Source organism: Frankia sp. AiPs1 (assembly GCF_023716945.1).
GTDB lineage: Bacteria > Actinomycetota > Actinomycetes > Frankiales > Frankiaceae > Frankia.
In genome coordinates, this window is the sequence record NZ_JAMQQF010000001.1 from 1 (window position 1) to 57,671 (window position 57,671).

General features: G+C 68.9%; 45 protein-coding genes and 1 pseudogene (1 of these 46 running past the window's edge). 16 read left to right on the forward strand and 30 right to left on the reverse strand.

What is annotated here, in order from left to right:
- Positions 1 to 1,310: MmgE/PrpD family protein (locus ND748_RS00005; protein ID WP_251743213.1), on the forward strand; the 1,310-nt coding region annotated here is incomplete at its 5' end.
- 94 nt (positions 1,311 to 1,404) lie between these two features.
- Positions 1,405 to 2,298, forward strand: coding sequence for a methylisocitrate lyase (gene prpB / locus ND748_RS00010; protein WP_251743214.1), 894 nt, complete (start codon positions 1,405 to 1,407; stop codon positions 2,296 to 2,298).
- Between the two features lie 32 nt (positions 2,299 to 2,330).
- Here the strand turns inward: prpB and ND748_RS00015 are convergent, their stop codons facing one another.
- Together ND748_RS00015 and ND748_RS00020 are read right to left on the reverse strand one after the other, a co-directional pair.
- Complete coding sequence (locus ND748_RS00015; protein WP_251743215.1) at positions 2,331 to 2,606, reverse strand: nickel-binding protein; 276 nt, start codon at positions 2,604 to 2,606, stop codon at positions 2,331 to 2,333.
- Positions 2,607 to 2,663: 57 nt separating this feature from the next.
- Positions 2,664 to 5,855, reverse strand: a complete 3,192-nt coding sequence (locus tag ND748_RS00020; protein WP_251743216.1) for an AAA family ATPase — start codon at positions 5,853 to 5,855, stop codon at positions 2,664 to 2,666.
- Between the two features lie 276 nt (positions 5,856 to 6,131).
- Here ND748_RS00020 and ND748_RS00025 point away from each other — a divergent pair, with 276 nt between their 5' ends.
- Positions 6,132 to 7,367: an acyl-CoA dehydrogenase family protein gene (locus ND748_RS00025; protein WP_251743217.1), complete on the forward strand. Its 1,236-nt coding sequence runs from the start codon at positions 6,132 to 6,134 to the stop codon at positions 7,365 to 7,367.
- A 56-nt stretch (positions 7,368 to 7,423) separates the two neighbouring features.
- Here ND748_RS00025 and ND748_RS00030 read toward each other — a convergent pair whose 3' ends face one another.
- From ND748_RS00030 to ND748_RS00075, 10 genes are all read right to left on the reverse strand, one after another.
- Positions 7,424 to 9,694: an efflux RND transporter permease subunit gene (locus ND748_RS00030; protein WP_251743218.1), complete on the reverse strand. Its 2,271-nt coding sequence runs from the start codon at positions 9,692 to 9,694 to the stop codon at positions 7,424 to 7,426.
- 259 nt (positions 9,695 to 9,953) lie between these two features.
- The gene (locus tag ND748_RS00035; protein ID WP_285901385.1) at positions 9,954 to 11,090 is read right to left on the reverse strand and encodes a Fic family protein; all 1,137 of its coding nucleotides are present in this window, start codon (positions 11,088 to 11,090) and stop codon (positions 9,954 to 9,956) included.
- 247 nt (positions 11,091 to 11,337) lie between these two features.
- Positions 11,338 to 12,309, reverse strand: a complete 972-nt coding sequence (locus ND748_RS00040) for an alpha/beta hydrolase (RefSeq protein ID WP_251743220.1) — start codon at positions 12,307 to 12,309, stop codon at positions 11,338 to 11,340.
- A 309-nt stretch (positions 12,310 to 12,618) separates the two neighbouring features.
- Positions 12,619 to 13,263 (reverse strand): hypothetical protein, encoded by a 645-nt coding sequence (locus ND748_RS00045; protein WP_251743221.1) that lies wholly within the window; start codon positions 13,261 to 13,263, stop codon positions 12,619 to 12,621.
- A gap of 186 nt (positions 13,264 to 13,449) precedes the next feature.
- Positions 13,450 to 16,158, reverse strand: a complete 2,709-nt coding sequence (locus ND748_RS00050; RefSeq protein WP_251743222.1) for a LuxR family transcriptional regulator — start codon at positions 16,156 to 16,158, stop codon at positions 13,450 to 13,452.
- A 270-nt stretch (positions 16,159 to 16,428) separates the two neighbouring features.
- Complete coding sequence (locus ND748_RS00055) at positions 16,429 to 16,896, reverse strand: nuclear transport factor 2 family protein (RefSeq protein ID WP_251743223.1); 468 nt, start codon at positions 16,894 to 16,896, stop codon at positions 16,429 to 16,431.
- Between the two features lie 288 nt (positions 16,897 to 17,184).
- Positions 17,185 to 17,472, reverse strand: a complete 288-nt coding sequence (locus ND748_RS00060) for a DUF1330 domain-containing protein (protein WP_251743224.1) — start codon at positions 17,470 to 17,472, stop codon at positions 17,185 to 17,187.
- Between the two features lie 92 nt (positions 17,473 to 17,564).
- The gene (locus ND748_RS00065; protein WP_251743225.1) at positions 17,565 to 18,593 is read right to left on the reverse strand and encodes an ABC transporter substrate-binding protein; all 1,029 of its coding nucleotides are present in this window, start codon (positions 18,591 to 18,593) and stop codon (positions 17,565 to 17,567) included.
- Positions 18,594 to 18,786: 193 nt separating this feature from the next.
- Positions 18,787 to 20,880, reverse strand: coding sequence for a tannase/feruloyl esterase family alpha/beta hydrolase (locus ND748_RS00070; protein WP_251743226.1), 2,094 nt, complete (start codon positions 20,878 to 20,880; stop codon positions 18,787 to 18,789).
- Between the two features lie 271 nt (positions 20,881 to 21,151).
- Positions 21,152 to 22,504: a cation:proton antiporter gene (locus tag ND748_RS00075; protein ID WP_251743227.1), complete on the reverse strand. Its 1,353-nt coding sequence runs from the start codon at positions 22,502 to 22,504 to the stop codon at positions 21,152 to 21,154.
- A gap of 188 nt (positions 22,505 to 22,692) precedes the next feature.
- Between ND748_RS00075 and ND748_RS00080 the strand changes: the two genes are divergently transcribed.
- The 3 genes from ND748_RS00080 (at position 22,693) to ND748_RS00090 (ending at position 27,042) form a co-directional block, all read left to right on the forward strand.
- Positions 22,693 to 23,523 (forward strand): class II glutamine amidotransferase, encoded by an 831-nt coding sequence (locus ND748_RS00080; RefSeq protein ID WP_374215811.1) that lies wholly within the window; start codon positions 22,693 to 22,695, stop codon positions 23,521 to 23,523.
- Between the two features lie 168 nt (positions 23,524 to 23,691).
- A complete protein-coding gene (locus ND748_RS00085; RefSeq protein ID WP_251743229.1) occupies positions 23,692 to 25,545 on the forward strand; it encodes a glycoside hydrolase family 15 protein in 1,854 nt (617 codons plus the stop codon).
- A gap of 39 nt (positions 25,546 to 25,584) precedes the next feature.
- The gene (locus tag ND748_RS00090; protein ID WP_251743230.1) at positions 25,585 to 27,042 is read left to right on the forward strand and encodes an MFS transporter; all 1,458 of its coding nucleotides are present in this window, start codon (positions 25,585 to 25,587) and stop codon (positions 27,040 to 27,042) included.
- Positions 27,043 to 27,056: 14 nt separating this feature from the next.
- Here ND748_RS00090 and ND748_RS00095 read toward each other — a convergent pair whose 3' ends face one another.
- The 4 genes from ND748_RS00095 to ND748_RS00110 form a co-directional block, all read right to left on the reverse strand.
- A complete protein-coding gene (locus ND748_RS00095; protein ID WP_251743231.1) occupies positions 27,057 to 27,440 on the reverse strand; it encodes an SHOCT domain-containing protein in 384 nt (127 codons plus the stop codon).
- A 190-nt stretch (positions 27,441 to 27,630) separates the two neighbouring features.
- Positions 27,631 to 28,377, reverse strand: coding sequence for a ribonuclease BN (locus ND748_RS00100; protein ID WP_251743232.1), 747 nt, complete (start codon positions 28,375 to 28,377; stop codon positions 27,631 to 27,633).
- Positions 28,378 to 28,568: 191 nt separating this feature from the next.
- The gene (locus ND748_RS00105) at positions 28,569 to 30,044 is read right to left on the reverse strand and encodes a DUF2252 domain-containing protein (RefSeq protein ID WP_251743233.1); all 1,476 of its coding nucleotides are present in this window, start codon (positions 30,042 to 30,044) and stop codon (positions 28,569 to 28,571) included.
- A gap of 48 nt (positions 30,045 to 30,092) precedes the next feature.
- Complete coding sequence (locus ND748_RS00110; RefSeq protein WP_251743234.1) at positions 30,093 to 30,440, reverse strand: carboxymuconolactone decarboxylase family protein; 348 nt, start codon at positions 30,438 to 30,440, stop codon at positions 30,093 to 30,095.
- Positions 30,441 to 30,695: 255 nt separating this feature from the next.
- Between ND748_RS00110 and ND748_RS00115 the strand changes: the two genes are divergently transcribed.
- Entirely contained in the window at positions 30,696 to 32,096 is a 1,401-nt protein-coding gene (locus tag ND748_RS00115) for a hypothetical protein (protein ID WP_251743235.1), read from the forward strand.
- A 35-nt stretch (positions 32,097 to 32,131) separates the two neighbouring features.
- On the opposite strand, the gene ND748_RS00120 is transcribed toward ND748_RS00115, so the two are convergent.
- The 3 genes from ND748_RS00120 to ND748_RS00130 form a co-directional block, all read right to left on the reverse strand.
- Positions 32,132 to 33,433, reverse strand: a complete 1,302-nt coding sequence (locus tag ND748_RS00120) for a diacylglycerol kinase family protein (RefSeq protein WP_251743236.1) — start codon at positions 33,431 to 33,433, stop codon at positions 32,132 to 32,134.
- Positions 33,434 to 33,870: 437 nt separating this feature from the next.
- On the reverse strand, positions 33,871 to 34,266 hold the full coding sequence (locus ND748_RS00125; protein WP_251743237.1) for a hypothetical protein: 396 nt from the start codon (positions 34,264 to 34,266) through the stop codon (positions 33,871 to 33,873).
- Between the two features lie 78 nt (positions 34,267 to 34,344).
- A complete protein-coding gene (locus tag ND748_RS00130; protein ID WP_251743238.1) occupies positions 34,345 to 35,052 on the reverse strand; it encodes an SDR family oxidoreductase in 708 nt (235 codons plus the stop codon).
- Between the two features lie 188 nt (positions 35,053 to 35,240).
- Between ND748_RS00130 and ND748_RS00135 the strand changes: the two genes are divergently transcribed.
- Both ND748_RS00135 and ND748_RS00140 read left to right on the forward strand, forming a co-directional pair.
- Complete coding sequence (locus tag ND748_RS00135; protein ID WP_374215812.1) at positions 35,241 to 36,209, forward strand: AraC family transcriptional regulator; 969 nt, start codon at positions 35,241 to 35,243, stop codon at positions 36,207 to 36,209.
- Positions 36,210 to 36,257: 48 nt separating this feature from the next.
- Positions 36,258 to 37,715 carry a restriction endonuclease gene (locus ND748_RS00140; protein ID WP_251743240.1) on the forward strand — a complete coding sequence of 486 codons (1,458 nt, stop codon included), beginning with the start codon at positions 36,258 to 36,260 and terminating at the stop codon, positions 37,713 to 37,715.
- Positions 37,716 to 37,871: 156 nt separating this feature from the next.
- Here the strand turns inward: ND748_RS00140 and ND748_RS00145 are convergent, their stop codons facing one another.
- From ND748_RS00145 to ND748_RS33655, 6 genes are all read right to left on the reverse strand, one after another.
- Positions 37,872 to 38,243, reverse strand: a complete 372-nt coding sequence (locus ND748_RS00145; RefSeq protein ID WP_251743241.1) for a DUF86 domain-containing protein — start codon at positions 38,241 to 38,243, stop codon at positions 37,872 to 37,874.
- A complete protein-coding gene (locus tag ND748_RS00150) occupies positions 38,233 to 38,523 on the reverse strand; it encodes a nucleotidyltransferase family protein (RefSeq protein WP_251743242.1) in 291 nt (96 codons plus the stop codon). The genes ND748_RS00145 and ND748_RS00150 overlap by 11 nt, the downstream gene beginning before the upstream one ends.
- 519 nt (positions 38,524 to 39,042) lie before the next feature.
- Positions 39,043 to 39,744, reverse strand: a complete 702-nt coding sequence (locus ND748_RS00155) for a hypothetical protein (protein WP_251743243.1) — start codon at positions 39,742 to 39,744, stop codon at positions 39,043 to 39,045.
- Positions 39,745 to 39,983: 239 nt separating this feature from the next.
- A complete protein-coding gene (locus tag ND748_RS00160; protein ID WP_251743244.1) occupies positions 39,984 to 41,060 on the reverse strand; it encodes a hypothetical protein in 1,077 nt (358 codons plus the stop codon).
- Positions 41,057 to 41,629 (reverse strand): sigma-70 family RNA polymerase sigma factor, encoded by a 573-nt coding sequence (locus tag ND748_RS00165; RefSeq protein ID WP_251743245.1) that lies wholly within the window; start codon positions 41,627 to 41,629, stop codon positions 41,057 to 41,059. The genes ND748_RS00160 and ND748_RS00165 overlap by 4 nt, the downstream gene beginning before the upstream one ends.
- A 429-nt stretch (positions 41,630 to 42,058) precedes the next feature.
- Entirely contained in the window at positions 42,059 to 44,209 is a 2,151-nt protein-coding gene (locus tag ND748_RS33655) for a beta-propeller fold lactonase family protein (protein ID WP_285901394.1), read from the reverse strand.
- Between the two features lie 489 nt (positions 44,210 to 44,698).
- On the opposite strand from ND748_RS33655, the gene ND748_RS00180 reads away from it, so the two are divergent.
- Positions 44,699 to 45,184, forward strand: a complete 486-nt coding sequence (locus tag ND748_RS00180) for a hypothetical protein (RefSeq protein ID WP_251743246.1) — start codon at positions 44,699 to 44,701, stop codon at positions 45,182 to 45,184.
- 917 nt (positions 45,185 to 46,101) lie between these two features.
- On the opposite strand, the gene ND748_RS00185 is transcribed toward ND748_RS00180, so the two are convergent.
- Positions 46,102 to 47,172, reverse strand: a complete 1,071-nt coding sequence (locus ND748_RS00185) for a hypothetical protein (protein WP_251743247.1) — start codon at positions 47,170 to 47,172, stop codon at positions 46,102 to 46,104.
- A gap of 809 nt (positions 47,173 to 47,981) precedes the next feature.
- Here ND748_RS00185 and ND748_RS00190 point away from each other — a divergent pair.
- From ND748_RS00190 to ND748_RS34825, 3 genes and pseudogenes are all read left to right on the forward strand, one after another.
- The gene (locus ND748_RS00190; protein ID WP_251743248.1) at positions 47,982 to 48,272 is read left to right on the forward strand and encodes a hypothetical protein; all 291 of its coding nucleotides are present in this window, start codon (positions 47,982 to 47,984) and stop codon (positions 48,270 to 48,272) included.
- Positions 48,272 to 48,445, forward strand: coding sequence for a hypothetical protein (locus ND748_RS00195; RefSeq protein ID WP_251743249.1), 174 nt, complete (start codon positions 48,272 to 48,274; stop codon positions 48,443 to 48,445). Before ND748_RS00190 ends, ND748_RS00195 begins: the two co-directional genes overlap by 1 nt.
- Before the next feature lie 132 nt (positions 48,446 to 48,577).
- Positions 48,578 to 48,688, forward strand: a pseudogene (locus ND748_RS34825) (recombinase); the annotation flags it as partial.
- A gap of 428 nt (positions 48,689 to 49,116) precedes the next feature.
- Here ND748_RS34825 and ND748_RS34390 read toward each other — a convergent pair.
- Both ND748_RS34390 and ND748_RS00210 read right to left on the reverse strand, forming a co-directional pair.
- A complete protein-coding gene (locus tag ND748_RS34390) occupies positions 49,117 to 49,770 on the reverse strand; it encodes an RDD family protein (protein ID WP_251743251.1) in 654 nt (217 codons plus the stop codon).
- A gap of 46 nt (positions 49,771 to 49,816) precedes the next feature.
- Positions 49,817 to 50,233 carry a DUF2752 domain-containing protein gene (locus tag ND748_RS00210; protein ID WP_251743252.1) on the reverse strand — a complete coding sequence of 139 codons (417 nt, stop codon included), beginning with the start codon at positions 50,231 to 50,233 and terminating at the stop codon, positions 49,817 to 49,819.
- A 356-nt stretch (positions 50,234 to 50,589) separates the two neighbouring features.
- On the opposite strand from ND748_RS00210, the gene ND748_RS00215 reads away from it, so the two are divergent.
- The 3 genes from ND748_RS00215 to ND748_RS00225 all read left to right on the forward strand — a co-directional run bounded on the left by ND748_RS00215 (position 50,590) and on the right by ND748_RS00225 (position 53,742).
- Complete coding sequence (locus tag ND748_RS00215) at positions 50,590 to 50,829, forward strand: DUF4158 domain-containing protein (protein WP_251743253.1); 240 nt, start codon at positions 50,590 to 50,592, stop codon at positions 50,827 to 50,829.
- Between the two features lie 214 nt (positions 50,830 to 51,043).
- Complete coding sequence (locus tag ND748_RS00220) at positions 51,044 to 51,853, forward strand: hypothetical protein (RefSeq protein ID WP_251743254.1); 810 nt, start codon at positions 51,044 to 51,046, stop codon at positions 51,851 to 51,853.
- 227 nt (positions 51,854 to 52,080) lie between these two features.
- Positions 52,081 to 53,742, forward strand: a complete 1,662-nt coding sequence (locus tag ND748_RS00225; protein WP_251743255.1) for an HNH endonuclease — start codon at positions 52,081 to 52,083, stop codon at positions 53,740 to 53,742.
- A gap of 305 nt (positions 53,743 to 54,047) precedes the next feature.
- Here the strand turns inward: ND748_RS00225 and ND748_RS00230 are convergent, their stop codons facing one another.
- Both ND748_RS00230 and ND748_RS34395 read right to left on the reverse strand, forming a co-directional pair.
- A complete protein-coding gene (locus ND748_RS00230; RefSeq protein ID WP_251743256.1) occupies positions 54,048 to 55,253 on the reverse strand; it encodes a DUF2399 domain-containing protein in 1,206 nt (401 codons plus the stop codon).
- Positions 55,250 to 57,671 carry the 3' end of an SbcC/MukB-like Walker B domain-containing protein gene (locus tag ND748_RS34395; protein WP_251743257.1) on the reverse strand. It continues 2,828 nt past the right edge of the window, so 2,422 of the gene's 5,250 nt are visible here — the last part of the coding sequence; its start codon lies beyond the right edge, outside the window — the gene reads right to left on this strand; it ends in the stop codon at positions 55,250 to 55,252. The genes ND748_RS00230 and ND748_RS34395 overlap by 4 nt, the downstream gene beginning before the upstream one ends.

The window sequence follows — 57,671 nt, forward strand, 5'->3', positions numbered from 1 at the left end:
GGGATGGGCGCATGGTTATTTTTTTTATACCAGACAGGGCCGCCGCGCGGCTGTGCGGCGCGCCGGCCGACCTGCGGGTGTCGCCGGAGTGGGCGGCCTGGGCCAACGGTGTCGCCGTGCGGGAACTCGACTTCCACGACACCTACCTGGCCGCCGACTACTCCCACCCGGGCGACAACATCCCGCCCGTGCTCGCCGTCGCCCAGCACCTGGGCCTGGGCGGTCGCGCGCTGGTGCGCGCCATCGCCACCGGCTACGAGATCCAGGTCGCCCTCGTCACCGGGATCTGCCTGCACAGCCACCGGATCGACCACATCGCGCACCTCGGCCCGTCCGCCGCCGCCGGCATCGGCACCCTGCTCGGCCTGCCGACCGAGACCGTCTACCAGGCCGTCGGGCAGGCCCTGCACACGACCACGACGACGCGGCAGTCCCGTAAGGGCGAGATCTCCAGCTGGAAGGCGTACGCCCCCGCTTTCGCCGGCAAGCTCGCCGTCGAGGCCGTCGACCGGGCCATGCGCGGTGAGGGCGCCCCGTCCCCGGCCTACGAGGGGGAGGACGGGTTCATCGCCTGGCTGCTCGACGGACCCGGCGCCCGGTACGTGGTCAGCCTGCCGGCCTCGGGTGAAGCCAAGCGCGGCATTCTCGACACCTACACCAAGGAGCACTCCGCGGAGTACCAGAGCCAGGCGCTGATCGACCTGGCTCGCCGGCTCGGGCCCCGGATCGGGGACTTCTCCCGGGTCCGCTCGATCGTGATCCACACCAGCCATCACACGCACCACGTGATCGGCTCGGGGGCCGGCGATCCGCAGAAGTACGACCCGTCGGCCAGCCGGGAGACCCTCGACCACTCGATCCCCTACATCTTCGCCGTCGCCCTGCAGGACGGCGACTGGCACCACGAACGCTCCTACGCCACCGAGCGGGCCGCCCGGCCCGACGCCGTCGCCCTCTGGCAGAAGATCACCACCGTCGAGGACGAGGAGTGGACGCGCCGCTACCACTGCGCCGATCCGGCGGAGAAGGCCTTCGGTGGACGGGTCGTCATCGAGCTCGACGACGACACCGTGCTCACCGACGAGATCGCCGTCGCCGACGCCCATCCGCTGGGCGCGCGTCCGTTCGGCCGGGACGCCTACGTCGCCAAGTTCCGCCGGCTCGCCGACGGCATCATTCCCGCCGCCGAGCAGGACCGTTTCCTCGACACCGCCACCCGTCTGCCGGACCTCGGCCCGGACGAGCTGGCAGGGCTCACCCTCACCCCGCAGCCCGCGTTCACCGGCGGACACACCCACGGAATCTTCTGACCCTCCCACCAGGCTTCCCCACCAGGCTTCCCCACCAGGCCTGCCCGGCCAGTAGACGCCCCGGCGATCAGCCGGCGCAGGAAAGGAACCGCAGATGCTGCACGCGACGAAACCGGTGCATGACAAGCGCGCGCACTTCCGCGACGAGCTGCGTTCCGGCAGGCTCCTGCGGCTGCCCGGCGCGTTCAACCCGCTGACCGCGGTCCTCATCGCCGAACTGGGCTTCGACGGGGTCTACGTCTCCGGTGCGGTCCTCTCCGCCGACCTGGCACTGCCCGACATCGGCCTGACCACCCTCACCGAGGTCGCCGGGCGCGCCGGCCAGATCGCCCGGGTCACCGACCTGCCCACCCTCGTCGACGCGGACACCGGCTTCGGCGAGGCGATGAACGTCGCCCGCACCGTCCAGCTCCTCGAGGACGCCGGGCTCGCCGGCTGCCACCTCGAGGACCAGGTCAACCCCAAACGATGCGGGCATCTCGACGGCAAGTCCGTCGTGGCGACCGAGGAGATGGTCCGCCGGATCCGCGCCGCCGTCGCCGCGCGGCGTGACCCGAACTTCGTCCTCTGCGCCCGCACCGACGCCCGCGCCGTCGAGGGCCTGGCCGCCGCCACCGAGCGGGCCCGCGCCTACGTCGACGCCGGCGCCGACATGATCTTCCCGGAGGCGATGGCCGACGCCGCCGAGTTCGCCGCCGTGCGCAAAGCCGTCGACGTGCCGATCCTCGCGAACATGACCGAGTTCGGCAAGAGCGAGCTGCTCACCGCCGCCACCCTGGAATCCGCCGGGGTCAACCTGGTCATCTACCCGGTCACCCTGCTGCGGATCGCGATGGGAGCCGTCGAGGACGGGCTGCGGCGCCTGCTCGCCGACGGCACCCAGGCCGGCCTCGTCGACCGGATGCAGACCCGCGCGCGACTCTACGAACTACTCGACTACGCCGCCTACAACACCTTCGACACGAGCATCTTCACCTTCCGGCTCTGATTCCGGCTCTGTGCATCCGGTGTCGTCGTCGGTCACCGCTGCGGTGGCCCGACGGGCAGGTTTCCCGGTTCCACCCGGTCCACCTCGACCACCACGGCCTCGGGCAGTCCCGACCTTCTCGCAGCGGCCCAGACAACCTCGGCCGTCGGCGCCTCGAACAGACAGTACGACTTGCGCTGGTCCGCGCTCAGGAACGAGAACACCCAGCGCAGACCCTCCTCGACGTCCTGGGCGTCGAGCGCACCCAGGCCGAGCTCGGCCAGCTTCATCTGCTCGACGTATTCGCGCTCCACCAGGAACAGCGGCACGAGCTCTCCTTCTCCAGTTCAGGTCGTCGTTTCTTCGCCGCCAGGTCGGGTCGCTCGTCAGGCCTGGTGGTCGGCCTCGCCGGCGAGCCCGTTGCGGTAGGCGAACGAGGCCGCCTCGGTCCGGTTGGCGGACGCCGTCTTCATCAGGATGCTGCGGACATGGTTCGCGGCCGTGTTCTGGCTGACGAACAAGGCCTGGCCGATATCGCGATTGCTGTGCCCCCGGGACAGCAGTCGCAACACCTCGATCTCCCGTTCGGTCAGCCCACAGGGCGCCGGGTCCCACCGGGAGATCCGCCCCGCGCCGGCCGGCGCCGTCGCCACCGCCTCCGCCGCCACTGCCGCCTCCGCCTCCGCCACTGCCGCCTCCGCCACTGCCACCGCCGCTGACCGCTCGGACAGCGCCGCCACCTCGTCCAGGATGGCGGTCAGGCCGTAGCGGACCCCGACCTGGCGGGCGGCGGCAAGCTCGCCGTCGGCCCGTTCGAGGTCGCCCCGACCACGCCGGGCAATCAGCATCCGAGCGTGACCACAACGCGTCCGGGCCAACCAGGTCCGCGCGCCGATCCGACTGTTGATCTGCACAGCGGCCTGAAAATGTCGTTGCGCGTCGTCCCACCTCTGCGTGCAGGTGGCGAGCGCGGCGAGGTACCGGTCCGCCGCGCCGTGACAGGCGACGAGACCAGCGACGATGATCACGCTGCCGGCAAGCGGCAGCAGCTCGTCGTAAAGCTGGCTGGCGTGCTCGGCGTCCCCGAGCGTCCCGCAGGCGTCGGCGAGGTAGGTCAGCGCCGCGACCCGAAGCGAGTCGTGCGGCAGCTCGGCGAAGTCGTCGGCGCACAGCCGGCCGATCTCCGCCCGCGCCTGGTCAGCCCAACCCAGTTCGGCGTACAGGACGGCGAGCGCCGGCCGCCACATCGTCCCCGCATCCCGTCGCGCGGCGAGCAGCCGCACGACCGGTGCCAGCTCGCCGAGGCGGGCCTGTTCCCGGCGTACACCGAACATCTGGATGCCGTGGGCGCCGGAGGCATCGTATCCCTCGGCCCGGCTCAGCTCGAGCGCGCAGTCCGCCGCGGCGGCGGACTCGGCGAGGCGGCCGTCCGCGAGCGCGACGGCGGCGGCGGACTGCTCACAGGCGTAGAGGTAATGGTGCTGGCCGAGTCGCTCGGCGAGGGCCCGGTACGCCACGATCTCGCGCCGCAGGTCGTCGAGGCGGCCGAGTTCGGCGAGCACGGGCAGCCGCCACGTCCGGATGGAACAGCCGAGGTCGTCGTTCCCGGTCTCCTCGGCCAGCGCGAGGGCCTCGTCCATCGCGGTCAGCACCTGCTCGCCGCCGCGGTCACCACGACCCCAGTAGCTCTGAGCCAGCGCCCAGGCCAGTGACTGCCGGTCGGACTGGGAGCGGGCGAGTGCCACCGCGTCCGCCAGCGCCGCGGCCGCCCGCTGCCGGTCACCGCGGTATCCGTGCGCCCGAACGAGCGCGGCCAGCAGGCGCACCCGCAGACCCGCGGCCCGGTTCCCCAGCGCGCCCAGGGCTTCGAACAGGACGGCGGTCGTTGCGGCGTCCACGATCCCCGGCCGCCAGCAGGTCTCCTCGAGGCCGAGGGCGCCCTGGGCAAGCAGGACGGCGTCCTCGGCGTCACGGGCGACGTCGACGGCGGCCCGGTAGCAGGCGAGGGCTTCCCGCCAACGGCTGGCCGCCCGCAGCGCGTCGCCGGCCCGAAGCTGCACCCGGCCCTGCTCGGCCGCCGGGACCCCGAGGTCCAGCGCCGAGCGCAGCAGATCCGCCGCCCGATCAAACGCACACTGGCGAAAGGCCAGCTCCGCGGCTCGCAGACTGTAGGTGACGGCCTTGTCGGCCGGCCCCAACGGGGCCGCCGCGACGAAGTGCGTGGCCAGCTCAACCGTTCGCCGAGCCTCGTCACCCGGGGTGAGCTCGACGGCCTCGGCCACCCGCAGATGCAGCAGCGCCCGCCTGATGTGGGTCAGCTGGCCGACGACGGCGCGGCGCACCAGCTCGTGGGTGAACCGGTAGCGGTGGTAGGAACCCGGTACCGGTACGAGGGTGGCGCTGGCCAGGGCCTCGTCGAGGGCCGCGAGCAGCGCCGCCTCGTCGAGGTCGGTGGCCGCCCGCAGCAGTCCCAGGTCTGTTTCGGGCCCCACGGTCGCGGCCACCTCGAGCAGGGCCCGGGTTGCGGGTCCGAGCCGGGCAAGGCGGTGCGTGACGACCTCGCGAACGCTGTCCGGGCTGCCGACATCGGCCAGCGGACCGGCCAGCCGCCATCCGGCCACCGTGCGGTCGGCGACACCGGTCTCGACCATGCCGGTCTCGACGATGCCGGTCTCGACGAGGTGACACCACAGCTCCCCGAGCAGGAAGGCATTGCCCCGTGTGAGCGCCCGCATCGTCCTGGTCACGGCGATGCGATGGTCGTCGAGGGCGGCTCCGCCGGCCCGGTCGACGAGCTCGGCGACCATCGCCTCGTCGAACCCGCCCAACCGCAACCGGACGACCGCGTCGACGCGGGCCAGGTCGGCCAGCGTGTCCGCGAGAGGTTCACCCAGTTCGGCGGTGTCCCGGAACACCCCGATCAGCAGCACTCGCGCGTCGGCCCGGGCCCGCAACAGGGTGCGGACGAGAAGCAGCGTCGACTGGTCCGCCCATTGCAGGTCGTCCAGGATCAGCAGCACCGGCCGGCGTGCGCTCGTGTTGGCCAGCAGGTCGACGAGTGCGGTGTGAAGCCGGTGCCGTTCGGTCTCGGTCGACGACGTCTCCGGCACCGACAGCCCGCCCACCCGGCGTGGCAGGTCCGCGAACAGCCGCGTCAGCTCGCCGCCGAGCGGCCCCACGTCGACCGCGAGTTCGTCGGAGTCGGCGTACCGCAGCAGGTGGCCCAGCGCCTGCGCGACCGACTGGTAGGGCATCGGTGCGGTCGGGTCGCAGACGCCGTAGAGGACCTGGCCGCCGGCCGCCGCCACCTCGTGGGCGAACTCCCGGACCAGTCGGCTCTTACCGGCGCCGGGCTCACCGCTGACGAGAGCGACCCGGTGGCCGGCCTGGGACTGCTCCCAGAGCGCGCGCAGCCGAGCCAGCTCCGCCGCCCGGCCCACGAAGCCGAAACGCGGTACGACCTGGAGCGCCGCGGGCAGCAGAGGTTGCTCGCGTTCCATCCTCACCACCGTGTCGACCTTCATCACCGTGTCGACCTTCACCGCTGCGTCGACCTTCACCGCTGCGTCGACCTTCACCGCCGTCTCGACCACCCTTCGCGGGCCTGCGTCGACAGTGCCCGGCCTCCTGGCGGGTGACAAGGCTCTGTCGGCAACCAGCCAGCCCCGTAGTCAGATCTGAACCTGCGGCCGAAGGCCGGGGCGAACCGCCGCCTCCGATGACGGTCAACGCTGGTCATGGCAGGACGACGCGGTGCTCCTAGCGTCGGTGGCGACCAGTCACGGCGCCGAACCGCAGCGCCGAATCGCAGCGCCGAATCGCAGCGCCGAACCGCTGCATCGAGAGGAAGTCCGATGACCACTACTGCTGCCCCCACCACGCCACCGCCCGGCACGGCCGAATCCGGAGCCGGCATCCCGGCCGCGGCCGGGATCCTCGACGAGGAGATGCTGGCCCGCTTCGACCGTCGTGCCCCCAGCTACGACCGGGAGAACCGGTTTTTCACCGAGGACTTCGACGAACTCAGGGCCTGCGGCTACCTCGACCTGGCACTGCCCGCCGAGTTCGGCGGCCCCGGCCGCACCCTCGCCGAGATCGGCCAGGCCCAGCGCCGGCTCGCCTACCACGCCCCGGCCACCGCGATCGCGGTCAACATGCATTTCTACTGGACGGGGCTCGCCGCCGACCTGCTGCGCGCCGGCGACCGGAGCTGTGCCTGGATCCTCGAACGAGCCGCCGCGGGGGACGTGTTCGCCGCCGGCCACGGCGAAGCCGGCAACGACGTGCCGATCCTGGCGTCGACGACCACGGCCGAGCGGGTCGACGGCGGCTGGGAGTTCACCGGCCACAAGATTTTCGGCAGCCTTTCGCCGGTGTGGGACTGGTTCGGCATTCACGGCACCGATCTGAGCGACCCCGCGAACCCGAGGATCGTGCACGGCTTCATCCCGCGCAGTTCCAGGGGCTACCGCATCGAACCCACCTGGGACGTTCTGGGCATGCGGGCCACCGAAAGCAACGACACTCTGCTCGACCACGCCTTCGTCGCCGACGAGCACGTCCCGTTGGTCTGCCCGGCCGGGTTCGCCGGCGCGGGACCGTTCCAGGTCGGGATCTTCGCCTGGGCACTGCTGGGATTCGCCAACGTCTACGCCGGGATCGCGCAGCGCGCCTTCGACCTCACCGTGGCGAAGGTCCACCAGCGCACCTCGATCGCGCTCACCCGGTCCATGGCCTACCACCCCGAGGTGCAGCACGAGGTCGCCGAGATGCGGATGGATCTCGAGACCGTGGACGCCCTGCTCGCCAAGGTCACCGGCGACTGGTCCACCGGTGTCGACCACGGTGCGGACTGGCCCCTGAAGATCATCGCCGCGAAGCATGTGGCGGTCACCAGGTCCTGGCGGGTCGTCGACACCGCGCTCGATCTCACCGGCGGTGCCGGGGTCTTCCGCCGCAACCGGATGGAACAGCTGTTCCGCGATGCCCGGATGGGCCGCTTCCACCCCGCGAACTCCGCTCTCACCCACGAACTCGTCGCGAAGTTCTCCCTCGGCATCAACCCCGACGAACAGCCGCGCTGGGGCTGATTCCGACCCGCCTCAGGCCCACCTCCGACTCGCCTGAGGCCCGTCTCAGGACCGCCTCAGGAGCGGTGGGCCAGTTCCCGTTCGTCTTCAGGTCGGTCGTCGTCGAAGGGGCCGGTGCCCGCGCCCGTGGCGTGGGTGACGGCCTCGTCGGCCGGTTCGACCGAGACGTGCGGGGTGATGCGTTCCAGCCACCTCGGGAGGTACCAGTTGGACTTGCCGACAATGTGCATGACCGACGGCACGAGCATCGTCCTGAGGATGAAGGCGTCGAGGAACACGGCAGCGGCGAGGCCGGTGCCGAAAATCTTGATCGGCCGGCCCGGGCTGATCACGAAACCGAGGAAGACGGCAATCATGATGATGGCGGCGGCCGTGATGATGCCGCCGGTCTCGCCCTGCCCGACGGTCACCGACCGCCTGTTGTCGCGGGTGTGCACCCATTCCTCGTGCATGCGGCTGACCAGGAACACCTGGTAGTCCATCGACAGGCCGAACAGGATGGCGAACAGCATGACCGGGATCCAGGCGTCGATCGGCCCGCCGGGACCGGCGCCCATGGCGTCGGACAGCCAGCCGTACTGGAAGATCGCCACGACCAGGCCGAACGAACCGCCCGCTGCCAGCAGGTTCATCACCGCGGCGGTCAGCGGAATGACCAGGCTGCGGAACGCGATGAGCAGCAGGAGGAACGACAGGCCGACCACGACCGCGATGAACAGCGGCATCTTCCGGGCGAGCACCGAGGCGAAGTCGACGTTGATCGCCGTGTCACCGAAGGTGTAGATGCGGTTGGCCGTGCCGTCGTACAGCGGCGGCAGGGTGGTCGAGCGCAGGTGCCGGACCAGCGTGTAGGTCTTCTCCGACTGCGGTGACGTGGTCGTCTTGAACGTCACGAAGGCGATGTCCCTGGCCAGCGGGACCGTGCCCAGGCTGGCCGGGTCGATGCCCGGGACGGCGGACAGCGTCTTCGTCACCCGCTGTAGGTAGGCCTGGTCCGAGGCGCCCGGGCCACTCACGACGGCTTCGAGGGTGGAGTTGTAGCCGACGCCGAAGTCGGAAGCGATCAGGTCGTAGCCGGCGCGGGTCGTGAAGCTCTTCGAATCGCTGCCCTGATCGCTGGCGCCCAGCTGTAGCGAGAAGAACGGCAGGGCGATCACGACCATCACCGCGGCCGAGACGATCGCGACGACGACACGGCGCCTGGCGACGAACTGCGACCAGCGGGCCCAGTACCCCACCGGACGGTCATCGATGAACTGGCCGGCCCGCACCGCCGCCCGCTGCCGGCGGGGCAGCACCTTCAGACCGAACAGGCTGAGCAGGGCGGGCAGCAGCGTGAGCGAGGCAATCATGGTGAAGCCGACCGCGAGCGCGGTCGCCACCGCCATGCCGTTGAAGAAACTCACCCCGAGCGCGATGAGGCCGAGGATGGCGATACACACGGTCGTACCGGCGAACAACACCGCCCGACCGGAGGTGTTGATCGCGTTGACGATCGACTCCCCGACGGGCATGCCGCGCCGCAGATTGCGGCGATGCCGCGTGACGATGAACAGGGCGTAGTCGACGCCGACCCCGATCACCATCAGCTCGGCCAGATACGGGGTGATATTGGAAACGTTGATCGCATGACTGAGGATGTAGATCACGCCGAGGCCGCTGACGAGCGCGACCACGGCACTGGCCAGCGGCAGCACCGTGGCGGCCACGGTACGGAACACCAACGCCAGGATGATGAGCGCGGCCGCGAATCCGATGAACACCGACGAGCCCGAACCGCTGCTCTGCCCGATGCCCGCGAAGGCGTTACCGGTGAACTCGACCTGCAGCGAGTCGCTGCGCAGGGTCTTCAGCTGGTCGTAGACGTTCTTGAACAGCTCGGCGTCGTAGTGATCGTTTTCCCAGGTGATGGTGACCAGCGCCGTCGTGGAGCCGCGCGCACTGTTGAGCAGCCCCGGGTTTCCCGGCGCGGTAGCAGCACTCTTCGAGCAGTCGATCGACTCCCACGGTGACGCGACCAGCGCCACATGGTTACCCGAGGCGCACACCTTGGCCAGAGTCGACTTCAGTTGCGCGGGTGACGCGGTGAACGCCCCGGTCTTGTTCTTGAGCACGACCGTGCCCAGGGCGCCGTTCTGATTGTCCAGGCCGGCGTCCTCGAGCAGATGCGCCACGGACGCGGTCTCGGTGTGCGGGAGGCTGAACGTGTCCTTGTACGAGGCCCCGCCCATCGCCCCCGCGATCCCCTGCGCTGCGACGACGAAGATGACCCAGCCGATGACGACGAGCCATCGGCGACGGACAGCGAGTTCGGCGATCCGCTTCATCAGTTCTCCCGCTCGACGACTGGCAACTGGCAACTGGCCCGGCACCGGCGACCGAATCCGAGTCGACCTCGGCCTCACCCGCGCTGGCGGGCTGACGGTATCCGGTTGGAGCACAGTGACCGGCCGATCGACGCACTCCCAGAACCTGTTGATCGAATCTACTCGACCGGGTCGACGGCATAGTTATCACACCGCGGTCGCTCCAGACGACCGCTCACTGTCTGTCAGGATGGCGAACAGACCGCGCGGACGGTTCTCGTCAGCCGTCGTAGGGATTCCTCAGGATCATGGGCGTGCGCGCGATGTCGCGTGCCGGCTGCGGGAAGCGGGGGCCTGCTGTGTAGTAGCGGGCTCGGGTTCGACCGACCGGTTCCAGGATCTGGGCGATGGTGAGGTCGCGGAGATCCCGTTGCGCCTGCTGCAGGCTCAGGCCCTCGGCCCGCTCGTAGCGTGAGCGGCGGACGCGTCCAGTCATGGCCACGTCGTGCAGGGCAGTGACCACTCGCTCGTCCAGACCGGTACTCTCGGCGAATTCGTCGAGTGCGCCCCCTACCCGCCTGGAGCGGTCGAGGCGACCTTGGACGGTCTGGGCCTGCTGATGATAGGCGGTCAGGTTGAAGCGGATCCAGCTGGCGACATCCTGGTCGGGAAGGTACTTCGGGCCCCGGTCGGCGAGTTCGCGATAGTACTCCCAGGTATTTCCAGGGCGGCCGAGCCACGCCTCGATGGACGAGAACTCCGGGGCGAGGACGCCTTCACGTGCGATCATGAGCGTCTGCAGTGAACGGGACATCCGGCCGTTCCCGTCGGCCCAGGGGTGGATGGCGACAAGGTGCAGATGTGCCATCGCTGCGCGCACCAGCAGATGGGCGCCGTCGGCGGCGTTGAGCCAGTCGACAAGTTCCCCCATCAGCGCCGGGACAACATCGGCGTCCGGGGCTGTATAGGCGGCGACGCTGGGGTCGCGGGCGTCGGTGACGTACACGGGGCCCCGGCGCCACTGTCCGGCCGGTTTGCGCACCTTGTGACGGTGGCCTTGCAACATCCAGTGCAGAGCGTTGAACAGGCCTTTGCTGTAGCTGAAATCCTCGATATCGTGAAGCGTCTGAATATACGTCATCAGCCGCTGATAGGCGAGAGTCTCCTCGCGGTTCTCGTCCGAGACCTCGACATCTCGCTCGCCATCCATCAGGTCTTCGACGTCGGTTGTGGAAACCTTGAAGCCCTCGATGGAGTTCGAGGCTGCAACGGCATCAGCGGTCAGGAATTTCCGGAGCCCCCCAGTCCACTTCGATGGCATGTTCCGGAGCTGGTGCCGCAGCTCCGTCCGCATGCCGTCGACCTCGCCGAGCACCTGCCAGTCGGTAGGTCCGAGAGCGGGAGTGGGATAGAGCATGCACCGACGATAGATTAACATAGTCATAGCGTCAAGCAACCAGCCCATGCTCGCCGTCGGGAGTCTGGACGCGATCACACCCCGACCAGGGGTCGGTGGAGATGTCCGCGGCGGGGACCTTCGCCCACACCTCACGACGCGGCTCCGGCGATCCGATCCCGGCCGAAGGGCGCCGCGGATGCGCTGCACCCAGATCACGGACGTTCGACTTCCATGGACATCCGAGTCGTCACATGGAGCTGAGTTGTCACATGGAACGGAGGACCCGTACGCGGTCGGCCACGGCCCGGCGCGCGGCGGCGCTCTGGTAAGCGATGGCGTCGTACTCGTGCGGGGCGCCCGGCGTGAGGTGAAGTTCGACCGGCACACCGCCGCGGCTGAGTAGCAGCGCGAAGGCCAGATCCTCGTCGCGGAAGATGTCGAGCTGGCCGACCTCGATGTAGGCCGGTGGCAGCCCGGACGCGTCCTCGAGCCGCGCGGGAGCCGCGAGTGCCGGTACATCGGTGCCACCGGCACGCGCGCCGAGGAAGGCCTGCCAAGCGGTGATGTTGTCCGCGTAGGTCCAGGCGGCATAGGGCTCGATGTGCGAGTCCGCAACCGTGTTGCGGTCGTCGAGCATCGGGAAGATCAGCAGTTGGTGCACGATGGCCGGTCCGCCGCGGTCGCGGGCGAGGATCGACACCGCAGCCGCCAGGCCACCGCCCGCGCTGTCGCCCATGACGGCGATGCGGGTCGGATCGACACCGAGCTCGGTGGCATGCTCGTGCAGCCACTGCAGCCCGGCATAGACGTCCTCGACCGGAGTGGGGAACGGGTACTCGGGGGCGAGGCGGTAGTCCACCGCGAGGAAGGGCACGCCGCTGCGTGACACCAGGCGGCTGACCGCGCCATCGTTGATCGGCACACCCCCGAGGATCATGCCGCCGCCGTGGAGGTAGAGCACCGCGGGGCCGGGCGTGGCGTCGTCGGTGTCGGTGTCGGTGTCGGCGGTTCTGTACCAGCGCAGGAGCAGCCTGGCTCCGTCCGCGGTGGTCAGCTCGTGATCGCTGATGCGGACGTCGTCGGCACCGGGCTGAAGCCGGTCGACGGTGGCGAGCATCGCGTTCATGACGACGCGGCGGCCGTCGACATCGCCGACCGGCGGCGGGGCCACATCGGCCAGCCCGGCTACGAACGGGCCGAGCGCCTCGGCGATCTGCGGATCGAGTTCAAGCGTCATTGGTCCGACGTCCTCCCATGTGCCCGAAGAGTGGATAGGCGCCGCGACGGGTCGGTAGGTCGGGGAGCTCTTCGAGCCTAGGCGCACCCGCATTCGGCACGTATTCGTCCGCTTGCTGAAAACGTGATCCCTGTTGCGGCCGTCGCGTCTGGCAGGATGTTCAGATTCGCGACGCATCATCGGAGGAGTCGGTTGTTCGTGGGCCTCGGGATCTCGCTGCACACCGGAGCAACCCCCGTCAGCGGGGAGGTCTCTTTGTACTGATCCGGGCGGGAGCATCGGGGACGGACTCCGCGGCGCGGGTCGGCGTCAACTCCGTGGGCCACCCGGCAGGGACGGCACGAGGCCGGGGAGCTCGGTAAGCCGCGGTGCGAAGATGTTGGTGATCGGATGGACCGCGATATCCGTCCTCCGATCGATACGTAGCTCTTCGGTGGCGGGCGCGAGACGGCGCTGCAGGAAGGCCTCGAAGTGCTTGGCCGCGTCCCACAACTCGACGATCCGGTAGCCGATTGCCGACGGGGTGCAGATGTGCAGGAAGATGCCCGGGTCTGGATTCTTTTCCACGTCCAGGTGATCGATGAGGGCGCGGTACTCCTCACCCGTGAGGCCATGTACGTCCAGGGTGGTGACGACGCCACCCGGGCGGGCGGGCAGGTCGGGGATCTCGTCGAGACGTGGCGCGAAGAGGTTGAAGATCGGTTCGACCGCGATGTCGGTCTCCCGCTCGACCCGGACCGCCTGGGTGGCCGGGATCATCCGGTCCAGCAGGAACGCCCGAAATCCCGGCTCCTGATCCCACAGCTCGGTGATCCGCATTCCGTTGTCGGTCCGAGTGGCCACGTGCAGGTAGATGCCAGGCGAGGGCCGGGTCTCGACCGCCATGTGGTCGAGCACGGTGCGGTAGTCATGCGGATCGAGTTCGACCACGTCGAGGGTGGCGACGACGCTCATATCGGTGCTCCTGATCGGCTTGGCGGGTCTGCCCGATCAGGCTAGGGCCGGTCCGGCCAGCGCGAATCCGTCACGCATTAGGTAGTCGGTGACCGGCGGAACTGCCGTCGCCGTTGGCGACCACGGGCCAGCCGAGGTGCCCGGTGGGCCGGCGCAGCGGCGGCTCGATCGCGCGGGTGAGCTGAGTCAGCCGGTGGTCGGACCGCCCAGCGCCAGCCCGGCGAGTTCGGCGCGCGAGCGCACGCCGAGCTTGTGATACGCCTTGTTCAGGTGGTAGCCGACGGTGCGGGGGCTAAGAAAGAGCTGTGCTGCGATATCCCGATCCGACAGGCCCTCGGCGGCCAGCCGACCGACCTGGAGCTCCTGGGGTGTGAGCCCGGTGCCGGCGGCGGATCCGGACGACGGACGGCTCTGGGTGGCCCCCAGCTCGGCTGCGGCACGCCGCACCCAGAAGCGTGCGCCCAGATCCTCGAACGCGCCGAGCGCACGCGACAGCGGCGGGCGGGCATCCGCCTTCCGACGGCGGCGCCTGAGCCATTCGCCGTACAGCAGTGCCGTCCGCGCGTGTTCGAAGGGCCTCGGAGCCAGCTCATGCAGGTCCAGCGCGGCACGGTAGTGATGCTCAGCGGTGGCGTCGCTCGCCAGCAGGGCCTGACACCGACGGACCAGTGCGTCGACGGACGGTTGCTCGATGTGCGAGGCCCAAACTTCGAGTCGCGCAAGGGTCGCCGCCGCCTGCGGCCCTCGGCCCAGCCGGACCCATGCCTCGATCGCGTCCGGGATGCCATGGAGGAGCGGCGGGTCGAGCCGGGCCGGCCCGGCGGCGGTCAGGTCCAGTCGGCCGACCGCGGCACCGGGCCGGCCTGCGCCCAACTCGAGGATGGTGAGCGCCCAGTCGGCCCATGAGCCGCCCAGCGGCTTGACCACCTTGACGGGGCTGTCGAGCGCGTCGGCGGCGAGCGCGCGACAGGCGGTCTCATCACCGGCTACCGCGGCGAGGTAAGCCAGAATTCCCCTGACATAGCCAATCCACCGAGTCTGCCCGGTATCCAACGCGAGTTGCAGCGCCTCCTGCGCGACGACCCGGGATTCCCGGTGCTCGCCGAGCAGGACCTGTGCGGCGGCACCAAGGCTGAGCATCGCGGTCAACCAGCCCACGCGGCCGTGGAGCCGGCTCTCGGCGGCCACGGCCGCCGCCACGTCCCGGGTTTCCCGTTCGTGTCCTGCGATGAGGCCGCCGAAACCGATGAGCGAAAGGTCATGGGGGCAGCCCAGCGACGACTCCCGAGCCTCCGTGACGACGCGGCCGAGCGGTGGCCACTCGGTGCCCGTCCGTTCCAGGGCGAGCGAGGTCATCCAGATCAGGAACGTGCGGATCGGTGTCATCCGATCGTCCGGCGCCAGCTGGAGCCCGTCCAGCCTGCTCGCGGTGACGGCCAGCAGGCCCAGGTCGTCGGCGGACCAGGCGGCGTTCACCGCGGTCAGCTGCATCCGCAACTCAAGGTGGACGTGTGTGTCGGCCACATGTCGCGCGCCAGCGGTGAGCAGGGCATGGGCGGCTCGCGGCCGACCCTGCTTGAACTCGACGGTCGCGCGGACGCGGGCGGCCCTGGCCTGCAACAGCGGCTCGCGGGTAAGGACCGCCGCCTGTTCGGCGACCATCCGCGCCTCGTCGAGGTGTGCCGACTCGACGGCCGCCTCGCCCGCAAGGGTGAGGCGGCGGGCTCGATCCGCCAGGTCCGGACTGAGCCGCGCCGCCTGCCGGTAGGCCGCCGCCGCGGCTTCCAGACCGTTGCGGCGCACCGCTCGGGCCGCACTGCGCTCCAGCTCGGCCGCGATGTGCTCGTCGGCCCCGGTGGCCGCCCTCGCGAGTTGCCAGGCGCGACGGTCCACATCCCGTGGTTCGACCAACACGGCGGCGAGCGCCCGATGTGCCACGATCCGTTGCGCCAGCGTCGCACCCTGATAGACGGCCGTGGCGACCAGTGGGTGCCGGAACATCACCTCGACACCCGTCACACGCAGCAGACCGGCCCGCTCGGCCGGTTCGAGATCCGTCGCGGCAAGCCCCAGGGTCCGGGCCGCGGCGAGCACCACGCCGAGGTCGCCACCGCCCTCCGCGGCGACGATCAGCAACAGCCGCGCAGCAGGCTCGGGGAGACTGCGGACCTGCCCCAGGAACGTTTCACGAAGTCGCTCGGTCAACGGTGTCGATTCGGTATCCGGATCGAGTTCGCGCAGCGCCAGCGGATTGCCCGCCGCAGCGGCGAGCACCTTTCCACGCGCCGCCGCGGTCAGCGAGTCGCGCCGTTCCAGCAACACCGCGGCGGCGCTCGCGCCGTCCAGGCCACCCAGCTGGATCGCCGGTAGGCCGGCAGCGGGAAAAGGGTGAACAGGATCCTCGCGGACCGCGAACACCAGGCCGACTCCCTCCGCGCGGAGCCGGCGAGCAACGAACAGCAGCGTCGCGGCCGAGGCGTCGTCGAGCAGATGAGCGTCGTCGACCAGGCACAGCAGCGGTTCTTCGGTGGCCTCACCCAACAGCGTGAGCACAGCCAGGCCGACGAGGAAGCGCCCGTCCGGCTCCACCACCCCCTGTCCGAACACGGCCTGGAGGGCGGCGCGTTGCGGACCTGGAAGGATATCGACCCGATCCAGCAACGACCCGAGCAGCAGATGCAGCGCCGCGTACGGCAGGTGCCTCTCCGCTTCGACTCCGGCGCTGCGCAGCACCGGGAAGCCCCCGGCGGCGGCGGCAGCAGCGGCGTGCTGCAACAGGGCGGTTTTGCCAATCCCGGGTTCACCCCGGATGACCAACGCACCGCTGTGGCCGGCGGGCAAACCGCTGACCAGCGCGTCGACGACAGTCAGCTCGACATCCCGGCCGTGAAGCATCGATTCGGAGGTTACCCCAGCCCAAGCCCGACAATGTGCGGGAGTCCGGAACAGGTCATCCCGAGCCCCTGACGGATGGTGCCCGCGCTGTGGCACGCATCGCGGACACCCCGAAAGGGCGCCCATTGGAACTCGAAAGAGAATTGGCGTCGATCATGCGCGGCATGCTCAGGACATCCCTGGGGAGGGATCGACATGACCGCAGCCGAAACCGCGGACTATTGATTCTTATGGCGATCTGATCTTACCACGGGCAGGATTTCGGCCCGTTCATGATCCGCTCGACGAGGGTTGAGCGGCCCCCGCGGCCGGTGGCGTCGCGACCAGGTGGAGATCGCCCTTCCGACGCTGGATGCGCCAGCCCTCGGGCGTCCGGGACAGCCGGTCCAGGTGCCGCCCGAGCAGGGATATCCCCAGCCCGCCATCGGGGCGCCGTTCCACCACCGTCCACATGACCTCCGCCGTCGCGGTATCACCGGCCAGGATCACGTCGGGGCTGGAAATGATGTGGAACGAGGTGCCGAGCCCGGCCGTGAGGGTCCGGGCCATGAGTTCCTGGATGGCCTCGGGTCCCTTGGCCCGCCCCATCGGTCCCAGGAGGACCTCACCGTCCTCGGCGAACAGGGCCGCCAACCGCGCCCAGTTGCCCTGATCAAGATGCCGGCCGTAGTCGACGAACAACTGATGGATCGCATCGCGGTCCTCGAGCCGTTGCAGACGGTCCTCAAGACTCTCCATGGTCACCTCGCACTGTCGAAACGTCTGAGCAGCGCTGACCATCATCAGCGTCGCACCGCCGGGTGCAGCGTCTCCCGAGATCGTGGCGAGATCGTGGCGAGGTCACCGCCCAGGTCGCCAACGCTGGACACGCTAAGTGGTCATGGCATTTTCGGGCAACCGAATCCTGGGAGGATCCGCTCCGGCGCCGCGGGCGGCGTTCGGGCAGCCCCCGGCCCGGGCGGCGGCCACGGTGCCGGTCTTCGTCTCCCAGCTGCGCCGCCCCTCGCACCCGAGCGTCCCGGCTCGTTACACGCCCGGCACGATGCGCATGTCACGAACGGCGCCACCGTCGAGGACGGCCAGGGCCTTCTGGTAAGCGGGGCTGTCGTGCGCGGCCCGGGCAGCCTCGACCGAGTCGAACTCGATGAGCACGGTGCGGGTCTTCTCCCCGGCCTCGTACGTCTGCTCGGGAAGACCCCGGGCCACGAAGGTGCCGCCGGCCGCACGCAGCGCCGGACCGGCCAGCTCGGCGTACGCCGCGACCTTCCTCTCATCGACGATCTCCTGGTAAATACTGATCCAGTACGCAGTCATGACGCCATCCTGCCCGAGGACGGCACACACACGGGTCTCAGCCCCTGGGCGATCAGGGCCACGGACCGGCCCTGGAGCCTGGGCCTCCGCTTCTACCGGAGGGCTGTGGACTCGGCGATGTCGAAGAAGTCTCCGTTCTTGGCCGCCTTCAGATCGTTCACGGTGTACGTGATCCCGTAGTGGTTGAACAGGCGCTTGTAGGCCGGGTTGTCCACTTCGACCGACGACCACGGGTGAATGACGCCCAGCATGTCCACGTCGCGCAGCCCGTTGAGCGCCGTCGTGAGCGACGCCGCGGTTACCGGTCCCGGCACCTTGGGCAGGGCCGCCTCCAGCAGCCTTGCCCCGATCCAGGTGATGATGCCGTTCGAGGTGACCGGGTCTTTCGAGCCCTGCGCGGCGATGGCGGCCTTGATCCGGGCAATGCCAGGATTGTCGTCCGCGCTGTTGAGCTGGGAGTCCACCACCACGAGGCCGTTGGTCAGGGCCGGGCCCAGGGAGTCGATCAGCTTCTGCGTGAAGACCGCCGAGACGCTGCCGACCGTGAGGTGCTTGCCGCTCTGCCTGATCGCCGTGAGCGCCTGGGCCGCGGAAGTCGGGGCAAGGCTCACGGCCACGCAGTTCGCCCCCGCTCCGGTGATCTTGGAGATCGCCGGAGTGAGGTCAGGCGCGTTGAGGGCGATCGGGGACCGCGCGACCTCGGTTCCGCCCTTGGACTCGATGCCTTTCCTGACCAGGTTCGCGAGGAAGTCGGTGCCGTCGTAGTAGACGATGCCCATTTTGGTGCAGCCGGCGTTGGCCAGGCCGATCCCGATGGCTGCGAACTCCGCGTTCGCCGAGGCGGTCGCGAACGAGTTGGGGCTGGCGGTGTCGGACTGGCCGAGGACCGGGATTCCCGCCTTCGTGAGCGGGGCCTGGTCCGCGGTGAGGAGGTTGCCGCCGTTGATCACCGCGGCGACGTGGTCCGCCACGGCCTTCTGCTCGCACACCAGGACGCCGCTCGTCGTGCCCTTGCTGTCACAGGTCTCGACCTCGACGTTCGGGAAGCCGCGCAGCTCGCCCTTCACGATCGGAACGACCTCGGGCATCGTGAAGACGTTTCCGGTGATGTCGCCAATCACCAGTATCTTGGCAGCAACGCTGCTGGTGGCGGTCGGAGCGGCGACAGCCGGCGGCGGGTTTCCTGACGACGAGTCGCTTGCGCACGCCGAGAGAACAAGCATGGCACCGAGTCCGACAGCCAGTAGGGCACCGGCCGGTCTGGCGCTGATCATGCCTGCTCCCTTGAGCCGGTTGATGTCGACGAAAAGGCGTTCAACGGACGACCACCCGAACCCGGCCGAGGTTGGGGACCAGCCGGCTCGTGGCCGACACGTCGCCGTCTCGGTGGCTCCTGACGCGGACCGCGGGAAAGTACGTCCCGGGCCGGTCGAAGGCATGGGTGGTGGTGAGCTGGACGGGGTTGGCCTGACCGTCGATTCCCGCGAGCTCGGACGCGAACGTCCCGCTGCCGTCGAAGTCCCACGCCGCGCTGACGACCGCACCGGCACCGGGCGGCACCTCGGCGGTCACCTCGAACGTCACCGGCTCGCCGGCCGACACCTCGGCGCGTACCGCCCCGTTCGCGGCCACCGTGACGACGGCCTGAATTCCGCCGCGGGTTCGCGCGTCCGGGGCCAGGGCCAGCCGTCCGCCGGTGTAGTCGTAGGCGGTGTCGACGGGAGGCGTGCCGTTCTCGACCCACGCGGCGAGGTCATGAAGGCTCTGCTCGACGAGCGGGTTGTAGTCGATGTAGCGGGTACTCATCGACACCCCGCCGGCCGAGGGCAGGAAGGAGCCCGGGATGTTCTCCGCGTTCTCCATCCAGCGAAGCCGCAGCCGATCCGCCGCGGCGCCGCCCTGCACCCGCCGAATATGGTCGGCGAGAGCGTCGGCACGGCCGGGCCACACGTTCGCGTCGTGCGTTCCGGGCAGCAGAAGAAGTTTCCCGCCGAACGAGCCGGACGCCGGGCCGCCACCGAGTGCGAAGGCCGTCGGCAACCCGTGGCGCGGATAGACCGGCCGACCGTCGACGAACGTGGCGACGGACTCGCGGTCCCACTCGGCGACCTGATGCCGGTACGCGTAGCAGAACGCCAGGAAATTCCGGTTGTCGATCAGTACTTCGTCGCCGGGAACGACGTCTGTCATCCGCAACGTCCCGGATTCGGCGGCGCCGTCGACGTAGAGCGTGTTCTCGCCCACGACGCCGGCGACAACCAGGCTCCGGCCGGTGGCCTCGCCGCTGACGATCTTGATGGACGCGCCCAGCAGGTAGCCCGCCACGTCGGTGTCGAGCTCCAGCGCGCAGGGATACTGCGCTCCCTTCATCCCGATCGTGAACTTCGCGATCGCGCCCAGCCCGGCGAGGCCGGCCGCGCGGGCGGCGAGCTGTTCGGCGGTGACCACGGCGCGGACGCGCGCGCTGGCCTGCACACGATGGGGAGCGAGCAGCTCGGGGAAGTCGTGGCCCACGTGTCCGGGCTCGGACCAGAATCCCTCGAAGAACTCCGGCAGCTCCGCCAGCATGTCGTCGGCGAGCCACGACCACGCCGACACCGGCCCTACCGGCTCGGCAATCATGATTTCGGAGCCACGGGAGAAGCCGAGCCGGTAAAGCGCGGCCAGCTCCTCCCGCTGGTGGGTGTCCAGACCGGCGAAAACCTCGCCACTGCCCCCCGGTTCCACGGCGTCGATGACACCTCGGACCTTGTCGCCGAGCAGGCGCTGGACGTTGAGCACCGCGCCGAAGGTCGCGAGCGAGGCCGTCTTCAGCAGCCGCCGGCCGGGGGGTAGCTCGTACGTCGCCTCGTCCATGGTCGCCGCGATCCCGACGTAGGGCATGGCACCGTCGAACACGTCGCTGTTCTCCAGGCACAACTGGGCACGCATGCCGCCGCCCCCGCCGCCGTAGGCGTAACTCGCCCGGGGCGGAGTGCCGTAGATCTGGGTCGCGAGGTGTTTGGAAAAACGCGCCGATTCCGTGTGCGCGCGATAGCCGTAGAGCGACGGGTCCGGACCGGCGCGGAGGTCGAGCTCGACGCCGATGTGCCCGGCGTTCGACTCGACAATGTAGGCGCCCAGCCGGAATCCGATACCGAGCTGGTCGAGCAGCAGGCCCTGCACGGTCCCGCAGGTGTCCTCGTACCCCCCCAGGCCGCCCTCGACCGGAAAGAGCATGCGACCGGCCCAGTCGTCGGCGGGAGGAAAGTAGCACGATAATCGGGTGTCGGTGTCGGCGAAGCCGCCGTGCACGAAGCGGTACTTGTAGGCACCCACCGGCGCGGTACGCCACTCGTCCACGTCGATGTACGGCTTTCCGAAGAAGGCGTCGGTGACCTCGTACCCGGACAGATCGATTGCGCTCATTAGACAGCTCCGCCCTGATCGCCCTCGAGTCCGGCCCCACTCGGGTGGCAGCAGCCTCGCAGAGCATCCAGGACGATGTCAACGATGTTCACCGAATGGTCTGGCGCGACCCGTCGACCGGCTTCGACGACCGGCGACCTCCCCACCCCCCGCACCTGCTCGGAGTCCGCCGCCGGTGCCACCGGCCGGGCATCGGCCGCGACGTCACAGCCTCCGACCCCCTACCCGACGATCTCCAGGAGGAGCAGCGTTGGCAGGCCAGCCTCCATGATCATGATCTCGACCCCTTGGGCAGACGGGCGAGGCGGGTTGGCAGCGGTGCCTGGGCGGCTTCGCGGATCTCAGGGTGGCGCGCTGCCGCGGCCGCGTACCAGCGTCCGTAGCGCCGTGCGCCCCACGGCGCGGAGATGCCGTGCAGAACCACGCTCATCCCGACAGTGAGCATCACCACCGGGACGATCTGGTGCTGTTCGGGCAGATTACTGGTGGCGACCAGGTCCGCGAAGACGATCGACGCCAGTCCGCGTGGCCCGAACCAGCCGACATACGCCACGGTCTGGGGCGCGACCTTTGATCCACACAGCGAGACGGCGACCGGGATCATCCGGATGACAGTGAGGCTGAGCAGCCCATAGATGACCGCCGTCCAGGTCGTGTGTTCGAGGGCTGGTGCCAGGAACAGGGCGCCGAACAGCACAAAGCTCACGGAGACACCGAGCTGGGCGACATCCTGCGGCATCTGCTGCGCCGCGGCCAGGTTCTCGCGCGCGACCAGGCCGGCCACGAGGCCGGCGGCCCATGCCGCGATGAAGCCGCTACCGTCGATCAGGTCCGCCAGCGCGTAGGCCAGCGTCGCCGTGGCGAGCAGCGCGACCGACTGCCACGGCCGGCTGGACCATCCCCTCTTCATCGACCACCGTAGGGCCAGGGCGCCACCGGCGCCCAGCGCCATCCCGATGGCGCCGGAGGCCACCAGGGCGCGCAGAAACACTGACACGGCGTGTCCGCGGCCGGCGGTTTTTTCTTCCTCCTGCGCCAGGGCCAGGAAGATGGTCACGAATGGCAGGGCCAGGCCGTCGTTGAGGCCGCCTTCGACATTCAGTGCGTGTCGGATCAGCGGAGGAACCCGCTGGTTGCTGATGACCGGCAGCCCAAGCGCCGAGTCGGTGGGCGCCAGGATGGCCGCCAGCAGCGCCGCCTCCCACAAGCCGAGGCCGGGGAACAGTGCCGACGCCAGCACCCAGCCGACGGCGATGGTCAACGGGAACCCGATTCCCAGGAGCCGGCCGGGCAGCGGTGCCTCCGTCACCCAAGGGCCCAGGCCGGCCCCCATGGCGTCGGTGAACAGCACGATCACGAGGGTCAGTTCCAGGACGGCGCCGGCGCCGCGCTCACCGACGGACGAGGTGATCAGTCCCGCGACCTGTTCACTGGCCAGCAGGCCGGCCGCGGTGAACACCAGCGCACCGCTGATCGGCGTCTGCCGCAGGCGCCGATCCACCAGCGCGTAGGTCATCAGCGTCACCGCCACGACCGCGACTGCGGAGTCCAATGCTGTGCTCCTGTCCGGCGGCAACTGCGCGACCATCGTGTGGCTGGTCGAGTAGGGCCGCAAGACGATCACGGCTCCGCTCAGACGTATTTCAGTACCGAACCGACATCACGACCTGTTTCCTCGACCAAACTGGCCTGGCCCTCGATCCAGAGCCCCCGTGGCCAGACCCTGACCAGTCAAGATTTGTACTGGCTGTGAAAGCGGCGATTGCCTCGATGTCTCGTGGGCACCTCTGCCGTAGTTGACGGGAGGGTGACATGTGCAGGTGGATGGGGTACCGCGGCGAGCCGATCGTCCCACGCACGTTGTTGTACGAGCCGGAAAGATCGCTGATCGCCCAGAGCGTCAGACATGGGCCGGACCTGCTTGAACCGAACGGCGACGGGACCGGGCTGGGCTGGTACAGCCGGCGCCGTATCCCGGCCATCTTCCGCAGCGACTCACCCGCATGGGGTGATGAGAACTTTCGGGAACTGGCCGACGAGATCTGCTCTCCGATGTTCCTCGCGCACGTGCGGGCAGGTACCGGCACGCCGGTACAGAAGACGAACTGCCATCCGTTCCGCTACCAGAAATGGCTTTTCGTGCACAACGGATACATCGACAGCTTCGACTCGCTTCGCCGCGACCTGCTGATGGCCGTCCGCCCCGACCTGTTCGGTAACATAAAGGGCTCTACGGATTCCGAGGTGATGTTCCATCTTGCCCTGACTTTCGGCCTGGAGGAAGACCCCATCGGGGGTTTGGAACGAATGGCCGGTTTCGTCGAGAGCGTCGGAGCCGCCGCGGGTGTTGCCGAGCCCCTGCAGATGACGGTCGGGCTGGCCGACGGTGAGACGATGTTCGCGGCCAGATACGCCAGCGGGCCGGTGGTCAACACTTTGTACATGAGCGAGAGCGTCGACGCGATCCGGATGCTTTATCCCGAGCACGAACGGCTGCGGCGCATACCCGCCCACGCCCGCGCAGTCCTCTCGGAACCGCTGAGTGAGCTACCCGGGGTGTGGCGGGAGATACCCCCGTCCACGGCACTCGTCATCACCGACACGCCACACCAGCGCGCCTTCCGTCCACAACCGCCCGGGTAGGAAGAGTGCGGCTGCCCCGGCTTGTCGGTGGCGCCGTCCGGTGGTTGTCGCGGGCGGCCGTCCCTGCCACCTGCGGTGAAGGTGCGGCGATGGTCGGCGGGACGGACGATGGGCGCTGGGGGCTGCCGGTCCTGCTCATGGTCTGCGACGTTCGCGGGAGGAACCACCATGAACAACTACCCACCGATCGCGGATCACGGCCTCGTGGGCGACCTGCAGACCGCGGCGCTGGTCGCCGCCGACGGGACCCTGGACTGGTGGTGCACCCCGCGGTTCGACTCGCCGAGTGTGTTCGCCTCGTTGCTCGACAGCGATCGTGGTGGTCACTGCCGCCTGGCCGCCGATCTCGGCGAGGCCGACGAGGCCGCTGTCCGGCAGCTCTACCTGACCGATACCGCCGTGCTCGTCACCCGGTTCATGGCCCCGGGCGGGGTGGGCGAGGTGCTCGACTTCATGGAGCCCGACCCGTCGACCACCCCGTCGGCGCGGCATCGGCTGATCCGGGTCGCCCGGGTGGTTCGCGGCAGTCTGCCCTTCGAGCTGCTGTGCCGGCCACGGTTCGACTACGGTCGCGCGCCCCACACGTTGCGCCATCTTGACGACGGGTCGGTGGTGTTCCACGGTCCTGACACGGATCTGCACGTGCAGGCGACCGCCCCGATCGTGCTCCATCCGGACGGCCACGACGTCTCCGCCCGCTTCACCCTCGACGCCGGCGAACTGGCCGCGGTCGTCCTCACCAGCGACAGCGGTGACGCCGCCGCCCGCGGCGGACGCCCCGGCGGTCCGCCGCCCACCGTGCAGGCGATCACCGCCGCGTTCGACGCCTGCCGCGCCTTCTGGCTGACCTGGCTGCGCGCCTGCCGCTACCGAGGCCGGTGGCACGAGATGGTCACCCGCTCGGCGATCACCCTGAAACTGCTCACCTACGCTCCCACCGGCGCTCCCATCGCCGCTGCCACGATGGGTCTGCCCGAGCAGATCGGCGGCGAACGGAACTGGGACTACCGCTACACCTGGATCCGCGACGCCTCCCTGGCGGTCCACGCCCTGACCACTCTGGGCTTCACCGACGACGCGAACGCCTACCGTCGCTGGCTACGCGAGCGCCTCGACGCGGGCTGGACCGCGTCCGGCGAACCGCTCCAGATCATGTACCGCGTCGACGGGGAACCCCACCTGACCGAGGAGATCCTCGATCATCTGGAGGGCTACCGCCGCTCCGCGCCGGTCAGAGCCGGCAACGCCGCCGCCGACCAGATTCAGCTCGACATCTACGGCGAGGCCGCCTATGCCCTCGCCGAGGCGAGAGACATCGGCGGAGTCCGCGGCTGGAACGCCTTCACCGCCGTCATCGACTGGCTCACCGACCACTGGGACCGCCCGGACGAAGGTATCTGGGAAACTCGCGGCGGCCGGCAGAACTTCACCTACAGCCGCCTCATGACCTGGGTCGCGTTCGACCGGGCCATCGGTCTCGCGACCGCCTATTCCCGTCCCGCCGACCTCACCCGCTGGCAGACGGCCCGCGACACCGTCTTCCGGCAGATCATCGACCGCGGCTGGAACGACAAGCGCCGTGCCTTCGTCCAGCACTACGACACCGACGTCGTCGACGCCTCCCTGCTGCTCATGCCCCGCGTCGGTTTCCTCGCCCCGAACGACCCCGACTGGCTGAGCACGCTCGACGCGATGAACGACGAACTCGTCAGTGACAGTCTCGTCTACCGCTACAACCCCGCCGCCTCCCCCGACGGCCTGCGGGGCTCCGAGGGCACCTTCAACCTCTGCAGCTTCCTCTACGTGCAGGCCCTCGCCCGCGCCGGCCGCCTCGACCAGGCCCGCTACGCCTTCGACAAGATGCTCACCTACGCCAACCACGTCGGCCTGTTCGCCGAGGAGATCGGACCGTCCGGTGAACAGCTCGGTAATTTCCCCCAGGCCTTCACGCACCTCGCGCTCATCGACGCCGCCATCGCCCTCGACGAGGAGCTCGACCGCGCCGAGCACCTGGCCCGCTGACCGCCGGCGGCGCGACGGGAAGCGAGGTACGCGGCGACCATGACCGAGCCGACGCCCGACGCGGACCCCCGCACCCCGCCACGGTCGGCCGGCGCCGACCGACGAGTCCTGGCACCGCTCGCGCTCGCGCAGTTCATCTGCAGCTTCGCCGGGTCGAACATGAACGTGATGATCAACGACATCAGTCGCGACCTCGACACGACCGTCCAGGCCGTTCAGGTCGTCATCACGGTCTTCCTCCTGGTCATGGCCGCGTTGATGATCCCCGGCGGCAAGCTGACCGACCTGCTGGGCCGCAAACGCTGCTTCCTCATCGGGCTCGCGGTGTACGGGACGGGGGCTGTGCTCAGCGCCGTTGCGCCGGGCGTGGGTGTGCTGCTCGTCGGCAACTCGATCCTGGAAGGCATCGGAACCGCCCTGCTGATCCCCCCGGTCTACATCCTCACCACGTTGCTGTTCACCGACCTCACCGCCCGCGCCCACGCCTTCGGGATGATCATGGCTGCTGGTGGGCTGGGGGCGGCGGCGGGCCCCCTCATCGGCGGCCTGATCACCTCGGCGATCAGCTGGCGGGCGGCCTTCGCCTTCCAGGCCCTGGTCATCGCGCTCATCATCGCGCTGAGCCGGTCCGTCCCCGACCCGCTCCCGCCGGACCCGCACCGTCACTTCGACATCCCCGGCGCGGTCCTGTCCGCAGGCGGCCTCACCCTGATCGTCATGGGCATCCTCGCCGCCGACAACAGCCTGGCCCTCACGGCCGCCCTCCTCGCCGCCGGCATGCTCGTGCTGGCCGGATTCCTGCACTGGGTACGCGTCGAGGAGCGAGCCGGCCGGGAGCCGCTGCTGTCCACCAGTCTGTTCCGCAACCGAAACTCGAACCTCGGCCTGGTCACCCAGAACATTCAGTGGCTGCTGCTCATGGGCTCGTCCTTCACCGTCGCCGCGTACCTCCAGGTGGTACGCGGCTACGACGCCGTCAGGACCGGCCTCATCTTCACCGCGGCCACCGTCGGTCTGCTCGCCTCGTCGCTTGCCGCCGAGCGGCTCGCGAAACGACGCTCCCAGGGCACTCTGATCACGGCCGGATTCGCCCTGACCATCGCCGGAATCGTCCTGCTGATCGGCCTGGTCGCCGGATCACGCAGCCCGTGGGCGTTCGTTCCCGGGCTGTTGCTGATCGGTCTCGGCCTCGGCGTGATGCTCACCCCCTCGGTCAACGTCGTCCAGTCCTCCTTCTCCGAACAACGCCAGGGCGAGATCTCCGGCCTCTCCCGCAGCATCTCGAACCTCGGCTCCTCCTTCGGCACCGCCATCGCCGGAACCATCCTCGTCGCCGGCCTGACCACGAACGCCTACGCCACCGCCATGGCCGCACTCGCCGTCATCGGCGTCCTCGGCCTGGTCGCCGCCGTGCTGATGTCCCGGACCACCGCCGGGGCCGACACGCCGGATGCGGATGGCGGCCGGCCCGACGTCAGCGCCCGCAGGCCTGACTGATCTCATGTCGGGGTTCAGGTCAGAACGCGAGACTTCGCCCGCTGGAAGTCCTCCTCACTGATCTCGCCGTTCCGGCGCAGGTCGGCCAGCTTCGCCATCTCGTCGGCGACCCCCTGGGACTGCACCGCGGACGGCTGGAACCCCTGGTACACGGCCTGCTGGCGCTGCCGGTCCGCAAGTGCCCGCTCACCCATCGAATCGCCACGGAAGATGGTGTACGCCAGCACGCCCAGAAGCGGGAGCACGATGACGGCGGTCAACCAGCCGGCCTTCCCCCAGCCGGAGAGGTCGCGACTGCGAAAGATGTCAGATATGACGACGAAGAGCAGGTACAGCCACAGCATGAACCCGAAGAACAGCAGCATGGTCCAGAAGGCCGAAAGAAGCGGATAATCCATGATGAAACCCCCTCGCGCAGGTCGCCATCGGATACCGGCGATGTCTCGTTGAGAGGCTTACCCGAACTGTGCGTCACCACACGTTTCGCGGTCCTGGCGGGGAGTGGGCGAGAATCGGAATCCGTCGCCGGCGTCGGGGTGGATCGACGCACATTTCAGGGGTGTGATCCATGAGCGGCCACGGGCGCGTTCACCTGGCCGCGGATCTCGCGCGTCGCCTGAATGCGCGGAGGACGGACAGGCCCTGCTCGTTGTACCAGCCGCCGACGATCGCCCCGCCGGTGAGAACGACCCCGAGTCCGATCAGCCACGAAAGAAGCGTGAAGACGACGCCGATCTCGCCGTAGTTCCGTTCGTTCTCGACGATCGACGTCGAGAACAGCAGCCGGCTCACCACCCCGAGGCCGGTCAGGCCGATCGTGGTGAACACGGCCACGGGCAGGATTTCCCGCCAACGCAGCCGGCCGCGGACAAGAATCCAGGTGCCGATCCAGAACAGCAGCACCATCGCGGCGACGACGATCAGGCCCTGGCAGATCTGGCCGACGACCGTGCCGGTGAGCACCGCCCCGGTGGCGGTGGTACCGGCAAGAAAGACGATCAGTCCGGCGAGCCAGACCACCTGAGCCGGCACACCGCGCAGGCCGAACGCCGGAAGCCGGAAGACCCGCAGGTACACCGACTGCACCGCTCCGGCCAGGCTCAGTCCGCCCAGCGTCAGCCAGAGCGCGCCGAGGACCGTCCACCCGGACTGCGCGGATCCGCCGCCGCCGCCGTCGGGGGTGAAGAGACGCTCGACGGCCATCGCGGCGTCGTGGTTCAGCCCCATCCGCCTGACGATGATCTCCGCCGCGCCGCCGGGGCGCAGTGGTGACACCGCGGCCAGGGTGATGATGAACGGGAAGAACAGCATCAGGATAAGTGCGGCAAGCGTCATCGCACCGTTTATCAGATCGCTCTCCCGCAACTGGCGGGTCAGGTCCTCCGCCGACGAATCGCGCCATCTGTCGCGAAACCCACCGCGCGGTCGAACCACACCTGCAGCATTACTCAAAGTGAGTGTCGGCGCATCCCGCCGGCCCGAGGCGGCGACCGCCGCCCCGGCGGGCGGGTCCCACCCCCGCCCGTTCAGACTGCCGTGCTGATCCGTCCGGACCGCGCGGCCTCGGCGAGTGCCGCGTGATCGCGTTCGTTCTGGTCGGCGTAGGCCTCGGCGAACCGGGTGATCGCCTGGTCGAAGGCGTCTCCGGCGCCGAGGTAGGCCGCGATCGCGACGCGGTCACCCGAGCGGGCGTGGGCCCGGGCGAGGGTCGCTCCGCACAGCCTCGCGAACAGGGCGAGCCCGTCGGGGTCCATGCGTTCGGGGAGCACGACGCCCTTCCAGTCCTGCAGCTGGCGGACGTAGAAGTCGCGGTGCCGCCCGTCGATGCCGCCCGCCCGCTGCCAGCCGAGGAGGATGTCCCCGACGGCCTGCATCAGACGTTGTCCGGCGACGACCCGCTCCCCCTGGTTGCCGTACCGGCTGGCGGGCAGGTGATCCGCCAGGACCGACGCCTGCGCCTCCTTGACCTGCAGCAGCAGCGGATCGTCGCGGTCGCGGCCGAGCAGCAGCGCCACCCAGCAGCGGGTTCCCACGCTGCCGACGCCGACGACCTTGCGTGCGACGTCGACGAGCCGATACTGGGCGAGCAGCGACCGCCGGTCGTCCGTCAGGGTGGCGCCGTACTGGTCGATGATGGTGGTGAGCTGATCCGTCAGCAGGTCGCGCTCAGCTCCGTGGAGCAGCTCGCGGACCGGGACGAGCAGCGGCGGGTCGGAGACGAAACGCGGATGGCCGTCCGTAACCTCCGTCAACCGGGCGAAGGCCCGTAGCCGGTCGCGGGACCGGGCGGTGGTGGCCGCGCGGGACAGGCGCCGGGTGTAGCGCCGCCCCAGCACGTCGGCGAGCTGGGCCCGCAGCTGGTCCACGTCGACGTGGGCGTACCAGACGTCGAGGTTGGTCATGGCCGCGAACCGGCGCATCCAGGCCCGGTACGCACCGATCGCCGCGGTGACGGCGGCCCGTCGCCGCGCCGGCGTGAACCCGTTGCCACGGCCGGCAATGACCAGGCTCGCGGCCAGCCGCTTCACATCCCATTCCCACGGGCCGGGAAGGGTCTCGTCGAAGTCGTTGATGTCGAACATGAGGTGCCGCTCGGGGGAGGCGAGCAGGCGGAAGTTGAGCATGTGCGCGTCGCCGCAGAGCTGGACGCCGATCCCCGAGACCGGGGTGCCGGCAAGGTCCGCCGCCATGATGGCGGCAGCACCACGAAAGAACCGGAACGGTGACTCCAGCATGCGCTGGTAGCGCAGCGCGACGAGCTCGGGCAGCCGGGTCTGCGACTGCCGCTCGAGCACGTCGACGGGATCGGCCCGGCCCGACGTCGGCGCGTACTCGCCGTGGGTCCGGCGCGGGGCGAGGATCCTCGTGCCCTTGCCCCAGGCCGCGCGTTCGGCCGGCGTGAGCTGTTCGGACCTCGCCGACAGCCGTGACTGCTCGGACCTCGCGGACAGCCGTGGCCGCGAACCGGCCGCGACCGGCGACGGGCTGACGACCGCTGCCATGCTCCACCTCACCCCGCTGCCGTTACTCCGGGTTCTCGGCCAGGATCGTTACTCCGGGTTCTCGGCCAGGATTTCGTCCAGGCCGAGCGCGCGTAGGACGTTCCCGGCCGCCGACACGACCCGGGCACTTCCGACGATCGGTGCGATGGCGGTGGTCACGCCCTGCGCGTCGGCGGCGGTGAGGCCTGCCTCCTGGGCCGCGGCGAGGTGCATCAGATAGGAAGCGGGCGCCGAGTCCACGGCGACGAGCGCCGCCAGGCGCACGAGATGGTAGGTGCGCTCGTCCAGGCCCGAGCGCTCACGGGTGTCCAGGTGCATCTGTACGATCTCTTCGAAGACCGGCGCGTCACCGTGCGCGATCGCGCCAAGTGTCCGCTCAGGAGCCTGTGTCGTCATTACTCTCCCCTTGTTTCGACCACTTGCGTTTCAGGGATATTTTCCTCCTATTGGCTGCCCGAGACCGACGGACGCAAACCTACAACGTCAACGGATCGAGGCAGAGGAAGCGGATTTCGCTATTTTTCGGAGTTTCTCGGCGTCACATTCCCGAGCCGTCCGCCGGCAGTTTATGGCTACCCCTCGCCGGGAAGGACGCGCACCGCGGGACCGTGATGGCGGCCGCCCCGGGCCGAAAGCAGGAGGGCTGCGCTCATGGTTGCCAGTGCTGGCGGCGGCTCCAACGGTCCGTCGCGTCCGGACGACAACCGTCCCCTGGTCGTCGGGGAGCGGGCGGAGTACGAGCGGCTGCGCAGCGCGGCGGCGGTGCGCCACGACCGGCTACGGAGTGTCGGGGCATCCGTCCTGCTCCTGCTGGCCGCCGTGCTGGCGCCGCTCGCCGTGGTCGCCACCTGGGCCCACACGACGATCTCCGACTCCGACCGGTACGCGGACACCGTCGCCCCGCTCGCCACCGACCCCGCGGTGCAGAACCTGGTGATCGACCGTCTGACCGAACAGGTCGTCAGCAACGTCAACGTCGATCAGGTCGCCGCGTCGCTTGCCGGCGTCCTCAAACGCAACGACGCTCCCCCCGCTGTCGTGGACCACGCCGACGCGCTGGCCGGTGCGCTGAAAACCGCCCTGACCAGCGCGGTGCGTCAGGTGGTTCAGGGGGTGGTCACCAGTGAGCAGTTCCCGCTGATATGGGAAAACGCGAACCGGCGCGCACATGCCGCCGTGGTGAAGGTTCTGACCGGTAAGGGCGGCAGCGCCGTGCAGGCCAAGGACAACACGATCGTGGTGGACATCGGCCCGGTCGTCGACAGTGTGCAGAAACGGCTGGCCGACGCCGGCTTCGAAAAGGCCGGCAGGATTCCCGACGCCGACCGACAGATCGTCCTGCTGCGGACGGACAAACTCACCAAGGCGCAGGACGCCTTGCGCCTACTCGCCATCCTCGGCCGCTGGCTGCCGGTCGCCGTGGTGGCCCTCGCCGCGCTGGGCGTGTGGCTGGCGCCCTCGCACCGCGCCGGACTCATGGCCACGGGCATCGGAATCGGCGCGACGATGATCGTGCTTCTCGTCGGACTGGCCGTCGCACGCCAGGTCTATCTGGACTCCGTCCCGCCCGACACCCAGCCGCGGGACGCCGCAGCGGCCATCTACGACACTCTCGTCCGCTTCCTGCGAGACAGCGCGCTTACCTGGCTGACCATAGCCGTCATCATCGTGGTCGCTGGATATCTCTACGGGCCGGGACGCGGCGCCCGGGCCGTCCGCTCCGGCGCCGCCCACGCCACCGGAGCCGTCGGTCGGGCCGCGGGCCGGGTGGGTGTGCGTACCGGCGATGCGGGCCGCTGGTTGGACAGGCATCGCCGCCTCACCAACGGGATCGTCATCGGGGCCGGGGCGCTGGCCCTGGCGCTGTGGAACTCCCCGTCCCCGTCCTCGGTCGCCCTCGTCCTCGTGCTGGTTCTGGTCACCCTGGCTGCGCTGGGTGTCCTTGCCGCCGCCGGCACCACCTCCACTACCACTACCACTACCACCCGACCCGATCCCGGGCGCCCCGATGGCGGGCCCTACGACGGCATCGTGGGGCCGCCGAGCAGCTGACGCCCACGCCGCTACGCGATACGCACGGGCACGGTTCAGACCGGCGGGCGGCCGACGGCGATGCGGATCAGCGCGGGGAACATCCCCCAGACGCCCGGCCGCGCGGCCGGGACCCCGGGCGCGTGCAGCGGAATCCGAACGCGCACAGCCGCCGGCAGCAAGCGGAGATCCAGCGGTGGCGGCAGGCGCAGCGCCTCCCCGTCCACGCCGACGCTGACCGGTCGTGCGGAGTCGATGCGCATGGTGGGGCTGGTCCACTGGCGGAAACCGCGGAACCGGCTGATGGCACCCATGGACTCGAGCGCGACGAGGGCGGGTAGGTCGCGGGCGCGATCGACGCGCAACGCCGCCACGCCAAGCCGGCCGCTGTCGAGCCGGGGCCGGGTACCGAAACCACCAAGGCTGTGTAGCTGGTAGGCGTTGTTCGACACGAGTAGGACGTCCGCGGTCGATCCGGCTCGACCGTCCGGGCCGGTGAAGCGAAGATCCGGCGCAGCGCGGTCCACGCCCAGCAGGTCGGGCAGCATCGCGGCCGCCGTTCCCATCTTGGCCTCACGGTAGCTGTCGGACTGCACGATCTCGGCGTAGACGCCCAACGAGACGTTGTTGACGAACACACGCTCCCCGAGCTGACCGAGGTCAACGCGCTGCTCGACGGCGGGATCGAACGCGTCGAGCGCCCCCGCCACATCCTTCCGGTCGAGGCCGAGGTCGAGGGCGAAGTGGTTACGAGTACCGGCTGGGACGCAGACGAACGCCATCCCTCGCCGCCGCGCCACGTCCGCGACCAGTGCCTGCGATCCATCGCCGCCCGCCATGCCCACCACGTCGGCTCCGCGGTCGGCGGCGTCCTCGGCGAGGGAACGCAGATCAGCGCGTTCGGTGAGGGTGACGACCGCGATCCCCCGCCGGGCGGCCTCCTGGGCGAGATGGTGGCGGTCGGCGGCGCCACCCCCGGAGCGCGGGTTCACCAGCAGGACGCCGCGCCGGGCGGCTCCCACCAGGAGCCCCTTCGGTCGGTGCCGTCCGAAGGCGCCGCGCGCCGCGGTTCCCGACGTGACGAGCAGGCCCGCGGTGACCAGCACGGTGGTCAGGCCGACCACCCCCCCGAAGGCGATCAGGCCGCCGAGCGTGCAGGCCGCCACGACAGCCGCGCTCACGCGGCGCAGCCCCCGTCCGACCAGCGCCGTCCAGCCCGCCACCAACGCGATCGTCACAGCAGCGACCGAAACCGGCAGAGCAATCGGCCGATCGATCAGCCGGGCGACGATGACAGCGACCGCCGCGGCGAAGCTCACCAACGCCGCGCACGCCGCCACCCGCCGGGGGCGGGACACCGGTGCTCCCGCCCGCCACCCCAGCCGGTGAACCATCCAGGAAAGCACGATGACCCATCCTTCCGAGCCTCACGGCGCCGAATGCCGGCGGACGCCGAGGAGGGGGAGGACCAGCGCGCGGAAAGCCACCCGACCTTCGTATCCGCTCAGTTTCCGGTCACGGAATTGCTCGATGAGATCCAGGAAGGAAGTAACTCATCTCCCACCCTCTTCCCGTATCGACCCCTCCACCGTCCCATCCCGTGACCTGGGTCAGCAACTCGATCAGGAGCGGAAAACCAACCGATACGGGCGAAGAGGGCGCGGTCTCTCGTCGCGTCCGCCTCGAAGGCCGGAAGTGCCACGCGGGACCGGCACGGCATGACCAGTGGCTTGAGTGACCTGTAGCCGGATTGCGGTGGGCGCGGCCGGCGTCAAACCCGGGCGTTTCACGCTGGTCAGGCGAGTGACACCGTCCAGTCGCCGTACTCGCGGGCCACGTCGGTGACCGTCAGGGTGCCCGACCGGGTCGGGCCGTGCGTGCTCAGGGCCTGCTCGAGCGGGGTGATCAGCATGTTCTCGAGCGCGGAGCCGACGCCGTGGTCATCGGGGTGCAGGTCATCGAGGTGCAGGTCGGCGAGGTGCAGGTCGGCGGTGAGCTCGACGAGGAGGCGGGCGCGGGCGCGCGGGCCGAGGGTGAGATCGATGCCCTGTTCGGTGCGGATGCGGGCGACGAGCCGGCCGACGAGCAGATCGACGATCCGCTCGATGTCGGCGCGGTCATTATGGTTCGGCACCATACAAGTGTCGCCGGGGATGGTGAAGCTCCGGCCGGTTCGGGCCAGGTCGATCAAGACCCACGTCCTTCGCCAAGCGGACCGGCTCGTGATCCACATGGGCCTCGGCACCACCGCATTACCGATCACGGTCGATCAGACCCGCTTGGCCAACTCCGGATAGATCGCCGCCACCCCGCCGGACAGCCCGGCCAGCAACTGCACGCTGGTCTCGTCCACCAGGATCTCGAACGCCCCGGCCTGCACGCCGTCCAGCGTGATCTTCGCGGCGGACGCCGGGTCCAGCTTGGGCAGGTCGATCCCGCGGGTCATGTCCGTGTCCATCAACCCGACGTGCACCCCCGTGACCGCGGTGCCCTGCCCGGCCAGCCAGATCCGCTGCGCATTGGTCAGCGACCACTGCGCCGCCTTGGACGCCGCGTACGGTGCGATGGACGGCTCGCTGAACCAGGACGCCGCGGACAGGATGTTGACCACGGCACCGGTCCCGGCCGCCGCCAGCTGCGGCGCGAACGCCCGCGTCACCGCCAGGGTGCCGAAGTACTGCACGTCCATATGTGCCCGGATGTCCCCGATCGACCCCGACTCCAGCGACGCCCCGTTGGCGATCCCGGCATTGTTGATCAGCACCGTCACATCCCCGGTCGCGGCGACCGCCGCCGCGATCGACGCCGGATCGGTGACGTCGAGCTGGACCGGGATTGCCCCGGGCAGATCCACCGACGCCGGGGTCCGGGCCCCGACGTACACCTTCGCCCCGCGGGCCAGCAGATGCTCGGCCAGCTGCCGGCCGAAGCCGCGATTGCCGCCGGTTACCAGGGCCGTGCTGCCCAACAATTCCATGATCTGCCCCAGGAGAATGACGGGCTCCTCAGCCCGTGACGATTGCCGACAGCAATCACCGTATGGACCGCCCCTGCACCGGTCGATGCTCGAAAGCAGCAGGAAAATATCCGTCTGACTCATCCTGAGCCACCCGTACGACGCAACGGCACCCGATGACCCCGGCCGCGCTCGCTACCCTGACCGGCATGGATCTCCTGGCCGACGTACTCGCCGTCTCCGGCGTCCGCGGCACCCTCGGCGCTCGCATCGAAGCCGGTCAGGACTGGGCGGTGTGGTGGAGCGACTGCCCCGGCGCCGCCTTCTACGCCGTCACCACCGGCACCGCCTGGCTCACCCTGCCTGGCCACGAACCCTGCCAGCTCCTGCCCGGCGACGTCGTCCTGCTGCCCACCGCCAGCGGCCACACCCTCGCCAGCCACCCCGAGGCCACCGCCCCCGCCTGCGACGCCACCGCCGCCGCCGCCGACCACGCCCGCCGCCACAGCGACGTCCTGCGCTTCGGCACCGGCCCGGTCCAGACCCACATCCTCGGCGCCGGCTACGACCACGACCCCGCCGTCACCACCCAGGTCCTCGCCCTATCCCCCGCCCTATCCCCCGCCCTCGTTCACCTGCGCGCCGACCACGGCACCCCCCTCGACGACACCGTCCGGCTCCTGGCCCGCGAACTGGCCCACCCCCAGATCGCCTCCGTCGTCGTCCTCAACCGCCTCGTCGACATCCTGCTCGTGCAGCTCCTGCGCGTCTGGCTGTCCACCGAACCCGCCCACTGCCAGGGATCCTGGCTCGGCGCCCTCAGCGACCCGATCATGAGCCAGGCCCTGACCAAACTCCACCAGGACCCGGCCCGCCCCTGGACCACCGCCGACCTGGCCGCCGAAATGGCCGTCTCCCGGGCCACCCTCACCCGTCGCTTCCGCGCCGTCACCGGCCAGACCCCCGGTGCCTACCTCACCCAATGGCGCATGGACCTGGCTGCCCTGCGCCTGCGCGACACCGACGACCCCCTCGAGACCATCGCCGCCGCCGTCGGCTACACCTCCGTGTACGCCTTCAACCGCGCCTTCAACCGCGCCCGCGCCCAACCTCCCGGCCGCTACCGGATCACCTCCCGGCAACCGACCCCCACCGGGGCCCGCACCAGCTCCGGCTGAACGACAACGCCCACTTGTCGCTTTTTGTTCCAGGTACCAAGATCTGGGATGCTGTGTTCATGGCGGACGGAGGACGTCGTAGAACGTTCGGCAACTGCACGATGGGCGGCCGTAGAAGGTGTCCGAAAGGTTTGGGGTTCCGGTGCGGATCGCGCATGGGGTGGCGCCATCACTAGCCTGGAGCAGCTGCGAGGCTTCATCCTCGAGGAGGTACTGGCCCGGCTCCTTTACGAGAGCGGGTACCGCCTCCTGGTGTCCGAGACACAGGACCCCGAGGCGCTCAGACGGGGCGCGCACGGGCTCCTCGTTCGAGGCCGAGGCACCGATCACCAAGCCGACGTGCTCGGCGAGTTGACGTTGCCCGTCCCCTTCTCGCTACCACTGCGCGTGTTTGTCGAAGCAAAATATCGCGCCGCGAAGACGGGCCTCGGTGACGTGCGGAACGCGCATGGAGTCATTCACGACGTCAACGAGCACCACTCGACAGCCTCAGCGGGTACCCGCGCAATCCCGATGCGGCGTTACCACTACCGGTACGTTTTGTTCTCCACTTCCGGGTTCACCAAGCCGGCCCAGCAGTTCGCCCTCGCCCAGCAGATCTCCCTTGTGGACCTGTCGAGCCCAGGATTCGCCGGGCTGTTGGGCGCCGCCGACAGGGTCGCGCAGGGGCTCTATGGCCTCGCTGAAGAAGCGCAGATATCACCGTTTCCGACCGGGCAGGTCCGCACCGCTCTCAGGCTGGCGTTCGGCACCTGGACCGACAGGGAATCCGACGATATCGATGACGTAGACACCGATGATGCGGTCAGCTTCCAGCGGCGCACGAGTCGAGCCCGATGGGCAAACCAGCTGAACCCGGCGCAGCGGGAGCTTCAAACACTTCCCCTAGATCGTCTGGAGTCTCTCGCGGCCGAGCTCGCCGGACGGCTCGGCGAAAATTTGGTCTTCGCCTTCCCGTCTGCGCCCTTTGTGCTGGCTCTGCGGCCCTCCGATCTCTCCGCGCTCGACACCTACGTCGCTCGCAATGGCTCCGAGGTAGACGTGAACATCCTATTCGTGACCCGACGCGAGGTCACCGGAGACTGGATGATCGTGCCCGCCGACGGTTCACGATCCTTTCAGCTCCAGTTCTCGTTACCGGCGCTACTCGAAGACTGGATTCTTCACGACGAGCGCACAGCGGCGCGTCGCGCACGCGGCATCAAGGCCGAACTGCTGTCCTCGATCTCGCTGTTCCGAAACGGCCGCCTCATCCGGCTACAGTACGAACGCCATGGCGGATCTCGCGTTCCTGATCTGGGCGACATCCCGGGTGATCATGGCAACCTTCGACGTCGCTCCCGAGGCCTGGCGACGCCACCTCGACCTCCACCTGGATGGGTTGCGCCCCGAGGCGGCGCACCCGCTGTCCGTTCCACCGATGACCGCCGAACAGGTCGCGACCGCGCTGCGTGCCGGCTAACTCGGTCTATTTGCACAGGTCAGACGGTTCGTGGCGCAGCATAGCGGACCATGCGTACCAGCATCCGAACTGTTCGATCTTGGTTGTCGTCCCTGAAATCACTGTCCGACCGGTCACAGACCGGCCGAGGCTTGGAGACGCTTCCGTCGCCGCTCCATCGTCACCTGCCGCCGGACATAGAACGCGAGCCAGACGCGCGGTCAGTGCGGCTGGTCGAGTTGGCTGGCGATGAATGGGAACTCGGCTTTGAGGAGCGTCAGCAGTTTCTCCCGGAGTTCCCGCAGCGCGGTCGTGGCGATCCGCCACACAATTGACCAATCGACCTCGAAGTACGCGTGAACGGCGATGTTGCGGAATCCGGTGACGGACCGCCACGGCACGTCCGGCCACCGTCCGCGGATCTCGGGCGATACTCGTCCGGCCGCCTCGCCGATCACCAAAAGTTTCTGCAGGACGGCACTCTGAATCAGATCGCTGTCCAGGAACGCGGCCTCGTCGACCTCCTGGACGAATGCCAGCGCGGCGACCGCGGCTTCGATCATATCGACGAGGTAGAGCTCATCACGCCGCATAAAGGACCCGAGCCTCCGCGAGCACTCGATCGCGGATGACCCACTTCAACCGGGACTTGGGCACCAGGTCGACACGGCGACCCACGATCTTTTCAAGATCATCCCGAAGGTCGACGATCTCGAAGCCAAGCGTCGAGTCGGGCGCCAGCACGTACAGCAGGTCGACGTCCGAGGAGTCGGTGTCCTCGCCGCGCGCCACCGAGCCGAAGACGGACAACTCGGCGACGCCATAGCGCCGGCACACCTCGGCAATCCGGCTGTCACGAAGATCGATGGTCACATCGCCATTATCACCTCCGGACAGCCACGACCGCACGACCCAGGCACCGCCTCACGCGCGACGCCCGCGGCGTCCTGCGAGTAGCCCTCCGTCAGTTCGGCGAGGCGGGGCGTACGGGCGCGGCCAGTGGCATGGCTCAGGGTTACATGACGCCTGTCGATCCTGCCACCGGCCGCGCGGGTGCTGCACACGGTATGGACACACCGTGGTCGTACACACCGTGATCGTGACGATGCTGGCCTCGCCGGGGGATTGTCAGGCGGTGGTGTTGGCGAAGGCTGCGCCGCGACGGACGTCATCGGGGTCGACGGCGGGACCGTTCACGTCCAAGGCTGCCATGAGTGCGGCCGTCGGAACCTGGTAGCGCCAGCCGAGTCGCATGACGCGGCACGGGAAGCGCTGCTCATGGACCAGCCTGTAGGGCGGTGCTGACGGAGATTCCGACGGCTCGTGCGGCGGTGCTCAGGTCCATCACGGTCGGCAGTTCGAACAGCTCGGGAAAGGTGAGTCGCCGGCCAGTCACGCCGCTTTCCCATCGCCGTGGCGGTCGGCCTGGTCACGTGCCAGTTTCAGGCCGAGCCGCTGGGCGACTGCGCCGAGGCGCTCGCCCTCTATTGTAACCGGATCAACATCGCCGCTGCTTTTATCCATGGCGAGTGTACCGTCGCCGACCAGACGCTGGAAAGCGGCAATCGCTCGCGACGCATCGAAGGGCGAGGCATCGAGCGCCCGGACGAGCTCGATGTCGGCGGTGGGGGTTTCCGGTCGTGGGCGTGAGACAGTGCGTCTAACATGACGGTACGTATTCCGCCAGAGTGTGCGGCCAAGGTCCGGCCGGTCCAGGTCCGCAACGCGGGCCGTCGCAAGAAAGGTGCTAACGGCTTCGGCTTCCAGCTCTGCAAGATCAAACTGAACCCCGTGGCTACGGCAGCGCCAGCAGATCTTCCGGAGCCCGGGCGTCATCATCCAGATTGTGATGACGTCCCAAGGATCGGTCTTTTCGCGGGCAAGCTGGAGGAGGCGCGACCAGATGCCATCGCGTAGGTCGGCCGGCGTGTCGGCGTTCAACATGATGTCACGTAGCGCCTTTACCGAGTTTCGAAAAACCTGGTGGCCGCCGTCGGCCGCCGGGACCTCCAGGGTGAGGCTCGAGATGAGCGGTGAGTGGGAGACGTGGGCTTCGACAGAATCAAGAACGCGGGCGCAGAGCAGGATTGCCAAATCAGTTCCTCCTCGGTGCGGGCGACGGCCGTTTCTTCGTCACGTTCCGTCGTAGCAGCACTGCCCCAACATAAAGGCGACATGTGCCTCTTGGCGTGGTCCCGTCGTGAGCCTCGTGGCGCTACGGCGATGGGCCTCCGTGGCAGGGACCTCGGCCATCAAAGCCCCCCTGGCGGTGTGCGGGAGTGATTGTTCCCGAGCTGGTCGCAGCGAGGGGGCTGCGACCGGCCGAAAGGGAATCAACCGGTTTGTCCTACCGCTGTGACCTGCCGCTCCACAGTGAACTGGGTGTAGTCGGCCACGGTGGGGCGTTTCGGCAGCTTCAGACCGGGCGGCGGAGAAGGAAGGTAGACGGTCTCGACGACCAGTTCCTCCCCATCGCCAGACAGCAGCAGATAACCGAACGCCGTGGTGAGGCTTTCCGGTCCGGACACCTGCACACCGACAGCCCGCCCGTCGCGCCCCGCCCGGTCGGTGACCCTCCCCGCGTCGAAGACACCGGGCGCCTCGGCGAGGACCTCGAACAGCGCCGCGTTCTGTGCGGCGGTCGTGTCACCTTCACGCAGCCGGCCCAGCACGGCGAGGGCGACGTCGGTACCGCTCGGGATGCGACCCTGGGCCCGCACCGGTGCCTCAAGGGCGGCGCGCAGCCGACCGGGATCGGTGGGCAACGGAACCTCGCCTGCCTCGGCCGGTATCTCGGTCAGCCCATGCCGGGTCGGAGCGGGTTGCGGGCCACCGACATCGTGTCCGGCTCGGTCGACCTGCTGCAGAAGCCGGTCGACGTGCCGCGATCCGTCCGGTCGGCGCCATTCGGCCACAAGGTAGGTGGTGGCGGTCGTGGTGGCCTTCCGCCGAGCGACGGTCACGTCGAGGCCGTAGGTCTGACGCACCGTGTAGCGCACGGGTCCGACACCCACGACCGCGGCGGTCCGCTGGTCGCGCGCGGCAGCCAGCAGCGTCCCGACCGCCGCCTGCCGATCCCCACCGGTCACGGTCAGCAGCGGCGTCGGCAACAGCGGCGCCGCCGTGGCCGTGTCACGCCCACCGATCACGTTCACCGCGGTCAGCAGCAAAGCCAACACCACCACGGCGGCCGCGGAGGCGACCGTCGCCCGTGCCCGCAGCCGGCCCCGCCACCCAGGCGAGTACTCCGCTGAGACCCGCAACGTCCGCAACACCTCTGCCGCCCGCCGCCGCTGCGCACAAGTCGGTGGCCGCTGCGGAGACGGATCTGTGCCGGCCAGCAGCATCCGGACGGCCCGCAGGTCGTCCTCGGCAGCGCTGCCGTCGGTGTCGTGGTCGGTCGATGTCATCGAGACCTTCCCAGGGCAGACGAAGACGGCGAAACGTCTGCGGGGACAGGCCCCTCGACGAGGGCCTGCAACCGGCGGCGGGCGCGGTGCAGCCGAACCTTCGCTGCGGCCGGGGAGACCGACAGCGCGGTCGCGAGCCCGGCCACGTCCAGGCCCTCCCACACCGCAAGGGTCAGGATCTCCCGGTCGTCCTCCGACAGACGTTCCAGGACGCGCACAGCCTGATCGCGGCGAATGGCCTTGTCGGCGACAACATCCACCCCGGCGGTCGAATCAGCCGTGGCCGCCGAACCCGTCATAGACAACTTGGCGGTGAGCCGAACGGCCCGAGCCTGCGACCGGCGGCGATTGCGTACCGCGTTACCCGCGATCGCATACAGCCATGGCAGTACCTCCGCGGCGTCGGCCGGCTGTTTCTCCCACGACCGCCACACCACCAGGAAGGTCTCCGACACCACGTCCCAGGCGGCAGCGTCCTCACCGAGCCGGCGCCGCGCGAAACGCAGAACAGCCAGGTGATGGTCCTGGAACAACGCCTCGGACAGCGTCGCGGAGGAACGCGGCGGCACGGAAGATCCTTCCTCAGGCATCTCCCCTACAGGTCCGACCGGCAGTCAGAGTTACAACCCCACCCACCCGACCACCACCTGTCGATCTTCACGGCGACCGGCCTGCCGCAAAAGGCTCACCGCCGACGTACTGACCACGCACCTGTGCGGCCAGACACACATCGGGCTGTACCCCCTGCTCGACGGCGACCGGCGCTGGTCGCTCGCCGCCGACCGCGACTCCGCACTGACCATTCACGTAGTCAGCCTCGACCACATCATCCGCTCGAAGGAAACGCGAGCAGGACGCGTTGCTCGTCGGCGGGCAGCCGCGCCAGGCACGGCACCGCCGGGCCGCCGGCTCGGCCGGTAGCTGTGTCAGCCACCGGCCGAGCGCGGGGTCCTGTCCTGTTGTGGAGCGTTACTTCTGAGGGTCTGCCGTACGTCTGGTCAGGGCTTCGTGGCCAGCGCGGGCGTGGGGGACGGTGCCGGAGCCGGAGCCGGAGCCGGGCTCGGAGCTGAGGTCCCAGAAGAGGTCCAGGTGATCGTGACCTCTCCGTTGCCGCCGTTGACGGTGCCGGAGTTGACCCCGCTCGTCAGAGTCGGGTTCACGATGCTCGACGCGGCGAACGAGCTTCCACCAGCGCCCCCGCCCCCGGCGCCACCGTAGCCGCCGAAGGTGCCGCCGCCCCCGGCGCCGCCACCACCACCGAAGTAGCCGCCGCCCGCGCCGCCGCCTGCGCCACCACCGGAAGTGGTGGCGTTCGGGTCTGCGCAGGCCGGGGTGTAGGCCCCGTTGCAGGGCAGGTTCCCGGCTCCGCCGGTCCCGCCGGTCCCGGACCTGCCGTCAGTACCGTCGCCGCCGCAGCGCGGATCGGTCGACGGGCTACTCACCGGGGGGTTTCCCGCGCCATGACGGCACGCGTTCAGCCCTCCGCTGCCTGCGACGGTCTGGGTTCCGGCCTTGCCCGGGACGCCGGCATTACCACCATCCACGAGCGCCCCACCGTCGGTGTCGGCGTCGCCCCCGGCTCCGCCGAGCGCGTTGCCCTGACCGCCGACGCCGCCGGCACCGCCGCCGCCGCCGGCGACCAGCACCCGGGCGGACAGGTCACAGGCAAGTGCGGCACACCCTGCCGCGGCCAGGCGGACGTCGGAGGAGCCGCCGCCACCGGAGCCGTTACCGCCGTTGGACGCGGTTCCGCCGTTCGCACCGGAGCCGTCACCAGGCCCGCCTGGCACGCCGGCGTCGGCCCCGCCGAATCCGCCGAGTGCTCCCGATCCGCCGGACGGGCCGTTACTCATCCCGCCCGAGCGTGATGCCGCAGTTCCATCGGCGCCTTTACCCGCCACGTCCACCTGTAGGACCTGGCCGCTCGTCAGACCCGTCAGGGTCCCGGATGCCCGGCCACCGCTGCCGCCGGGACGCCCGGTGATGTCCCCCGCCGGGGACGGGTGCGCCGCGTCACCAGCGACGAAGTAGTGCCCACCCTGGGCGCCAGTCACTGTGATCTCGACCGACTCCACACCCGCGGGCACGGTGAAGGTGTCCGATCCGGCTGTGTGATAGGTGCAGGTCATCGTCGTCGTGTCGGACTGCGCACCGGTCTTCCCGCACACTGGCCCGGCCGCTACGGCCCGCGCTGGGGCGATCGCGATCCCTACCGGTCGGTCACCGACGGAAATGGGGCTTCCGGGGGTGTTGGTGGCCACGTCGATCGGCGTCACCGAGTTACTGTCGCGATTAACAGCGTAGGCGGCTACGCCGTCCGGTGTAACCGCAATGGCGAACGGCTCGACACCCCCCGTCGCAATAGTGGTGCCAGGGGTGTTGGTGGCCACGTCGATCGGCGTCACCACGTTGTCGCGCTCATTGGTGACGTACACGGTCTTTCCGTCGGGCGTGATCGCGATTCCGACTGGGCGGTCACTGACCGGAATGGCTTTCCCGGGAGTGTTGGTAGCCACGTCGATCGGCGTCACCGTGGAGCTGCCGGCGTTGGCGTTGTCGGTGACGTACACGGTCTTTCCGTCGGGTGTGATCGTAACCCACTGCGGGTTGTTCCCGGCGGGGATCGGCGTGCCAGCGGTGTTGGTGGCCACGTCGATCGGCGTCACCGTGTTGCTCGCGGCGTTGGCGACGTAGGCGGTTCGACCATCGGGCGTGATCACGATGCCGTGCGCATCGTCACCCACCGGGATGCGGGCGCCGGGAGTGCCCGTGGCCACGTCGATCGGCGTCACGTCGTCGCTGGCGTTGTCCACGACGTAGGCGGTCTTGCCATTGGGAGTCACGGCGACCCCGAACGGGAACTGGCCGACCGGGATCGGGGTGCCGGGCGTGTTGGTGGCCACGTCGATGGGTGTCACCGTGTTGTCGGCCCGGTTCGTCACGTAGACGGTTCTGCCGTCAGGCGTGACCGTAAGCCCTCTGGGGCTCGCTCCGACCGGGATCGGAGTGCCGGCAGTATTGGTGGTCACGTCAATCGGAGTCACCGTGTTACCGAAATTGTTAATCACGTACGCGGTGGCCGCGGCCGGCTTCGTGCCAGGGCCCTGCGTTGGCCCCGACGTCGAAGTCGGAGTCGGAGTCGGGGACATGGGCGACTGAGAGGGACTGGTCGACGGGGTGGGGCTGGGCGACGCGGAGGTACCCCAGGAGATGGTGACCTGGCCGTTCCCGTTGTTGATGGTCCCGGTGTTGACACCAGTGGTCAGAACGGCGGAGCTCACCGTCGTGGCGGCGAAGGAGCTGCCCCCGCCGCCACCGGCACCTGCTCCGCCGCCACCGATGCTGGTGCCACCGCCGCCCGAGCCTCCACCGCCACCGAAGTACCCGCCACCGCCACCGCCACCAGCGCCACCGCCTGACTCCGTGTCATCGGGGTTGCGGCAGGGTGGGTTGTGCTCACCCAGGCAGGCCTGGTTTCCTACCCCCCCGACGCCGCCCGTGCCGGCGGCGCCGTCGGCGCCGTCACCGCCGAAACGCGGATCGTTGGGATCGGGGGGAGGCGGCGTCGCGTGCCGTCCGGGGTTGAGACCCCCGGCCCCACCTGCGGTCTGGCTGCCGCCACCCCCAGGAGCCCCCGGATGGCCCCCGTCGACGAGGGCACCACCAGCAGCGCCGGCAGCACCGCCACCAGCGCCGCCCGCGCCGGGCAGCGCGTAGCCCTGGCCCCCGGTGCCGCCACCGCCGCCGCCGCCCGCACCGACCAGCGCTCGATCCGACAGACCGCACGTCAATGCCGCGCAGCCAGTAGCAGCGATCCGTACATCCGAGGAACCGCCGCCGCCGGCGCCGTTGCCACCGTTGTTACTCGCGGTCCCGCCAGCGGATCCGCCGGCGTCGCCCTTACCGCCGGCTACACCACCGTTGGAGCCGCCGAACCCTCCCACGGCCCCCTGCCCGCCGGACGGCCCGTTGTTCTTTCCGCCCGAGCGGCTGGCGGCAGTGCCGTCGGCGCCCTTACCGGCGATATCGACCTGCAGTACCCGGCCTGCCGGCAGACCCGTGATCGTGCCGGCTGCCTGGCCGCCGCCCCCACCGGCGCGGCCGGTGATGTCTCCCACCGGTGAGCCGCCATGTGCAGCGTCACCGGCAACGAAATAGTGGCCGCCCTGGGCGCCGACCGCCGTGATCTGAACCCACCGTGCACCCGTGGGAATCGTGAAGGTGTCCGACCCGGCCGTGTTGTAGGTGCACGTAGTCCCGCTGAGGACACCCGATTTCCCACACGGCGACGGCGAAGAGGGCTCGCAGCCGGTCAGCCCCAGACTCAGCACCATGCCCAGCACCGAACCAGACCACGCGACGACATGACGACGTCGTAGGACGTTGCGCCTCCGCCGACAGCGTGTTCGCGAATTAAACAAACCTGCCAAGTTCAAGCACCCTCTTAGCTATGCACCCCGAAATCAAACTCCAGGGGCCCAGAATTGTTTTTTCCAGATCCATCGACGAACGTGACGAAGCTGTGGGACGTGCCGAGCAGTCACGTCGGTTCGCCCTGTTTCTTGTGCCGACCAGAACGGTGAGATCCGGTCCGATCGGCGCGATAACAGATACAGGTTCAGTGCGCCGGCCGAGCCAGGCAGGGAGTACCGTCATCGCGCGGGCCGCGCCGCCGACGCCCCTGACAAGGTGCGCCCACGAGGTGGGTGAGTGCCTGTACCCGGCTCCGTCCAGCCGGGTACAGGCACACGGTGCGGTCTGATCGGTGCGCCGCACTCCTCGCCGGGAAATCGCCGGCCCGAAACGGCGCCGGCTGCCCCGTGCGGTGCCGTTTCGGGCCGTCGGTCGCAGAATCAGGTACAGCTGACGAGCTGGCGGTGTCGTCGGTAACCGTCCAGGGTCAGGCGACGGTAGGACACCAGTCGGCGGACGATCCTTTCCGCGGTTCTGAAACCGCGGGTGCCGTCATGCGACAAAATTTCGGGCGGACCGCGCTTCGGTGCCGGGCGGCCCGCCTGCGGACCACAAGGTTCGGGTGTCCTCAGACGCCGTCGTTGGCGCACAGCGCCCAGACGTCGGAGTAGGTGCTCGGTGAGCTCATGCCCCCCGTGTGGGTGAAGGCTGTCCAGTACGCCGCCGCGGTGGTCCCGTCACTCACCGGATTACCGCTCGAGTCGCTGGGGAAGCTTCCGTTGAGGTGGTCGCCGCCCGAGCCTGGTCCGGTGAAGTCGGTCGTGGTCACGCTGCCGCCGCTGATGGCAGCACCCCCGCTGATCAGTTTCCCGTCCCCGCTGGGGCAGTTGACCGTCACCTTCTTGCTTGTACTCCCCGTGGTCGGGCCACTCGCCTCGCTGTAGTGCACCTTCACGGTGACACCACTGATGTTGATGCCGCTTCCGCTGCAGATCGCGTAGACATAGGTCTCGTTGGTGCTGTTGGTGCCGTTGGCCCACCCGACGGCGGTCCAGGAGTCGGGATTGGTCTCGCCATCGGCCGCGGCCTTCAGACCGAAGTCATGCGCCGAGTTGTTGAAGGTCGGAAAACTGGCGATCGGCTTGAAGTCACCGACGCTGGCCGGAGTGGCACGCGCACCGCCGCCGAGCAGGATCGTGTTCGCCGGGCAGGTGGCCGTAACCCGACCCACCGTTGTCGCCGTGGTGGGTGCGTTGACCTTGTTCATGACCACCTGGGTGTGATTGATCAGATTGCTGGTGAAGCACACCGCGAAGGGGGTCGTGGAGAAGGAACTGTCAGCCTGGCCACCACTTCCACCGATCCCGAGCCAGTGGGTCACGTCGGTGCCGACGACCCCGGTGGAACCGGTGTACTCGGAGGTACCGTTCGAGCTGGGCGAGGTACCCATCACATGGTTGCCATTGCCGGTACCGGTGGCCTGGTTGATTCCACCACCGGAGATCAGGCCGCTACTGCAGTCCGCATGGGTCGAGATCTCGGAGTTCGCGGTCGAGGGGCCACTGGTAGCCCCGGGTGTCTTCACCGTGACGGCCACGGTGTTGGCGTAAGCCGCAGTCGGGATGGCCACGGCCAGCGCGGCACCCAGGACGAGGGCAGTTCCCGCTGTGCGCGCACGCACGGACAGATGTGCTCTCACGTCAACCTTCGCGTCAGGGGTGTGGAGGGGGCAGATGCACCCATGCACACCGGAAGGACCATGTCCGAGGGGGAAACGCAGGTTGTGCGACGCTGCACAAGGTCCGCAGATGCGGCCGCATCGGCAGTAATCGAGCCGCATCCACGTCGAACTTCTAGTCCGTGTGCCGCTCCGTGTCAAGAAGAGTCAAAGATCGGAACTATCCTCGATCATGCTGTCGGATCGCCTCGGAGGCCAGCGCGCCTGGTTGAGCAGCTGCTCGGGAGAGATCGCTACGGGTGCGGCGGGACCAGGCATGGATCTGGTTGTGATTATCACGGTCGTTGCGTCGCGACTGGGGCGACCGTACGTTTAGAACCTTGCGGATTATGTTGTGCTTGAGTTGATTAATTTGTGTCTGTCGATGGTCGGGTTCAGTGTCCGTATCCCGTCCGGTCATGGATGTAGTTCAAGGGTGCTGTGGCGGTTTTGTACGGGTGGGTAGTTGGCCCGGAGACGCCGGTGGAGTTTGGTGCCTGGCCGACGGTGTCCAACCAGCTCCGCCAAGGGCGGGACGCCGAGGTGTTCACGGCCCTGCCGGAAGACCAGATCGGTCAGACTGCCACGCGGGGAAACAAGGTGACCCATGGGACGGGGCCGGTCGCCATCGGTGCGTCGGAGAGAGCCCATGGAGTGGCGCGCGCGCGCTGGGACGACGTCTACGGCCGACCAGCCGGTGAGCGACGTCAGCTGGTTCCAGCGTGAGCCGGCCGGCTCGCTCGACCTGGTCGCATCCGCGATCCGCGGGACCAGGGCCAAGCGATTCGGTCGTGGATGTCGGCGCACGCACCGCCTCGGACCTCGTCGACCGGCTGCTGGAGCGTGGCGACCAGGACGTCACCGTGCTCGACCTCGCCGCGGACGCCTTGGCCGTCACCCACTCCCGCCTCGGGGCACGAGCCGACGGCGTGCACTGGCCGACCAGCGACCTCCTGGCCCGGCAACCGCCGCAACGCTACCGCCTCCGGTACGACCGGGCCGTGTTCCCCTTCCTCACCAACGCGCACGGCCAGGACCGCCACCTCGCGGCACTCAGCCAGGCCCTCGCCCCCGGGAGATAGTGATCATCGGAACGTTCGCCGCCAACGGCCCGCAAGCCTGCTCGGGGCTGCCTACCGCCCGCCACGATCCCGACGATCTGGCCGCGCAGTTCCCGAATCTCCGCATCGTGCGCACCAGCCGGGAAGACACCACACTCCGGCGGCACACGTTCAGCCGTTCACGTGACTCCTGATGACCAACCGCTGACAACCGCGCGGCGAGGGGCGGCGCAGCAGGTGAACGCCGGGGCCGCGATCGCCGTCGCCGGCTGAGCCGGCCAGCCCCCGTCCTGCTCGTAGGCCTACGGCTGCGACATGGGGGCGGGATGCGGGTCGGTTACGTGCGGGTCAGCAGCATCGAGCAGAACACCGCCCGCCAACTCGACGGGATCGATGTCGAACATATGTTCGTTGACCGGGTGTCGGGGAAGGCAACCGCGCACTACGCCCAGATCCGGGGCCGCCGTGGTGTGCAGAAAGCCGTCGGCGCGATCTGCCATGACATTCTCATCGCCTACTGGCACATCGTCTACGACAGCACCGAATATCGGGAACTCGGTGCCGGCTGGACGCAGCGACGACGCAGCATCGACGCTCAGCAGAAACGGCTCGTCGCGCAGCTGGAGAAACTCGGCCTGAAAGTCACCGTCGAACCCGAACAACCGGCGGCATAGGGACCAGGCCCCAGCACCCGCGGTCGGGAACAGGGCCCACGCCCGGGACCGGACCACCCGGCGCGGTCTGGCGCGCCCGCGAACGATCCAGCCCAGACGCCGAATCCTCACCCAAGGTGAGGTGCGGACAGTGATTCGCACCTAGGACTCGGGTGGTTCCGGGACGGGCGGGGTCGTGTTCCTCGCGATGATCAGACGGGCACAACGACCGTGTGCACGATCTTGTCGGCGAGCGTCTGCCGTTTGGCGTCCCACAGCGGGAACAGGAATCCGACGTAACAGATGATGCCATCGACGAAGTGACAGAGATCGCGGGCAAGCGCCATCGCCGGTCCGATCGGCTGGCCGGTGACCTCGCTGACGAGTCGGATGTTCAGCGTCTTCTTGCCCAGCGACTGGCCAGTCCTGCCGCCCTGGATCCATCGGTTGTAGATGATCCAGCCGAGCGAGGCCAGCCAGAGGATCACCAAGAGCGCCACCGCCGGCCCGCGGAGTATCGCTCCGAACAGCCCCAACACGACGATCTGTGGCAACGCGTCGATGATGTACGCGCCGACTCGCTGGCCCCAGCTGGCGTAGGCGCCTGGCCCCACCGGCTGGCCGGGCCCGTACCCTGGCGCGGGCTGTGGGTACGGGTTGGGCTGGTAGTAGCCGCCCTGGCCGGGCTGCTGGTACTGACCGGCCTGCGGGTACTGGCCGGCCTGCGGGTACTGGCCGGGCTGCGGGTACTGGCCGGGCTGCGGGTACTGGCCGGGCTGCTGGTATTGCGGGTACTGGCCGGGCGGGGGCTGCTGGCCCCACTGCGGGGGATATGACTCGGACGGGGGTGGGTTATAGCCGGTCACGATCGACCTTTCTGAGAAGAGCGATCCTGCATGGATCGGCGATCGCCTAGATGAAGTGGTACCGATGCAGCTGAAAGAGCCAGCTGAGAGCTACGACGACGTATGCCGAGTACCGGGTCCGCGCACGCGCGGCGGCGGACCAGGGGCGTGGCGGTGGCGCCAGGCCGAGGAGCCGAGCCGCCAGGATCGGCGTCGTCGCGGTCACCAATGCGGCCGTGAGATAGATAAGAGGGCTGGTGCTGGCGGCAGCCGTCCATTCGCTATGGGTCAGCGCGACCGTCGCGGTCGTCAGCCCGCAGAACGGACACGGCAGGCCGGTCAGCGTGCGCAGTGGACAGGGAAGGCCCCGCCCGCCCGCGCGCGCCATGATCGTCGGATAGATCGCCCCGATCAGGCCCGCGCCCAGGCCGGCCATGGTGATGTGCTCGGGAACCGAGTACATCCTCCGCAGCATCGCCGACATCCCCCCGTTTACTCCGCAGATGGCATTCGCCGCATGTTAGGTGCGGCCATGCCTATCTGCAATGTCAAAAATTTGACGTCTTCATGATTTACGGGGCGATCGGTGACCGCCGCGAGAACCGCGCCGACAACCAACCGATCATCGGCATATGTGGGTGACCTAGACTCGACTCATGGTCACGATGAGTGGCACCGGGTGCGGTGGTGTCGGTGGCTGGCCCCGAAGTAGCTGACGGCGTCCCTGGGGGACCGCCGGGATACGGCAGAAAGAGGCAACGGATGACCGTAGCCCCGGTGGCGGGACATATGGGGATCGCCGAGTAGCCTGTCGATCACTGTCGGGGCGCGGGGCGGTCGGTGGCGTCGATCGAGCGGACCTCGACGGGGCAGCATCGGCTGGCGCTGCTGGTGTTGTTGAAGTGCTACCAGCGGTTGGGCTACTTCCCGAACCTGACCACGGTGCCAGGGGACGTGGTCGGCTTCGTGTGCAGCCAGCTGGGACTGGCCGAGTCGGTGGCGGCGGAGCATGACGCGCCGCGCACGGTGACGTGCTGCCGCGCGGCTGCCAGGGCGAATATCGCTCTCTGTAGCCGTTAGCCAGGCCTTCAAGATTAATTGCTGACGCAGCGGCATCGCATGGGCATCACATCGACTACTCATCGATCTTCGTCCTGGCTGAGCCGTCACAAACGGCCTGGTCAGAGGGTGTGGACCATGTGTACCAGCATCCGAACCGTTTGATCTTGGCTGCTGGCCCTGAAGTCACTGTCCGGCCGGTTGCTACCCGGGCCCTGACCAGGGACGATGCCCAGTGACCGTGCCAGCAGCAACATCATCTAACCAATCGAACAGGTGTCCCGAATTCCTGGCGGTGTCGGACGTTTCGGCCCGCCTTGTAACGGTGATCGTCGGCGTGGTGGTCGCGTTGACGTTCCTTTTCGGCTTCGGGAATGTCCTTGCGCTTGGGCTGCGGCTCGGCGTTCCGATGTGGGTAGCGCCGCTGGTCGCTCCCGCTGTCGACCTATCGGTCGTCGGCCTGCTGCTCGGTAGCCGGTCACTCGCTGTGAACGGCGGTCCAGTCGAGGTGGTGCGCTCGGCACGGAGGCTGCTCATCTTCGCGAGCATGGTAACGCTGGCATTGAACATCGCGGAACCCCTGATCGCCGGCCGTTACGGCAAGGCCGCGTTCGACGCCGTCGGACCGCTGCTTCTTATTGGGTGGGCAGAGGTCGGACCAGGTCTTCTGTACGCCATGCAGAACCCTGCGAGCGAGCGGCCACTCGCCGACTCACGGGACGCCGAGAGGCATTCGGGGGCCGTCGAGGGCCGGGACCCGCTGCCTACGCCCGCGGCCGAGCGGTCGCCGGGTGGGGCTTCCGGGAAGGTGTCGTTGTCCCATGAGGCCGCGCGCGAGGCGCGTAGGCAGGATCTTCTCCACCGGGCCCGCGCCGAGGATGTCCTGCACTGGCAGCAGCACCAGCGCCCGATCTCCGCTGAGACCCTCCGCAAGCGACTGCGCGTTGGGACGCCGACGGCGCGCGGTCTGGTCACGCAGCTCCGCTGCGATACCCATTCCCAGATCGAAGAGAACACCCGGCTACCGACGCAACAGGACCTCTGACCGAGCCCGACGCACGGCGCCCCCGCTCCCAACGGCCCTCCGTCGGGAGCGGGGACAGCCAGGGCGCTTCTCGATCGCCCCTCGGCCCCGCGCCGTCTTGTTCCTTCACGGTGGCAGTCAGGCGCTACCGCCTGACCGGTCGCCTGTGGGGATGGTTCCGGTCGGGTGGTAAACATCTGGGTCGAAGTCATTCGCATGGGCGAAGGCCCTACGCTGGCGGAGGGTAGATGGCGGGCCGGGGCCTGTTCACGGACAGGCAGGCACAGAAGATCATCGATGATATTGCTGCGGGTAGATGCACGCAGGCTGAGGCAGCTGCATTGCATCAAGTCTCGCCGGCAACGATCAGCAACCTCGTGCGCGGGCACACGTACCCGGACTTGCAGCGTGGCCCGACCGGACTCACCGACGAGCGGCGCTGGTATGGCCTGCCTGAAGTTCCGGAACGTCGCCGCGCCGGCGTCGCAGCCTTTTGGGACCAGACGGCACGGAGCGGCGACAATGAATGCTGGCCGTTTCGCAGCGCCGCGCCCGGAGAGTACGGACAGGCCGCGCCTGCTCTCGTGGGAAGCCCGTCGGCACACGTCGTGGCCTACACCCTGGCTAACGGCCTACCCAGCCGTCCGCCGCGCGGTCGTGTCATCCGGCATCTGTGCAACAACCGCCCGTGCTGCAACCCGGCGCACCTGCTGGAAGGGACTGACGCGGAGAACAAGCAAGACCGGTTCCGCGCCGAACGCGCTGGACTGGTGGGACCCATCGAGGTTACCGATCCGGTGAGACCGCCAGAGGGCGGGTGGATCATCGAAGTTGGGAACGTCGCCGAGCTGGAGCAGCTCGCCCGAATCGCGGAGTTCTGGTCCCAGGTCGATCAGGCAGGCGGGCCGGATGCCTGCTGGCCCTGGACCGGCAAGACCATGCACAGCAGCGGCTACTACGGCCAGATGCGCTGGGACGGTCGCAACGCGGTACCGGCCCACCGCATCGCCTATGTCCTCAGGTACAAGATGGAGCTGTCGGACCTGTCGCCGGCGCAGCACGTCCGTCACCTGTGCCCCGGCGGCGCGAACAGTCTTTGCTGTAACCCTGACCACTTGAAGATCGGAACGGCCGCCGAGAACCGGGCGGATACCGTGGCCGACGGCCGTGTCCCACGTGGCGAGCAGCATCACGCCGCCCAGATCTCGGACGCCGACATCGCCGCGCTGCGCCACGCCTACTGGTCGGTCGCCGAAGACAAGCGTCCCAAACTCACGGACCTCGCCCAGCAATACGACGTGAGTGTCTCCACGATCGGAAACTGGCTCGAGGGTACGAGCCGTCTCGACGCGGGCGGCCCCATCGGTCAGCTGCCCGTCAAACGGTTCCTGAACGCGGAACTCGCCCTCGAAATACGACACCGCCATCACGACGGCCAGGAGTCCATCACGAGCCTCGCAGCTGCCTACGGAGTCGATCGCGAGACCATCGCGGACGCACTCAAGGGGCGGTCTTTCGCCGATGCCGGCGGCCCTCTCGGAGTGCGCCCGCAACGCCGCGGCATGTCCGAGAAGACCGTGTTGGAGATCAGGCACGCGGTCGCCGACGGTGAAACGGTCCGCGAGGTCGCAGCGAGACTCGGCGTCAGCGAGGACGCCGTCCGCAAGACGGCGAGCGGCCGGACCCACCCGTCGGTCGGCGGACCGATCACCCGCGCTCAGCTCACCGACGCCCAGGCTCGTGCGATTCGGCAACGTCATGCCCAAGGCGAGTCACGCGCCACCCTCGCGGAAGCGTTCAGCAGATCACCAGCAACCATCGACGACGTCCTCGCGGGACGAACACACGCCGACGCCGGCGGCCCGCTTACCGAGGTGATGCCCCGAGGCCAGTGGCGTCGGGATGCCTGACGTCCGTCGCCCCCGAAGGTCGACCTAGCCGCCTCTGAGGACGGGTGGTCCTGGATGCGGGGTCCTGATCCCGAGGGTCGGTCAGGGCCTGAGAGCCGCGGTCGTGTTGCCGAGGCGACGGTGGAGCAGCGACAGCGTTGAGAACAGGTCCAGGGACTGCAAAGTTCTGACTTGTCGGCGTATGAGGCCCGCCGTGGGGACGCCCCGGCAGTCACTGCTGGAGCGAATGGCTAGTCCTCCCGATAAGTCAGGGCCAGTGTACCATTCCGAACTTGGGGGCAGCGATGGGCACTAACCGTTGGAAATCAAGAATTCGCACCGTCTACTGGAAGATCGGATGTCACCATCGGACCTAGCGGGTCGGACGAGTCCGGTCCCAGCAGAAGGTCCAGGAACGAGGCGTTCTCCTGGTAGACGGGCGTCTCAGTAACTCCGCCCCCGAACTGTGCGGGTACCGGCTTCAGGACGCGCGCGCCAAATCGCGTCCGTACGAGTTCTGAAATATTCTCACCAGAGGAGTCCTGATCTCCACTATAGAGAATTGGGACGCCGTCGTCGGCGAGGTATTGAAGGAACTCGTGGTCTACGGCCGCGAGGGACCCCGATGTGCATGCGAGGGGTTCTTGGCATCCGCGGATGATGGCCTCCTCGATCACCGAAGGATTCTCGACGACGAGGACGGGCCTGGCTGGCGAAATGTGCGGCCGATGCATGATCAAGTCGTAGAGGCTCAGGTGTAGAGGGCGCCTTGATGCTGTGGCAGCGCGTATAGCGTCGTCGATGGGTCCGTCGCCGGTGGCAACGAGGTTGAAGCCGATGACGGTGGAGCTGATCCGGTCCACGTGGATTCCACAGCGCGCGAGGAGCGCGGCTCGGCTGTTCGGCGCGATGGCCGTGCTCAACGGCTGGCCGGTGAGCTCGGCAACGAGCATGACGAGCTTGGCGCCTTGGCCGGGCGGGTTGAGGTCGAAGTAGTGGGGATCACCGGCGCAGTAGAGCGACAGCCGGGGCAGGGGAACCGGACGGTCGAGCGGTAGGAGCGTGTGGGCGCGGGCCAGAGCGTCGATGAGGCGGCGGCGGTCCTCGACCGAGTTCTCGGACAGGCCACCTGCGCGCAGGTACGCAAGGAGCTGAGGCGCGCCAGGTAGCACCGAGTGGGCGTAGGCCCACACGTCGGCCTTCATCGCGGCGAGCCGGCGGTTGGGCTGCAGCACTTCTGGGATGCCGACGGTCGTCTGCAGGATGTCGGCCAGCTCGATGGTTGGCCCGAGGGCTTCCAGAACGCGGTCGATTGGTACCGTGACGCGCCCGTCTCGCGCCGTCAGGCGGGGGCGGCGAGTCCCGCGTGTGGTGCTCGGCGCGTAGGCGAGCCATCCGTTGATGCGAGCGAGACCCGTGCCGCTCAGGGTGACGCGCACGCTCTTGATTGCCGTGAGGTCCCCGGTGGCGACCCAGCGGTCTCGGATGGCTTCCCAGAGCGGTCGCACCTCCGGGTCGTGAAGGTCGCTCACCGTAGGTCGTCGGTGACGTCGTCGGAGGTCCGGGCAGCCTGTCCCGGGATGGAGATCCGTACGGCTTCGGGGAGGCCGGCGCCGCGCCAGATGTAGGGCATGGCGAACCGGGCGCCACTCGCACTCCTGATGATCTGGTGAATGGCTGTGGTCCGCAGTTCGGGAACGAGCAACTTGCCCATCGTTGGCAGGGTGGCTAGCACATCGAGGTCCCAGTCGCGCAGGAGCGCGAGCAGGGTGCGCATGTTGGTCTGGTCCACGGCCGCGTCGAGTTCGTCTATGAACGCCATCCGGGGCCCGATGTATCCGGGTGTTGAGTAGAAGGACTTCACTGCGGCGAGCAGCGGAAGCATGCTGGCCAGGCGTTTCTCGCCCGTCGACAGCGTGTCCAGCGGATTCTTTCGTTTGGTGATTTCACGGAAGACCTCGCCGGGGTGTGCCTCGTCGGAGAATGCCTTGTGGGTGACCTCCACGTGCCAGGTGTACCAGGTGCGGTAGTCGAAGACCCTCGCGGTGCGCTCTGACGCCGATTCCGCGGTCTCCTCGTCTGCCAGTCGCGCGATGAAGAACTCGTACATGTCGTCGAAGTTGCCGTCGACGTTGGCGGCTTGGACGTGGCGCCGCGCCTCCTGAGCGATGGGATCGTCGAGCCGTGGCTTCCAGCCGAGGCGGACCCCGACTCTCTCGACGCCGGTACGTACGCCCTGGAGCGTGGCGTCGATGGCGGTGACGATGCGCTCGGCGAGGTCTATGCGGGCGGCGATCTGTGTGCGTAGCTGGGTGAGGAGGGAGCCTTTGATCTCGGTGCGGAGCTTTTCGTCGTAGTCCTTCTGAAGGCCGTCGAGCCGCCGGCCGACGTCCGCGATGGCCTGCCGGAGGGGCCGAAGCCGGCCTGCTGTGTCAAGTGTGGCGTCGCTTTCGGCGACGACGATACGGCGGAGCCCGCCCGTGCCGAACTGGTCCTCGCTAATGTGACGGCCCATCCGGATGAAGACCTCGGCCACGGGGCGGACCTCGCCCGCGAGCCTGGTCGACTCCCGCTGCAGTTGTTCGCGGACGCTGCCTGCTGCCACCCTCTGGGAGAGGCGCCCGGCCGCGGTAACTGCTGCGGCGAGGTCATCGGGACGTTCGTAGCTGAGGCCGTCCTCGACGTCGGCGATCAGGCCATGGCCGAACAGTTCGAGGAGGCGGTCGAAGGCGCCTGCCCGGTCCTGGCGGGTTCTATCGAGATTCTCTGCCAGCGTGTCTGCTCGTACTTCGAGGCCGGCGAGGTGTCGTTCACTGGCCCGGGCGTTCGCCTCCTCTTGGGCGGCCAGGTCCTTGGCCTTCTGTTGCTCCGTACGGTTGTGCTCGTGCTCGCCGAACAGCTCCTGAAACGACTGCTCATGTACACGGCGTTCCTCGTCGAGCCTGTGCTGCTCGGTGCCGGCGTGCGCGGTCGTCTTTCGTTCGGTCTCGGTCGCGCTGTCTGCTCGCTCGGAGGCGGTGGTGGCGGCGCCTCGCGCAGCCTGCGCCTGGCGACGAATCAAGATTGTCCGCTCGGCGGCGCTGCTCCATCCCTCGATGGACTTCGCGAACCGTCCGACGGCGCCGCTGAACTCGTCGAGGTCGCTTTCGTTCAGCGGCAGCCGGCGTCCGTCCTTGGTCGTGGCGGCGGCGCGGCATAGCCGTCGTGCTTCCTCAGTAGCGTCCTGGCATTCCTCCAGGTCGCCGCGTGCGCGGGCTTCGTCTGCGGATACCCGCTCGAATTGCTTCTCCGCTTCGTCGAGCAGAGCGAGGGCATCGCGTAGATCACCCAAGGGAGGCAGGTCATCCCGGGCCTGGTGCGCCTGACCATCTCGGGAGCCTGCTTCGTCTGCGGCTTCCTGCGCGGTCTCTGCAGCCTCGTCTGCCAGTCGCTTTGCCTCTGCCCAGTGGGCTTGGTCATCCAGCGCGCGGGCAACCGCTTCGGCCCGACTGCGGCTGGGGTGTAGGTGCTGGAGCAAGGCGGCGCAGGCGACCACAGCCGCGGCAACGCCGTCTGGGTCGGCGGGCGCGGATGCCTGCTCGCAGACGTCTGCGGCCAAGCCGTCCGCGGCCTGTGCGTCGTCGTGGCTCCCGCGTGCGCGCTGCGCGGCAGCGTCGTGGGTCGCGGTCGCGACGGTGAGCGCGGTCTGCGTCTCTGCGAGCGCGGTCCGCTCCGCGAGCAGGTCGCTGAAGTCGGGCAGGACCGCCTCGCGTACAAGGATTTCGATGTGATCTTTGGCTGTGTCGAACCTTGCGCACGCGGCCTTGATCTCCTGAGTGAGCGTAAGACGCCGTCCGTGGAGTTGTTCCAGCAGGCGTCGCCGTTGCTCGGCGCGTGCGGTCGCACCGATGAACTGCGGCTGCCAGCCGCCGGGGGCTGAGGCCGTAGCCCAAGCCGTTCGCAGTTGGTCA

Coding starts and splice junctions, on each gene's coding strand:
- prpB (WP_251743214.1), top strand. CDS start 1,405: ATGCTGCACGCGACGAAACCGGTGCATGACAAGCGCGCGCACTTCCGC.
- ND748_RS00025 (WP_251743217.1), top strand. CDS start 6,132: ATGACCACTACTGCTGCCCCCACCACGCCACCGCCCGGCACGGCCGAA.
- ND748_RS00030 (WP_251743218.1), bottom strand. CDS start 9,694: ATGAAGCGGATCGCCGAACTCGCTGTCCGTCGCCGATGGCTCGTCGTC.
- ND748_RS00035 (WP_285901385.1), bottom strand. CDS start 11,090: ATGCTCTATCCCACTCCCGCTCTCGGACCTACCGACTGGCAGGTGCTC.
- ND748_RS00040 (WP_251743220.1), bottom strand. CDS start 12,309: ATGACGCTTGAACTCGATCCGCAGATCGCCGAGGCGCTCGGCCCGTTC.
- ND748_RS00045 (WP_251743221.1), bottom strand. CDS start 13,263: ATGAGCGTCGTCGCCACCCTCGACGTGGTCGAACTCGATCCGCATGAC.
- ND748_RS00050 (WP_251743222.1), bottom strand. CDS start 16,158: ATGCTTCACGGCCGGGATGTCGAGCTGACTGTCGTCGACGCGCTGGTC.
- ND748_RS00055 (WP_251743223.1), bottom strand. CDS start 16,896: ATGGAGAGTCTTGAGGACCGTCTGCAACGGCTCGAGGACCGCGATGCG.
- ND748_RS00060 (WP_251743224.1), bottom strand. CDS start 17,472: ATGACTGCGTACTGGATCAGTATTTACCAGGAGATCGTCGATGAGAGG.
- ND748_RS00070 (WP_251743226.1), bottom strand. CDS start 20,880: ATGAGCGCAATCGATCTGTCCGGGTACGAGGTCACCGACGCCTTCTTC.
- ND748_RS00080 (WP_374215811.1), top strand. CDS start 22,693: ATGTGCAGGTGGATGGGGTACCGCGGCGAGCCGATCGTCCCACGCACG.
- ND748_RS00085 (WP_251743229.1), top strand. CDS start 23,692: ATGAACAACTACCCACCGATCGCGGATCACGGCCTCGTGGGCGACCTG.
- ND748_RS00090 (WP_251743230.1), top strand. CDS start 25,585: ATGACCGAGCCGACGCCCGACGCGGACCCCCGCACCCCGCCACGGTCG.
- ND748_RS00095 (WP_251743231.1), bottom strand. CDS start 27,440: ATGGATTATCCGCTTCTTTCGGCCTTCTGGACCATGCTGCTGTTCTTC.
- ND748_RS00100 (WP_251743232.1), bottom strand. CDS start 28,377: ATGACGCTTGCCGCACTTATCCTGATGCTGTTCTTCCCGTTCATCATC.
- ND748_RS00105 (WP_251743233.1), bottom strand. CDS start 30,044: ATGGCAGCGGTCGTCAGCCCGTCGCCGGTCGCGGCCGGTTCGCGGCCA.
- ND748_RS00110 (WP_251743234.1), bottom strand. CDS start 30,440: ATGACGACACAGGCTCCTGAGCGGACACTTGGCGCGATCGCGCACGGT.
- ND748_RS00115 (WP_251743235.1), top strand. CDS start 30,696: ATGGTTGCCAGTGCTGGCGGCGGCTCCAACGGTCCGTCGCGTCCGGAC.
- ND748_RS00130 (WP_251743238.1), bottom strand. CDS start 35,052: ATGGAATTGTTGGGCAGCACGGCCCTGGTAACCGGCGGCAATCGCGGC.
- ND748_RS00135 (WP_374215812.1), top strand. CDS start 35,241: ATGGATCTCCTGGCCGACGTACTCGCCGTCTCCGGCGTCCGCGGCACC.
- ND748_RS00140 (WP_251743240.1), top strand. CDS start 36,258: ATGCTGTGTTCATGGCGGACGGAGGACGTCGTAGAACGTTCGGCAACT.
- ND748_RS00145 (WP_251743241.1), bottom strand. CDS start 38,243: ATGCGGCGTGATGAGCTCTACCTCGTCGATATGATCGAAGCCGCGGTC.
- ND748_RS00160 (WP_251743244.1), bottom strand. CDS start 41,060: ATGACATCGACCGACCACGACACCGACGGCAGCGCTGCCGAGGACGAC.
- ND748_RS33655 (WP_285901394.1), bottom strand. CDS start 44,209: ATGTCCCCGACTCCGACTCCGACTTCGACGTCGGGGCCAACGCAGGGC.
- ND748_RS00180 (WP_251743246.1), top strand. CDS start 44,699: ATGGCCCCCGTCGACGAGGGCACCACCAGCAGCGCCGGCAGCACCGCC.
- ND748_RS00210 (WP_251743252.1), bottom strand. CDS start 50,233: ATGTCGGCGATGCTGCGGAGGATGTACTCGGTTCCCGAGCACATCACC.
- ND748_RS00225 (WP_251743255.1), top strand. CDS start 52,081: ATGGCGGGCCGGGGCCTGTTCACGGACAGGCAGGCACAGAAGATCATC.